The sequence below is a fragment of the Microbacterium sp. P2_F9 genome (genome assembly GCF_056403635.1).
Map to the genome: position 1 here is coordinate 1 of NZ_JBFUFC010000005.1, position 46,407 is coordinate 46,407.

The 46,407-nt window shown below is 68.2% G+C and carries 43 protein-coding genes and 1 pseudogene; 17 read left to right on the top strand and 27 right to left on the bottom strand.

The annotated features are described in order from the left end of the window. Together AC1DVT_RS01045 and uxaC are read right to left on the bottom strand one after the other, a co-directional pair. Nucleotides 1–850 (bottom strand): mannitol dehydrogenase family protein (locus tag AC1DVT_RS01045; RefSeq protein WP_477385771.1); only part of this gene is annotated, 850 nt, incomplete at its 3' end. Further along, on the bottom strand, nt 847–2,244 hold the full coding sequence (gene uxaC, locus AC1DVT_RS01050; RefSeq protein ID WP_477385773.1) for a glucuronate isomerase: 1,398 nt from the start codon (nt 2,242–2,244) through the stop codon (nt 847–849). The genes AC1DVT_RS01045 and uxaC, both read right to left, overlap by 4 nt. 129 nt (nt 2,245–2,373) lie before the next feature. Between uxaC and AC1DVT_RS01055 the strand changes: the two genes are divergently transcribed. The 5 genes from AC1DVT_RS01055 to AC1DVT_RS01075 all read left to right on the top strand — a co-directional run bounded on the left by AC1DVT_RS01055 (nt 2,374) and on the right by AC1DVT_RS01075 (nt 7,279). After that, nucleotides 2,374–3,396 carry a LacI family DNA-binding transcriptional regulator gene (locus tag AC1DVT_RS01055; RefSeq protein ID WP_477385775.1) on the top strand — a complete coding sequence of 341 codons (1,023 nt, stop codon included), beginning with the start codon at nt 2,374–2,376 and terminating at the stop codon, nt 3,394–3,396. 308 nt (nt 3,397–3,704) lie between these two features. Next, on the top strand, nt 3,705–4,811 hold the full coding sequence (locus AC1DVT_RS01060; RefSeq protein WP_457101930.1) for an ABC transporter substrate-binding protein: 1,107 nt from the start codon (nt 3,705–3,707) through the stop codon (nt 4,809–4,811). Between the two features lie 92 nt (nt 4,812–4,903). Next, nucleotides 4,904–5,776 carry a carbohydrate ABC transporter permease gene (locus tag AC1DVT_RS01065; protein ID WP_477385777.1) on the top strand — a complete coding sequence of 291 codons (873 nt, stop codon included), beginning with the start codon at nt 4,904–4,906 and terminating at the stop codon, nt 5,774–5,776. Further along, the gene (locus AC1DVT_RS01070; protein ID WP_457101922.1) at nt 5,773–6,672 is read left to right on the top strand and encodes a carbohydrate ABC transporter permease; all 900 of its coding nucleotides are present in this window, start codon (nt 5,773–5,775) and stop codon (nt 6,670–6,672) included. Before AC1DVT_RS01065 ends, AC1DVT_RS01070 begins: the two co-directional genes overlap by 4 nt. A gap of 64 nt (nt 6,673–6,736) precedes the next feature. After that, nucleotides 6,737–7,279 carry an alpha/beta fold hydrolase gene (locus tag AC1DVT_RS01075; protein WP_477385779.1) on the top strand — a complete coding sequence of 181 codons (543 nt, stop codon included), beginning with the start codon at nt 6,737–6,739 and terminating at the stop codon, nt 7,277–7,279. 51 nt (nt 7,280–7,330) lie between these two features. On the opposite strand, the gene AC1DVT_RS01080 is transcribed toward AC1DVT_RS01075, so the two are convergent. Genes AC1DVT_RS01080 through hisD (AC1DVT_RS01090) form a run of 3 tightly spaced genes read right to left on the bottom strand, consistent with a single transcriptional unit; the run spans nt 7,331 to nt 10,157 of the window. Continuing rightward, on the bottom strand, nt 7,331–8,077 hold the full coding sequence (locus AC1DVT_RS01080; RefSeq protein ID WP_477385781.1) for an HpcH/HpaI aldolase family protein: 747 nt from the start codon (nt 8,075–8,077) through the stop codon (nt 7,331–7,333). Further along, complete coding sequence (locus tag AC1DVT_RS01085) at nt 8,074–8,832, bottom strand: SDR family NAD(P)-dependent oxidoreductase (RefSeq protein WP_477385783.1); 759 nt, start codon at nt 8,830–8,832, stop codon at nt 8,074–8,076. Before AC1DVT_RS01085 ends, AC1DVT_RS01080 begins: the two co-directional genes overlap by 4 nt. Then, nucleotides 8,829–10,157, bottom strand: coding sequence for a histidinol dehydrogenase (hisD, locus tag AC1DVT_RS01090; RefSeq protein ID WP_477385785.1), 1,329 nt, complete (start codon nt 10,155–10,157; stop codon nt 8,829–8,831). Before hisD (AC1DVT_RS01090) ends, AC1DVT_RS01085 begins: the two co-directional genes overlap by 4 nt. Before the next feature lie 122 nt (nt 10,158–10,279). Here hisD (AC1DVT_RS01090) and AC1DVT_RS01095 point away from each other — a divergent pair, with 122 nt between their 5' ends. The 4 genes from AC1DVT_RS01095 to AC1DVT_RS01110 all read left to right on the top strand — a co-directional run bounded on the left by AC1DVT_RS01095 (nt 10,280) and on the right by AC1DVT_RS01110 (nt 14,417). Beyond that, nucleotides 10,280–11,281, top strand: coding sequence for a LacI family DNA-binding transcriptional regulator (locus AC1DVT_RS01095; RefSeq protein ID WP_457101917.1), 1,002 nt, complete (start codon nt 10,280–10,282; stop codon nt 11,279–11,281). A gap of 119 nt (nt 11,282–11,400) precedes the next feature. Then, nucleotides 11,401–12,381 (top strand): nuclear transport factor 2 family protein, encoded by a 981-nt coding sequence (locus tag AC1DVT_RS01100; RefSeq protein WP_457101916.1) that lies wholly within the window; start codon nt 11,401–11,403, stop codon nt 12,379–12,381. A gap of 28 nt (nt 12,382–12,409) precedes the next feature. After that, on the top strand, nt 12,410–13,561 hold the full coding sequence (locus tag AC1DVT_RS01105; protein ID WP_477385788.1) for a hypothetical protein: 1,152 nt from the start codon (nt 12,410–12,412) through the stop codon (nt 13,559–13,561). Between the two features lie 22 nt (nt 13,562–13,583). After that, nucleotides 13,584–14,417 carry a nitrilase-related carbon-nitrogen hydrolase gene (locus AC1DVT_RS01110; RefSeq protein WP_477385790.1) on the top strand — a complete coding sequence of 278 codons (834 nt, stop codon included), beginning with the start codon at nt 13,584–13,586 and terminating at the stop codon, nt 14,415–14,417. 31 nt (nt 14,418–14,448) lie between these two features. Here AC1DVT_RS01110 and AC1DVT_RS01115 read toward each other — a convergent pair whose 3' ends face one another. Further along, nucleotides 14,449–15,375 carry a LysR family transcriptional regulator gene (locus AC1DVT_RS01115; RefSeq protein ID WP_477385792.1) on the bottom strand — a complete coding sequence of 309 codons (927 nt, stop codon included), beginning with the start codon at nt 15,373–15,375 and terminating at the stop codon, nt 14,449–14,451. Nucleotides 15,376–15,454: 79 nt separating this feature from the next. Here AC1DVT_RS01115 and hisD (AC1DVT_RS01120) point away from each other — a divergent pair. Then, nucleotides 15,455–16,744, top strand: a pseudogene (gene hisD, locus AC1DVT_RS01120) (histidinol dehydrogenase); the annotation flags it as partial. Nucleotides 16,745–16,847: 103 nt separating this feature from the next. Here the strand turns inward: hisD (AC1DVT_RS01120) and AC1DVT_RS01125 are convergent. Continuing rightward, the gene (locus AC1DVT_RS01125) at nt 16,848–17,996 is read right to left on the bottom strand and encodes an NAD(P)/FAD-dependent oxidoreductase (protein ID WP_457101911.1); all 1,149 of its coding nucleotides are present in this window, start codon (nt 17,994–17,996) and stop codon (nt 16,848–16,850) included. Nucleotides 17,997–18,022: 26 nt separating this feature from the next. After that, on the bottom strand, nt 18,023–19,438 hold the full coding sequence (locus AC1DVT_RS01130) for an FGGY family carbohydrate kinase (RefSeq protein WP_477385794.1): 1,416 nt from the start codon (nt 19,436–19,438) through the stop codon (nt 18,023–18,025). A gap of 141 nt (nt 19,439–19,579) precedes the next feature. Between AC1DVT_RS01130 and AC1DVT_RS01135 the strand changes: the two genes are divergently transcribed. After that, entirely contained in the window at nt 19,580–20,560 is a 981-nt protein-coding gene (locus AC1DVT_RS01135; RefSeq protein ID WP_477385796.1) for an ester cyclase, read from the top strand. Nucleotides 20,561–20,682: 122 nt separating this feature from the next. Further along, nucleotides 20,683–21,591 (top strand): ornithine cyclodeaminase family protein, encoded by a 909-nt coding sequence (locus tag AC1DVT_RS01140; RefSeq protein ID WP_477385798.1) that lies wholly within the window; start codon nt 20,683–20,685, stop codon nt 21,589–21,591. A 10-nt stretch (nt 21,592–21,601) separates the two neighbouring features. Here AC1DVT_RS01140 and AC1DVT_RS01145 read toward each other — a convergent pair whose 3' ends face one another. The 5 genes from AC1DVT_RS01145 to AC1DVT_RS01165 are packed head-to-tail and all read right to left on the bottom strand — an operon-like array spanning nt 21,602 to nt 26,908. Next, complete coding sequence (locus AC1DVT_RS01145) at nt 21,602–22,495, bottom strand: 1-phosphofructokinase family hexose kinase (RefSeq protein WP_477385800.1); 894 nt, start codon at nt 22,493–22,495, stop codon at nt 21,602–21,604. After that, on the bottom strand, nt 22,477–22,938 hold the full coding sequence (locus tag AC1DVT_RS01150) for a hypothetical protein (RefSeq protein WP_477385802.1): 462 nt from the start codon (nt 22,936–22,938) through the stop codon (nt 22,477–22,479). The genes AC1DVT_RS01145 and AC1DVT_RS01150 overlap by 19 nt, the downstream gene beginning before the upstream one ends. Then, the gene (locus tag AC1DVT_RS01155; protein WP_477385804.1) at nt 22,939–24,705 is read right to left on the bottom strand and encodes an IlvD/Edd family dehydratase; all 1,767 of its coding nucleotides are present in this window, start codon (nt 24,703–24,705) and stop codon (nt 22,939–22,941) included. It abuts the gene before it with no gap. Next, on the bottom strand, nt 24,702–26,069 hold the full coding sequence (locus AC1DVT_RS01160) for a family 4 glycosyl hydrolase (RefSeq protein ID WP_477385806.1): 1,368 nt from the start codon (nt 26,067–26,069) through the stop codon (nt 24,702–24,704). Before AC1DVT_RS01160 ends, AC1DVT_RS01155 begins: the two co-directional genes overlap by 4 nt. A 14-nt stretch (nt 26,070–26,083) precedes the next feature. Beyond that, on the bottom strand, nt 26,084–26,908 hold the full coding sequence (locus AC1DVT_RS01165; protein WP_477385808.1) for a fumarylacetoacetate hydrolase family protein: 825 nt from the start codon (nt 26,906–26,908) through the stop codon (nt 26,084–26,086). Nucleotides 26,909–26,980: 72 nt separating this feature from the next. Between AC1DVT_RS01165 and AC1DVT_RS01170 the strand changes: the two genes are divergently transcribed. Then, nucleotides 26,981–27,667 (top strand): hypothetical protein, encoded by a 687-nt coding sequence (locus tag AC1DVT_RS01170; protein ID WP_477385810.1) that lies wholly within the window; start codon nt 26,981–26,983, stop codon nt 27,665–27,667. A gap of 127 nt (nt 27,668–27,794) precedes the next feature. On the opposite strand, the gene AC1DVT_RS01175 is transcribed toward AC1DVT_RS01170, so the two are convergent. Genes AC1DVT_RS01175 through AC1DVT_RS01210 form a run of 8 tightly spaced genes read right to left on the bottom strand, consistent with a single transcriptional unit; the run spans nt 27,795 to nt 34,654 of the window. Then, nucleotides 27,795–28,475: a polysaccharide deacetylase family protein gene (locus AC1DVT_RS01175; protein ID WP_477385812.1), complete on the bottom strand. Its 681-nt coding sequence runs from the start codon at nt 28,473–28,475 to the stop codon at nt 27,795–27,797. A 1-nt stretch (nt 28,476) separates the two neighbouring features. Continuing rightward, nucleotides 28,477–28,860, bottom strand: coding sequence for a hypothetical protein (locus AC1DVT_RS01180; RefSeq protein WP_477385814.1), 384 nt, complete (start codon nt 28,858–28,860; stop codon nt 28,477–28,479). Between the two features lie 18 nt (nt 28,861–28,878). Further along, entirely contained in the window at nt 28,879–29,721 is an 843-nt protein-coding gene (locus AC1DVT_RS01185) for a class II fructose-bisphosphate aldolase (protein WP_477385816.1), read from the bottom strand. Beyond that, a complete protein-coding gene (locus tag AC1DVT_RS01190) occupies nt 29,715–30,494 on the bottom strand; it encodes a DeoR/GlpR family DNA-binding transcription regulator (RefSeq protein ID WP_457101898.1) in 780 nt (259 codons plus the stop codon). Before AC1DVT_RS01190 ends, AC1DVT_RS01185 begins: the two co-directional genes overlap by 7 nt. Further along, entirely contained in the window at nt 30,478–31,485 is a 1,008-nt protein-coding gene (locus tag AC1DVT_RS01195; protein ID WP_477385818.1) for a D-2-hydroxyacid dehydrogenase, read from the bottom strand. The genes AC1DVT_RS01190 and AC1DVT_RS01195 overlap by 17 nt, the downstream gene beginning before the upstream one ends. After that, nucleotides 31,482–32,393, bottom strand: a complete 912-nt coding sequence (locus AC1DVT_RS01200; RefSeq protein ID WP_477385820.1) for a carbohydrate ABC transporter permease — start codon at nt 32,391–32,393, stop codon at nt 31,482–31,484. The genes AC1DVT_RS01195 and AC1DVT_RS01200 overlap by 4 nt, the downstream gene beginning before the upstream one ends. A 9-nt stretch (nt 32,394–32,402) precedes the next feature. Then, a complete protein-coding gene (locus AC1DVT_RS01205) occupies nt 32,403–33,347 on the bottom strand; it encodes a carbohydrate ABC transporter permease (RefSeq protein WP_457101895.1) in 945 nt (314 codons plus the stop codon). After that, nucleotides 33,347–34,654 carry an ABC transporter substrate-binding protein gene (locus tag AC1DVT_RS01210; RefSeq protein WP_477385822.1) on the bottom strand — a complete coding sequence of 436 codons (1,308 nt, stop codon included), beginning with the start codon at nt 34,652–34,654 and terminating at the stop codon, nt 33,347–33,349. The genes AC1DVT_RS01205 and AC1DVT_RS01210 overlap by 1 nt, the downstream gene beginning before the upstream one ends. A gap of 182 nt (nt 34,655–34,836) precedes the next feature. On the opposite strand from AC1DVT_RS01210, the gene AC1DVT_RS01215 reads away from it, so the two are divergent. From AC1DVT_RS01215 to AC1DVT_RS01225, 3 genes are read left to right on the top strand one after another with little or no spacing between them, the layout of a single operon-like run. Continuing rightward, on the top strand, nt 34,837–35,742 hold the full coding sequence (locus AC1DVT_RS01215; RefSeq protein WP_477385824.1) for an SIS domain-containing protein: 906 nt from the start codon (nt 34,837–34,839) through the stop codon (nt 35,740–35,742). Next, nucleotides 35,742–36,074 (top strand): hypothetical protein, encoded by a 333-nt coding sequence (locus tag AC1DVT_RS01220; protein ID WP_477385826.1) that lies wholly within the window; start codon nt 35,742–35,744, stop codon nt 36,072–36,074. The genes AC1DVT_RS01215 and AC1DVT_RS01220 overlap by 1 nt, the downstream gene beginning before the upstream one ends. Beyond that, nucleotides 36,050–37,039: a carbohydrate kinase family protein gene (locus tag AC1DVT_RS01225; RefSeq protein WP_477385828.1), complete on the top strand. Its 990-nt coding sequence runs from the start codon at nt 36,050–36,052 to the stop codon at nt 37,037–37,039. Before AC1DVT_RS01220 ends, AC1DVT_RS01225 begins: the two co-directional genes overlap by 25 nt. A gap of 37 nt (nt 37,040–37,076) precedes the next feature. Here the strand turns inward: AC1DVT_RS01225 and AC1DVT_RS01230 are convergent, their stop codons facing one another. The 6 genes from AC1DVT_RS01230 to AC1DVT_RS01255 all read right to left on the bottom strand — a co-directional run bounded on the left by AC1DVT_RS01230 (nt 37,077) and on the right by AC1DVT_RS01255 (nt 45,792). Beyond that, nucleotides 37,077–38,891 (bottom strand): adenylyl cyclase, encoded by a 1,815-nt coding sequence (locus tag AC1DVT_RS01230; RefSeq protein ID WP_477385830.1) that lies wholly within the window; start codon nt 38,889–38,891, stop codon nt 37,077–37,079. Between the two features lie 35 nt (nt 38,892–38,926). Next, nucleotides 38,927–39,970 (bottom strand): family 43 glycosylhydrolase, encoded by a 1,044-nt coding sequence (locus AC1DVT_RS01235; RefSeq protein WP_477385832.1) that lies wholly within the window; start codon nt 39,968–39,970, stop codon nt 38,927–38,929. Between the two features lie 23 nt (nt 39,971–39,993). Continuing rightward, entirely contained in the window at nt 39,994–42,600 is a 2,607-nt protein-coding gene (locus AC1DVT_RS01240; RefSeq protein ID WP_477385834.1) for a family 78 glycoside hydrolase catalytic domain, read from the bottom strand. A gap of 1 nt (nt 42,601) precedes the next feature. Beyond that, complete coding sequence (locus AC1DVT_RS01245; RefSeq protein ID WP_477385836.1) at nt 42,602–43,510, bottom strand: carbohydrate ABC transporter permease; 909 nt, start codon at nt 43,508–43,510, stop codon at nt 42,602–42,604. Nucleotides 43,511–43,512: 2 nt separating this feature from the next. Then, complete coding sequence (locus tag AC1DVT_RS01250; protein ID WP_457101886.1) at nt 43,513–44,397, bottom strand: carbohydrate ABC transporter permease; 885 nt, start codon at nt 44,395–44,397, stop codon at nt 43,513–43,515. Nucleotides 44,398–44,475: 78 nt separating this feature from the next. Further along, nucleotides 44,476–45,792 (bottom strand): ABC transporter substrate-binding protein, encoded by a 1,317-nt coding sequence (locus tag AC1DVT_RS01255; protein WP_457101885.1) that lies wholly within the window; start codon nt 45,790–45,792, stop codon nt 44,476–44,478. A gap of 226 nt (nt 45,793–46,018) precedes the next feature. Between AC1DVT_RS01255 and AC1DVT_RS01260 the strand changes: the two genes are divergently transcribed. Beyond that, nucleotides 46,019–46,407 (top strand): LacI family DNA-binding transcriptional regulator (locus AC1DVT_RS01260; protein WP_477385838.1); only part of this gene is annotated, 389 nt, incomplete at its 3' end.

The following is a 46,407-nucleotide window of genomic DNA, read 5'->3' on the forward strand; positions in this document are numbered from 1 at the left end:
CCCACGGTTCGATGTCGTCCACGAACCGCGCGCCCGACGCCTCCCAGTCCGGTCGGCCGGAGGGGAACTCGCCACTCAGCACCCAGTCCGAGAAGGGTTCGGTGACGACGGGGGCTTCGTCGATCCATCCGGTCGCCGCACGCAGGGCCACCCGGTCGGCATCGGTCATCCGCGGGGTGATGCGATCGACGGATGTCGAGACCAGGCGCACCCCGTGGGCCAGCCAGGCGGCGACCGCGGGTGCCGCGCGCTCGGCGAACTCCCGGAGCGCGGCCCCGAACACACGGCCGTTGTCGGGGATGTTGTCGCACGGGACGATCGCGAGCGGGGGCGCGCCGGCACGGCGACGACTGTCGAGCGCCAGCGTGATGCGGCCGAGCGCGGTCGCCGGGGCTGCGTCCGCGCCGCGGCGCAGCAGTTCGATGTCGTCGCGCACGTCCGGGTCGTCGATGTCGAGCCGCCCGTCGCGATCGAGCCGATAGCCCGCCTCGGTGATGGTGAGCGTGAGGATGACCACGTCCGGATCCGCGAGGGCCGCGACGAACGCGGCGACGTCGTCGCCCGTCGCCACCCGCACGATGCTCGGCACGACCTCTGCATGGTCGCCGTCCGCGCTGCGTTGGATGAGCGCGTAGAGGCCGTCCTGTGGTGTGAGCCGCTCGACGAGTTCGGCGGAGCGGCCGGTGAACGCGGCGATGCCCCAGTCCGCGGCATCCGTCGCCCGCGCGGTGTACCAGGCCTGATGGGCGCGGTGGAAGGCGCCGAGGCCGAGGTGCACGATCCGCACGGGTGGCACCGGGGCGCCGGGGGTGGCGGCTTCGCGGGTGAGGCGGATGGGCGTCTCGATCACAGCTTGAACGCCTTCCGCGGGATCGCGTCGACGAGATCGTCGGCGATGCGCTCGGCGACCGGCATCGCGATGCGGCCCTCGGCGACGTAGCGGGCGAGGAACGCGGCATCCACTCGTCTCGCGGTGTCGTGGCGCGCGGGGATCGACGCGAAGGCGCGCGTGTCGTCGATGAACCCGGCGCCGCGGTAGAAGCCGGCCGTCTCCGTGACGGCCGACCGGAATCGGGTGATCGCGTCCGGGGCGTCGAGGAACCACCACGGTGCGCCGATGAACAGGCTCGGGTAGAACCCGGCGAGCGGGGCGATCTCGCGCGAGTAGTTGGTCTCGTCGACCGTGAACAGGACGACGTGCAGGCCCGGTTCGAGTCCGTACTTCTCCAGGAGGGGACGGATGCCGTGGGTGAATCCCGTCGGGACCGGGATGTCGTGCCCGGTGTCGGGGCCGAGCCTCTCCAACGTCGTGGTGCTGTGATTGCGCAGCACTCCGGGGTGGATCGTCATGACGAGTCCGTCGTCGACGCTCATCCGCGCCATCTGGAGGAGCATGTGCCCGCGGAACAGACGCCGCTGCGCGGTGTCCGCCGTCCCGGCCAGTACCTGCTGGAACAGCCGAGCGGCATCCGCGGCCTCGAGGTCGGCGGTGAACAGCTCCTGCACACCGTGGTCCGTGGACAYGGCGCCGTGCGCGACGAAGTGCGCGCGGCGCGCCTCGAGCGCGGCGAGGTACCCGGCGAACGTGGTGGGCTGGCCGGTCGCGGCGAGGAGCGCGGGGACGCGGTCGGCGAACTGCGCCGCATCGGGGTCGAGGTACTGGTCCGGGCGGAATGTCGGAAGGATGCGCGTCTTCACCCCGGAACCACGCAGAGCGGCATGGTGCGCGAGATCGTCCAGCGGATCGTCGGTGGTCGCGAGCACGTCGATCCGGAATCGCTCGAGAAGCGCTCGCGGCCGGAAGCCCGGGAGCGCGAGCTGGCGCCCGATCTCGTCGTAGATCGCGTCCGCGGTGTCCGGGCGGAACGGATCGTCGATGCGGAACACCGACGAGAGCGCTTCTTCGATCCAATAGCCCGACGCTGTGCCGGCGAACAGGTGCCAATGGTCGGCGACTGTGCGCCAGATCTCACGTGGTCCGGCCGCGGCATGGCCGAGCCCGACCGCAGCGGCGGGGACGCCTGCGGCGTGCAGCAGGCGGGTGACGTAGTGGTCCTTCGTCACCAGCAGCTCGGCCGCGTCGGAGAACGGGAGATTCGCGTCGAGCATCGCGGCAGCCACGTGTCCATGGGGCGAGATGATCGGCGCCGCCGCGACGCGGTCATAGAGGTCGCGTGCGATCGACCTCGTCCCCGCGTCGACGGGGAAGAGTCGATCGGGATCGCGCCGGTGCGAAAGAGGCATACTCACCCATCGTCGAATTCCGTGAAACCTGCCTGAGTACATTCCCACGGGAATCGTCCTTTGTCAACCGATTGCCAAATACGGCAAGATGAAGTGTGTCAGCATGGAGCCTGACCAGGAGGAGGTTCTGTGGAGCCGGAATCGCACGTCGAACACGAATATGGCAACCGGAAGCCGGTTGTCACCATCTACGACGTCGCACGTCACGCCGGGGTGAGCCCGTCGACCGTTTCGCGGGCGTTGAACAAGCCTGGCCGGATCAACAGGAACACCGAGAAGCGCATCCAGGAGGCGGCATCCGAGCTCGGCTACCGCCTCAACCCGATGGCGCGCGCGCTGCACACGGGGCGCACCGGAACGCTCGCACTGATGGTTTCGGATATCACGAACCCGGTGTACTTCGAGTTGATCCGTGGCGCGGAGCGGGTCGCGGCGGGCGAGGGCTCCACCCTGGTCCTTGCCGAGTCCCAGGAATCGCCGGAACTCGAGCGCGCATCGGTCGAGCGGCTCCAGCCGGCGGTGGATGGCGTGGTCCTCGTTGGCTCCAGACTCTCCGATGAGGACATCCGGGACCTCTCTCGCGTCAAGCCCCTCATTCTCGTCAATCGCACCGTGGACGGCATTCCGGCCGTCGTCCCCGACATCGAGCCAGGGGTGACGGAACTCCTCGACCACCTCCAGGCCCTGGGTCATCGCTCGATCGGCTATCTGTCGGGGCCGACCGCCTCATGGATCAACGAGCTTCGCTGGACCACCCTCTTCGACCGCGCCGTCGAGCGTGGCCTGTCGATCGTCGAGCTCGGCCCTTCGGTGCCCACCCGCGAGGGCGGCGCAGCGATCCTCCCCCGGGTGCGAGCTGCCGCCGTGACGGCGGTGGTCGCTTACAACGACCTGATCGCGATGGGCCTGCTGCGGGCATGTCGGGATGCCGGCATCCGCGTCCCGGAAGACCTCAGCATCGTCGGATTCGACGACATCTTCGGCGCCGACCTGACCTCCCCCGCGCTCACGACGGTCCGCAGCCCCATGCGCGAGCTCGGCGAGGGAGCGGTCCGGAGACTCCTCGCGGAGATCGCCGGTCAGCCCGCAGACAACGGTCTGAAGCTGACCACCGAGCTGATCGTGCGGGAGTCCACCGCCCCGATGAGCTGAATCCGCTGCATTCCAACATACGTATACATGTTTGGGTCACAGCTTCACAATCATTCCGCAATTTAGGCTTCCCTTACCGCCATGCATACGTATACGGTGTGGCCATGTCAACTACCCAGAAGCGCGTCATCGCTCTCATTGCCGTCGGGGCCGTCGCCGTCCTCGCCCTCACTGGCTGCGGCGCCGGTTCCCGCACCGGCAACGCCAACGCCACCAAGGTCGAATGCGACTATGAGGCTCCCGACACCGCAACCACCGTCAACGTCCTCGCCTACAACTCCTCCGCGATCGACCCCTTCACCGACACCATGGTGAAGAGCTGCACGAAGGATCCCGTCACCGTCAAGCACGACCCGATCGACTTCGGCGGCCAGGTCACCAAGACCACCGCCACGCTCGCGGGCGATACCGGCACCTACGACATCCTCGAGACCTACGGCTTCGTGATCCCGGGCTTCGCGACCGACGAGAAGCTCGTTCCGCTGGACGACCTCTACGCCAAGTACTCCGACGAGTACGGCCTCGACGCGATCAGCGAGTCGATGCGCAAGGGCATGTCCTACGACGGACACCTCTACGCGATCCCCATGCAGGCCCAGATGTTCGTCATGGCCTACCGAGCAGACATCTTCAAGGACCTCGGCCTCGACGTGCCGACGACCTTCCCCGAGATGATCAAGGCGGCGGAAGCGATCAAGGCAGCGGGGCTCATGGACTACCCGATCGCCCTGCCGTGGCTCGCGACGGCAGACGTGTCGACCAGTTTCGAAGGGACGATGAACTCGCTCGGTGCCGATTTCGCCACCGCAGACGGCGAGGTCACGCTCGACACCCCCGAGGCGAAGGAGGCGCTCGAGGCGATGCAGTCCCTGCAGCCCTACATGGACCCGCAGGTCACCACCTTCGACCAGCCGAAGGTGCAGCARCAGATGTACAACGGCACGGCCGCGATGTCGATCATGTTCTCGGGCCGGATGAACGACCTCACGCTCGACACCAACAGCAAGCTGGCCAAGGACTTCGCCTTCGCCGCCCCGCCGAAGGCCAGCGACGACGCGAAGTACGTCTACGACCGCCTCTCGATCGACGGCTGGTCGATCCCGTTCAACACGAAGCTCGACCACGACATGCTCTTCGAGATGATGGCATCGGCCGTCAGTGAAGACGCCTCGAAGGCCTCTGTCCCGGCCGCCTACCCGGCACGCGAAGGCATGGTCACCGACAAGAACTCGCCGTACGGCGAGGCGGCGAACGCATCCATCGCCGGCGCCATGCCTCCGGTCATCTCGCCGATCATCGCCGACATCACCAACGCGATCCGGCCCATCCTGGTGGAGGTCCTGTCCGGGAACATCTCGGTTGAGGACGGCCTGGCTCAGATGCAGGCCGCCGGCGAGGCCGTCGCCGCGGGCTGACGCCGGCTGACGACAGTCCAACTGATCCGACGATCCATCACGGTGGCCTGGACCCCGGTCCAGGCCACCGTGCGGCGAAGGGAATTGAACCTATGAAGGCACGCGAATTCTGGCTGCTGTTCGCACCCAGTTTCCTGGTGATGAGCGGACTGCTGGTCATCCCACTCATCCGCACCATCCAGTGGAGCTTCGAAACCGTCCACTACGGCACCCCCGGCACGTTCGTCGGACTCGACAACTTCGTCCATGCGCTCACCGACGTGCGCTTCGGCAAGGCGGCCCTGTTCACCATCACAGTGACGGTCATCACCACCGCGATCCTGCTCGTGCTGGGCTACATCGTCGCCACGGGCATGAACCGCCTCACCCTGACGCGCCCGGTGGTGCTCGGCATCCTGCTCACCTCGTACGTGCTGCCGAACCTGGTGGGCGCGGTGGCGTTCTCCTGGCTCGTCGACGACAACTTCGGCGGCATCCTCAATCGCTTCATCGGACTGCTGGGCGGCTCGCAGGTGCTCTGGTTCACCGAGCAGGTGCCGAACGCGATCCTCATCATCGCCAACACCACCTGGCACATGCTGCCCTTCGCGATGCTCATCATCCTCGCCGGGCTGCAGGGCGTGCCGGCGGAGYTGCGCGAAGCCGCGATCATCGACGGCGCGAGCCCGCTGCAGACGCACCTGCACGTGATCATCCCGACGATCCGCGGCGTGCTCGGCTTCGTCACCCTGATCTCGATCATGGATGTGCTGCGAATGTTCGACAATCTGATCCCGCTGTCGCCCCAGGCGGCGAACATCGGGAACGAGTCGATCATGCTCTACGTCTACTCCGTCGCATTCGCCGATGGTGCCCAGCAGCTGGGGCTCGGCAGCGCGATCAACGYGCTGACGATCATCCTCATCCTCGTCATGCTCATCCCCTTCATGCGAGGGATCTTCAAGGAAGCGAAGGCCGCACGATGACCCTCAGCGTCGAGGCACTGTCCACGCGTGCCATCACCACCGGAGACATCGAAGGAAAGCACCGCCAGCGGAAGGATCGCAAGCGCAAGCCGGTCATCACCGGCATCCTGCTCGGCATCCTCTGCGTGCTCTGGCTGACCCCGTTCATCTGGATGACCCTGTCGGTCACCAAGCCGACCGACATCGCGTTCGCGAACCCGCCGGTGTACTGGGACTACCAGCCCACCCTGAAGGCGTTCGTGGACCTGTGGGAGACGACGTACTTCTCCGAATACCTCGTCAACACGCTGACCGTCGCGACGATCTCGACAGTCCTCGCCCTCATCATCGGCATCCCTGCGGCGTATGCGCTCTCACGGTTCCCGAGCTACGTGTCGGCGATCCTGCTGGTGCTCGCGCTCATCTTCCGCGCGCTTCCGCGCTTCGCCGTCGTGCTGCCGATGTACGACATCAGCCGGGCGCTCGGCATCTACGACACGACGTTCGCGCTCGCGCTCGCACTGGTCGCGATCAACCAGCCCTTCACGATCTGGCTGCTGCGGAACTTCTTCGCCGAGATCCCGCGCGAGCTCGACGAGGCGGCGATGATCGACGGCTGCACCAGGATCGGGATGCTGCGCCGGGTGATGATCCCCCTCATGGGACCAGGCATCCTGACCGCCGGCATCTTCGTCTTCCTGTTCGCCTTCCAGGAGTACCTGACGGCCCTGGTGCTGACCGACACCTCATCGAAGACTGTTCCGGTGTTCATCGCGACGCAGCTCGGGCAGACCCTGCCGATGCTGCAGCAGGCCGGGGCGGCCTCGATCCTGCTGACGATCCCGGTGATCCTGATCGCGTTCATCGCGCAGAAGTATCTGGTGGCGGGGCTGAGCGACGGTGCGGTCAAGGGCTGACGCGCTGCCGCTCGTCCTCCTCCCAGGGATGAACTGCACGGCCGATCTCTGGACAGGCTGCGGGGTGGACGACGCGCTCACGCCGGTGCTCGGCGGACTCTCGCTCGGGGCGATCGTCGCGATGGCGCTGGTGGCCCGCGCTCCCGAGCGGGTGGCGCGGCTCTGCCTCGCGTCGACGAACGCCAAGGCGCCCACATCAGTGCAGCAGGAATCCTGGCGGACTTGGATCCGCCGAATAGACGCCGGCGAGAGCGCGCGAAGTCTGCAGACCGAGATCCTCGGTGCGCTGCTCTCGCCGGTCGCCGTACGCGACCGGCCCGACCTCGTCGAGCGGACGCTCGCGATGGCGGACGAGACCGGCCCGGCGACGCTGCGCGCGCAGCTGCAGATGCAATGCACCCGCGTGGATCTCCGGCCCGCGCTGGGCTCCGTGGCCACACCCACGCTTCTCGTGTCCGGCGCCCAGGACGCGCTGTGCCCACCCGAGTTCCACGTGGAGATCGCCGCCGAGCTGCCCCACGCGCGCGTGGTGACGATCGACGGCGGCCACCTGCTGCCCCTCGAGCAGCCCGAGACCTTCGGGGAACTCCTGCGGGGATGCCGCTGACCAGAAGAGGCGGGGACTCGCCCTCCCGGCAGTCCCCGCCTCTGGATCGGGTCAGTCGCGCGGAGCCACCAGCACCTTGAGGTGCTCCATGAGCGAAGATGCCAGGTTGTAGACGACAAGCTGAGCACCGTCATCGAATGCCGCTGCGGCGGCGGCGGCAGTGCCCACGATGTCCATGCGGAGCTTTTCCCCCGCGGCGATCGCCGCGTTGACCCGCCGGCTCGCCTCCGGCACTGACAGATCACACCTGCCGGATGCGGCGGCCAGGTCGGCCGGGCCGATCATGATGCCGTCGAGACCGGGCGTGGCGACGATCTCGCGGGCGCGGGCGACCCCCGTGGGCGACTCGATCATGCCCAGCACCAGGGTGTTCGCGAGGAACCAGTCGCGGTGGGCCGCGGGATCCGTCTGTCCGAATCGCCCTGCCCGGCTGTAGGTGGCGAATCCGCGGGTGCCGATCGGCGGGTAGTGCGCGGCCGCGACCAGCGCACGGGCGTCGGCGGCGGAGTCGAGATGGGGAGCCAGGATGCCCTGCGCGCCCTGGTCGAGCGCCCGCAGGATCATCCCCGAGTCGTTCTCGCCGACCCGGACCACGACAGGGACGCCGTGGACCGCGGCGACGGCGAGGTGCTGACGGAGCGCGACGATGTCGGCCGGGCCGTGCTCGCAGTCCACCAGTACGAAGTCGAATCCGGCGATCGCCGCCATCTCGACGAGCTCCTCCCCCGGCATCCGCAGCAGCACGCCGATGAGGCGTTCCCCCGCTTCGGCGCGTGCGCGCAGCGATACGGCGGTCATGCGATCATCCCCGCGGAGAGGTCGATGTCGGCGCCGCAGAGCCCGGGCATGTCGAGCATGGCGACGACGGCCCGGCCGACCTCGTCCTCGGTGACCATGCGCCCGAGCGCCGCGCGCGAGACGAAGACGGCCTCGGCGTCGGCGATGGAGCTGCCGGAGCGCTCTGCCTCGAGGCGGAAGTTGCGCGCCATGCGCGGCCCTTCCACTGGACCAGGAGACAGGGTGTTCACACTGACCCCAGCCGGCCCGACCTCGAACGCGAGCGTCGACGTCAGGCCGATGACGGCCATCTTGGACGCGCAGTACGGGGTGCGGTGAGCGAGGGGTCGCTTGCCCGACACCGAGGCGATGTTGATCACGTCACCGGCGCCCCGCTCGGTCATCCCTGGCAGGAACGCCTTGCAGAGCAGGAACGTGCCGCGCACGTTGACGTCGAACACGGCATCCCAATCCTCGACCGAGATGTCGGTGAGCGCGGCCACCGGCCCCGGGACGCCGGCGTTGTTGACCAGGATCGACACCTCGGTGTCGGCCAACCTGGATCGGAGACCGTCCACCGACGCCGGGTCGCTCACGTCGCACGCGAGCGACCGCGCGCGGGCGCCGAGGCGCTCCACGACGGCGTCGAGCTTCGCCTGATCCCGTCCGACGACCACGACGTCGGCCCCGGCGGCATGCAGCGCCGAGGCGATCGCCGCCCCGAGTCCGCTGCCGCCTCCCGTGACGACAGCGGTCCGGCCGGCCAGGTCGGTCATCGGGCGCCGGCTCCCGCGGCGAGGCTCTCCTCGATCCAGGGGAAGGTGCGGCCGCCGTGACGCCACGCGCGGGCGTCTCCCGAGCGGGCGTGGCCCTCGAACAGCTCGACGCGCGCGGCGCGGCCGCAGACGTCGCCGAGCAGGGCCGACGATGAGGTGTCGACGATCTGCTGGTAGGTCACCGTCCGCAGGTACTTGCCGACCCACAGGCCGCCGGTGTAGCGCGCCGCGCCCAGGGTCGGAAGGACGTGGTTGGTGCCGATCACCTTGTCGCCGTAGGAGACGCAGGTGTTCTCGCCGAGGAAGAGGGCACCGTAGTCGTGCATCTTCTCGAGAGCGGCGCGCGGCTCCTTCGTGAAGATCTGCACGTGCTCGAACGCGAACGAGTCGGCGAGCGCGTACGCCTCGTCGATGTCGTCGACGACGATCACCTGGCCCCAGTCGCGCCACGCCGGCTCGGCGTAGTCCTTGGTGGGCAGGCCGGGCAGCAGCTGCTCGATGTGCGCGATCACCTGCTCGCCCAGCTCACGCGAGGTGGTGATGAGGACCGCCGGCGACTCCGGACCGTGCTCGGCCTGGGACAGCAGGTCGACCGCGGTCAGGAACGGGTCGGCCTCGTCGTCGGCGACGATGAGGATCTCGGTGGGGCCGGCGAAGAGGTCGATCCCGACCTCGCCGAAGAGCTGACGCTTGGCCTCGGCCACGTAAGCGTTGCCCGGGCCGGCGATGAGGTTGACCGGATCGATGGTCTCGGTGCCGACCGCCATGGCGGTGACCGCCTGAACACCGCCGAGGACATAGATCTCGTCCGCACCCGCGAGCTTCATGGCGGCGACGGTCGCCGCGGGGATCTCGCCGCGGATCGGGGGCGTGCACGCCACGACGCGCGGCACGCCGGCGACCTTGGCAGTGATGATCGTCATGTGCGCCGAGGCGGTCAGCGGGTACTTGCCGCCGGGGATGTAGGCGCCGGCCGCCTGAACGGGCACGTGCTTCTGGCCGAGGAACACGCCGGGCAGCGTCTCGATCTCGATGTCGACGAGCGAGTCCCGCTGCGCCTGGGCGAACCGGCGCACCTGCTCCTGCACGAACACGATGTCGTCGATGACCTGCTGGTCGAGGGTCGCCATGATCTCCGCGATGCGGGCGTCATCGAGCCGGAACGCCTCGGGGCTCCACTTGTCGAACTGCTCCGAGTACTTCCGTACTGCCGCGTCGCCGTTCCCGCGGATGTCGTCGATGATCGCGTTCACGCGCTGAGCCACATCGCTCTGGGCACTGTCGGTGAACGATTTCGACGGCGCGCTCTTCAAGTACAGGGGCATTCGGTGCTTCCTCTCGGCACATCAGTTGTGCATACGTATGTTGCCATTATGCTTCCGTATGCACGGAAGGTCAAGGGTCCGCTAGACTCGGGCGACTTGGCCGCATGCGCAAGGGGGTGGGCATGGCCGTCACGAGCAAGGACGTCGCACGCCTGGCAGGGGTGTCGCAGCCGACCGTCTCGCGCGCGCTGCGGGATGATCCCCGCGTCTCGGACGCGACCAAGCGGAGCGTGCGCGACGCCGCCGATCTGCTCGGCTACGTTCCGAGCGATGCCGGGCGCGCGCTGTCCTCGGGCCGCACCCACCGGGTCGGGCTGCTGGTGACCGATCTGGAGAACCAGTTCTACGCGCAGATCATCGCGCCCGTCCACCTCGAACTGGAGCGCCTGGGCTACCAGCTCATGCTGCACACCGAGACCGCCGACAATGAGACGGTCGCCGAACGACTGATCGCGAACGGTCTCGACGGAGTCATCCTGGCCACGACGACCGTCGACTCGGTCGCGCCACTGCGGCTGCGCGACCGCGGCCTGCCGTTCGTCTACTTCAATCGCACCGCCTCGTTCGTCGACGCGGACGCCACCATCGTCGCACCGGCKGCGGGGTTCGGCGCGGCCGCGGCGCGCGCCGTCGACCTGGGACATCGGCGGATCGGCGCCATTCTCGGGCCGAGCAACACGAGCACCGCCCAGTCCCGCGAGATCGCCCTCCGAGCGGCGCTCGCAGAGCACGGCCTCACCCTGGACCCGCAGTACGTGCGCCGGGGTCCGTTCGACACGCTCTCGGGCGACGAAGCGACGACATCGCTCCTCGCCCTGCCCGCCCCGCCGACCCTGATCTTCTGCGGAAACGACGTGGTGGCCTACGGCGCGCTGAACGCGGCACGCCGGGCCGATGTCTCCGTCCCCGGCGATGTCTCGATCATCGGCTTCGACGACCTGCCGGCCGCGTCGTGGCCCATCATCGAGCTGACGACGATCGCCTACGACTTCGCCGAGATGGCGCGCAAGGCCGCCCGTCTCATCACGCGCCGCATCAAGCACGCGGACGCCCCGATCTCGCACGTCGAGTTCGAAACCACCTTCATCGAGCGCAAGACGCTCGCCGCCGCACCGCAGGTCTGATCCCGCCGCCGGCGCGTTCGGCATCCTTGCGTTTTGCTTGTGCATACGCATACACTGCGAAGACGACCTCAATTCAGGGGCATCGCACAGCACGTGCGGCAAACAGAAGGAGCACAAGGGTGTCTCTCGATCCGGTGGCTTTCCAGCCATACGCCGACCCCGACGATTTCATCCGCGAGGTCACCGACCTCATCTGGGTGGATCGCTCGATCAGCTACATCCGCGAGAACTACGAGCCGGACTCGATCGTCCACGGCGCGTACGGGACTTCCACGAGCCGCGATGAGGTCATCGAGGGAACGCTCATGCGCATCTCGGCGACGCCGGACCGCACCGGGCAGGCCGAAGACGTCATCTGGGAGGCCCGTGGCGACGACGCCTTCCTCAGCTCGCACCTCGTCCTGTCCGGCCACCTCCAGACCTCGGAGTACAGCCGTACCATCGCGAACTGCCTCTACCGTCGCGGCCGCATGGTCGAGGAATGGGTGGTCCGCGACTCGCTCGCCGGCGCGCTGACGCGCGGCGACGACCTCGACGAGCTGGCGCGCGCGCAGGCTTTCCGGGGGTACACCGGGTCGTGGACCGAGGCGGCGCCGACCGATCCGATCGCGCTCGGCGACTCCGGCGCTCGCCCCGACCTGCACCGCTCCGAGGTCGAGACGGTGCTCGACATGATCCAGATGGTCTGGAATGAGCGTGACCTCCAGAAGGTCGAGACCTTCTTCCAGCGCGACCTGGTGCTGCTCACCGTCGGCAACCGGCTCGTCATCCGCCCCGAGGGCTACCGTCGCGCGCTGCTGCGCTTCCTCGAGTCGTTCCCGGCCGGGCAGTTCGAGATCCGCGACATCCAGACCAATTACGACATCCGCTACGCCGGCCTGCGCGTGGCAGTCACCTGGAAGTTCGTCGGCGCGTACAACGGCAAGCCCAACTACGGGCCCCTCACCGGCAAGCCGGTGGACGTGCTCGGCATCTCCCAGTTCACGTTCCACAAGGGCGCGCTCGTCAAAGAAGTGCGCCTCTGGGACGACATCGCCCTGCGGGCGCAGATCGCCGGCGTGCGCGGCGATGAGCCCGTGGGCCCCACAAACATCTACTGACCATCGACAAAGACAAGGAATCAGAGCAATGAGCACCGACGTGATCGTCGATCAGACCGAAGTCCAGCGCCGCACGATCCGCAAGACCGATTGGGCGCCCCACAAGGCCGCCTTCATCGACTGCCGCACGCCCGGCTCCGACCAGAAGGAGAACTACGCCTTCATCGGCGGCGGCGTCTCGCAGAACGCCGGCCAGGTGATCAACCTCACCGAGCCGCACGGGTTCAACACGGGGGCCGCCGGAATGCCCAAGGGCATCTCGAACAACCTCCACCTGCACTTCACCGCGGAGGTCTTCGTCAACCTCGGCGGCGTGTTCCGCCTCCGCTGGGGCATCGACGGCAAGCAGGGCGAGTACGTCAGCACCGACGGCGACATCATCTCGATCCCCACGTGGATCTTCCGCGGCTTCACCAACGAAGGCCCGGACGACGGCATCCTGTGGACGACGCTCGGCCGTGACGTCACCGGCGGCATCATCTGGGGCCCCTCGGTGCTGAAGGAGGCCGAGTCTTACGGCCTGCACCTCACCGCCGACAACCAGCTCATCGACACGGTCGCCGGAGACGTGCTCCCCGAGGGCGTCGCACTGATCAAGCCGATCCAGCAGAAGTACGTCGACGAGCTCACCGTCTATTCCGTCGAGGAGCTGCGCGGGCGCGTCATCCAGCCGGGCGACCGCGTGTACAGCCGCAACGCGCTGCTGTGCGCGACCCTGCCCGGTGGGGCCGCGGAGCTCAGCCTTGCGATCGGGTACGGCATGAGCGAGGACCGCCGCCAGGTGCCCCGCATCCACGAGCCGCACTCGTTCAACATGGCCTGGGTGCGGGCCGCAGCGGACGAGGGACTGCTGCGCCACCGCCACGACAAGGCGCAGGTGCTGCTGGTCAAGTCAGGGCGCTGGGCGATCACGCTGAACGGCGACCCGGCCACCACCGTCGAGATCGGCCCCTCCGACTCGTTCTCGGTTCCCGAGGGCGCCTGGCGGGAATTCCGCTGCGTCGAGGCCGACGATTCCGGTGCCGGTGAGCTGCTCGTCGTGAACGCCGGCGACGACCGGGTCTACCTGGAATGGGCCCCTGAGGTCGTCGACGCCGCCCGCGCCGCCGACTGGATGATCGACCCCAACGGCTACCTCGCGCCCGTCGGCGTGATGATCACGGCCACTGAAGACGACTGATCCGCAACCCACACGCCCACGCATGACCAGGTCACAGCGCGCTCCCCATCGCGGGACCCGGTCACTGCGTCTCGCCGCGACCTCTCCAGAGGTCATCCTCGGCGACGTCGACGGCAACCTGCAGCGCATTCGGGTTGCGCTGCAGGCTGCCGTCGCGCGTGGCGCACAGCTCATCGTGCTGCCGGAGCTCGCCACGAGCGGCTACGTGTTCGCCGACCGGGAGGAAGCGGCCGAGGCATCCATCACCCGCGGGCATCCCGGCTGGGCGGACCTCTCGTCGACCCTGCCGGCCGGGGTCGTCGCCGTCATCGGCTACGCCGAACGCGACGGCAGCCAGGTCTTCAATTCCGCTGCCATCCTCACCGGGGAGCGGCGGATCGGCGACTATCGCAAGGCGCACCTCTGGGGCGCGGAAGCGGCGCTTTTCGAACGGGGACCGAGCGCGGGCGCCCTGTTCGACACCCCGATCGGCCGACTCGCCGTGGCCATCTGCTACGACAACGAGTTCCCGGAGGTCCCCCGTCGCCTCGCGCTCGCCGGCGCGGAGGTCCTCGCCCTGCCGGTCAACTGGCCCCTCATCGCCAGACCGGACGGCGAGCATCCGCCCGAGACGATCCAGGCCATGGCCGCGGCACGGTCTTCACGGCTCGCGACGGTCATCGCCGATCGGTCGGGCGCCGAGCGAGGCGTGGCCTGGACAGGAGGCACCGCCGTCATCGACGAAGACGGCTGGGTCGCCGCGCGGCCCGATGAGAGCGGCTCGGCCATCGCCACGCTCACGCTGCGCTCCCCCGGCGACAAGTCGCTGCCGCCGCACAACGACCTGTTCGGCGATCGGCGACCGGAGCTGTATTGAAGGGACGGATGCCGCGGCATCCGTCACCTCCTCACTCCGCGCGCGACCGCCCGGCGTGCTCGGCGACCTTCGCCAGCAGGGTGCGTTCGGCCAGGTCCGCCAGGCGCCGCGTCGCCGGCGACAGGTAGGCGCCCTCGCGCTGGACGAGCGCGATCGTGTCGTAGAGCGGCTCCGCGAAGGGCGTGACGTCGATCCCGGGTGGGAACGACGGCGACTCCGCAATCGTGCGCGACACGATCGTGTCGGCCGCCCCCGTGGCGACCAGGCTCAGCGCCGTCTCGACGTGCTCGACCTCGATGGCCGGGTCGATGGTCAGGCCCTCGAGACGAGCTCGCTCGAGCAGCTGCCGGCGGGTCGGGTCGCTCCATCCCGCGTACGCGTCGTAGAGCACGAGCTTGGCCCGGGCGACTTCGTGGATGCTCAGGGGCCCCTCACTCGGCGAGCGGTGGGTCGATGCGTACAGCACCTCGTCGCGGAACAGCGGCTTGATCTGCAGACCCGACTCCTCGACGGGTAGGACGAGCAGCCCTGCCTCGATCTCACCGGAGGCGATCGACTCCGCGACGAGCGCGGAGTTCAGGCCGACGAGCCGCACCTTCACCTTCGGATGGCGGCGGTGGAACCGCTGCACGAGGTCGGACAGGTCGTAGTACGCCGCATTGCGGAGCACTCCGAACGTGCAGGTGCCCCCTTCGAGCGAGTGGATCGCAGCGACGGTCTCGATGCCATTGGCGATCGCACTCACCGCCAGTTCGGCGTGCTCACGCAGGGCGAGAGCAGAGTCGGTCGGCGTGAGCCGCCGGGGTCCGCGGGTGAACAGCCGCACCCCCAGTTCGTTCTCCAGGCGCGCGACCAGTTCGGAGACCGAGGCCTGGGTCGCGTCGAGTTCGACAGCGGCCGCGGTGAACGATCCGAACTGCATCGCGGCGAGGAATGCCTTGAGTTGCGTGATGGTCACGAGCCAATGGTAAACCCTTTGCTTCGTATCGTATCTACTGGGCTTGTGCGATATCAGAGCGCCTGCCTAGCCTGTGGGTATGCGCTACAGCCCCGCCCTCCTGCAGAGCCTCGAAGGCTCCTTCCGTCACCTCAAGACCCCGCTGATCGACGCCCCTGCGGCGCAGCGCGACCCCGCCGTCATCCAGACGGTGTCGGCCATGCTCTCCGATATCCAGCACCGCGGCCTCGATGCCGTGCTCGACTACGCTCGCAAGCTCGACAACTACCAGGGCGGCGACATCGAGCTCAGCGCGGAGCAGATCGCGACGAGCGGCGACCGCCTGCCCGCCGACCTCCGTGCGGCGATCGAGCTCGGCTCGGCGCGCACGAAGGCCTTCGCCGCCGAGCAGCGCGCGCACCTCACCGACTTCGAGACCGAACTCGTCCCCGGCCTCATCACCGGAGCCCGCTACATCCCGGTGTCGCGGGTCGGGGCCTACCTCCCGGCGGGCCGCTTCCCGCTGACCGCCAGCGCCTTCATGACCGTCGGCGTCGCCAAGGCCGCCGGCGTTCCCACCGTCATCGCGTGCACGCCGCCGCAGCCGCACGGGGGCGCGAACGACGCCGTCGTCTACGCCGCCCACCTGTCCGGCGTCGACCGCGTCTTCGTCCTCGGCGGCGTGCAGGCGCTCGCTGCGATGGCGTACGGCCTGCTCGGCGAACTCCCCATCGACATGCTCGTCGGCGCCGGCAACGCGTTCGTCGCCGAGGCGAAGCGGCAGCTCTTCGGCGCCGTCGCGATCGATCTGCTCGCCGGCCCCTCCGAGGTCGCGGTGATCTCTGACGAGACCGCAGACCCCGAGATCGTCGCCGCCGACCTGCTGGGTCAGGCCGAGCACGGTCCCAACTCCCCCGCCGCCCTCGTCACGACCTCGGCCGAGCACGGCCGCGCCGTCATCGAAGCGGTCGAGCGTCAGCTCGGCGAGCTGTCCACCGAGCCGATCGCCGGGCCTGCGTGGCGCGACTACGGCTCTGTCACCGTCGCGAAGGACCGCGAGACCGCGGTCGCGCTGATGGATGACCTCGCACCCGAGCACCTCGAAGTGCTGACCTCGGATGACGCGTGGTACCACGACAACCTGCGCAACTACGGATCGATCTTCATCGGACCGTGGAGCACGGTGGCCTACTCCGACAAAGGCATGGCGGGAACGAACCACGTGCTGCCGACCGCCGGCGGAGCCAAGCACAGCGCGGGGCTCTCGGTCTCTCGGTTCCTGAAGCCGCTCACCTATCAGCGCATCGCACGAGAGGCCACGCCCGCGCTCGCGAACGCCGTGCAGGTCATCTCCGACTCCGAGGGCATGGCCGCGCACAGCGCGACCGCCACGATGCGCCTCGCGACCTACCAAGGCGACCAGCCCGCGGCGTAWGGAGTCGGGCGGACGGCGTCAGCCGTCCGCCCGATCGCCGTCTCGAGCGGCGCGACGTTCACACCGCCGCGACGCGCCGCCGGTGCGCGGTGCGCTGCCACCAAGGGCGATCCGACGCCACGACCTCCACCGGCGTGGCCGGCCGAAGGTCTCCTACCTCGACGCCTGCTTCCCGGAGCAGCCCGGTCACATGATCGGCGATTCCGAGGCACGCAGACAGACCCGTGGACCGGATCGCCGCGACGTTGATGAAGCGCTCGTCCACGGGTGACGGTCCGATGATGTAGTTCGCGTCGCGACCCGCCGGCCGCAGGCCGGCATAGGTGCCGATCGGCTCGAGCCCCGCGAGCGCCGGAAGCTGCGCGAGCGCCTTGTCGAGCACCTCGCGGTGCGCGTCCGGCCGCACGCTCCAGTCCTCCTTGTCGAACTGGTCGTGTGCGGTGGGACCGCAGACGACGCGACCATCGAGGGTCGGAAAGACCAGGACGCCCTTGGTGCGCTTGGTGGGGACCGGAAGGATGATCTCCTCGAGCGTCCGGCCTTTCGGCAGGGCGAACACGAAGAACTCCCCTTTGCGCGGGTAGATCTCGAAGCTGTCGTCGCCGATGAGGCGTGCGACCTCGTCCGCGTGGAGACCGGCCGCGTTGACGACGAACGGCGCGGTCACGGTGCGGCCGTCGTCGGTGCGCACGATGAGGTTCTCTCCCGCAGCATCGATCGCGGTGACGCGCGCCTTGCGGAGGATGCCGGCGCCCGCCGCAAGGGCGGATCGACCGAGTGCCAGGGTGAAGGCCACCGGGTCGGTGACCGACTCTCCGGGGACCAGCAGCGCACCGTCGCTGGATCGGATCGCCGCCGTCACGCCGTTGCGGGCGGCGTTCTCGGCCAGTCCGCGGATGACGTCGTGGTCCTCGTCGCGATGCGGGACGAGGACGGCGCCGACGTGCAGCACCGGTACGCGGAGAGCTGCCATCACCGCCGGGCGGAGCTGAGCCGAGCGAAGGATCAGTGCGGTCTCCAGGTCACCCGGCGTCGAGTCGAAGCCGGTGTGCAGCACCCCCGAATTCGTGCCGCTGGCCTGATAGGCGAGGTCGGCCTCGGCCTCGACGAGCACAGAATCGACACCGCGATGCGTGAGGGCGTGCAGGATGGCGGTGCCGACGATCCCACCGCCGACGATCGCGACAGTAGCCGTGTGGTGATTCATGGTGTTCTCCAGGACGAGGCGTGGGATCAGAGGCTGGATTCGGCGAGGGCACGCCACGTCCCGCGGAAGTCCGCGGCTCGTTCCGCAGCCCAGCGGGGCGTGTAGACCTTCGCGGGCGTCCACGCGATCACGGAATCCTCAAGGGCGCGGCCGGGCTCGTAGGCGATCCGCGCGAGCGCGACGGCACCGAGGGGGGTCGCGTGCGCGGACGGATAGACGTCGACTTCGATCTGCATGAGGTCTGCGACCGCCTGCATGAGCACGCGGCTGCGGGTGAGGCCGCCATCCACGCGCAGGCGCGTGAGCGGCTGCCCGATGTCGCCCGCGACCAGCTCACCGAGCTCCGCCACCTGGGCGGCGATCCCCTCGAGCACGGCACGGACGATGTGGCCGACACCGGTCGAGAGGCTCATGCCGGACAGGGCCGCCCGGGCATCCGGACGCCACCAGGGGGCGCCGAGGCCGGCGAGCGCGGKAACACTGAACACGCCGGCGGAGTCCGGCTCCGAGACCCGGTCGAGGTCGGCGGCGTGGGCGATGAAGCCCAGGTTCTCCATCCACCGGATCGCCGACGCCGCGGTGTAGACCTGGCCGTCGAGACAGTAGGTGGGGCGACCGCCGACGCTCCAGGCGACCGATGCCGCGAGGCCCGAGCTCGATCGCTGGGCGCCCGTGCCGCTGTTCGCGACCAGGAACGCCCCCGTGCCGAACGTGCATTTCCCCTCACCGGGAACAAGACCCGACTGGGCGAGAAGCGCCGCCTGCTGATCGACGATGAGGCCGCCGACCGGGATGTCACGACCGAACATGCGCGTCGACCCGGCTACCGCATCGGAGGGCAGGATGGCGGGCAGTCGTTCATCGCCCAGGCCGAACAGTGCGAGCAGCTCGGCATCCCACTCCGTCGAGTCGAGCCCGGTCACGAGGGACCTGCTCGCCGTCGACACATCCGTGACGAACTCGCCGGTCAACTGGTGCAGCAGCCACGCGTCCGAGGTGGTGACGACCCCTTCGGCGGTGAGGTTCCTTCGGATCCAGGCCTGCTTCGGCGCCGAGAAGTAGGGGTCGAGCACCAGGCCGGTGCGGTCCGCGATCTCGTCGCGGTGCTCGGCGAGCTCGCGGCACACGCTCTCCGCGCGACGGTCCTGCCAGACGATCATCTGGGTCAGCGGTGCACCCGTCGCGGGGTCCCAAGCGAGCACCGTCTCGCCCTGATTCGCCAGGGTGACGATGTCGACGTCCACGCCTGCCTGGGCGATGGCGGCGCGTCCCGACGCAAGGACGCTCTCGAGGATGAGCCGGGGATCGTGCTCGACGGCGCCACCTGCGGAATAGGCCGGCCGCACCGGCAGCTCAGCGAGCCCGAGCACCGTCCCGTCGGGCGCGACGACGACCGCCTTCGTCCCCGACGTGCCCTGGTCGATCGCGAGGACGGTGGTCACGCTGCTCATCCTACATACGTATGCGCAGTGGTGCTCCTGTGTGTCTTCTTAGGTTGTCGCCTGAACTGCATACGCATACCATCGGACGAAACGACGATCCGGCGTACGGCGAATGCGACGCCGACATGAAGGAGCAAGAGAGTGACCCTCGACCCCGTTGCCTATCGCCCGTTCGCGGATCCCGACGACTTCATCCGCGAAGTCACCGATCTCATCTGGGTCGATCGCGCCATCTCGTTCATCCGCGAGAACTACGAGCCGGATTCGATCGTGCACGGCGGGTACGGCACGCTCACATCCCGAGACGAAGTCCTCGAGGGCACGCTGATGCGGATCTCTACGGGACCCGACTTCACCGCCCAGGCCGAGGACGTCATCTGGGAGGCGCGCGGCGACGACGCCTTCCTGAGCTCGCACCTGGTGCTCGTCAGCGACCTGCACAGCGCCGAGCACAGCCGTACGATCGCCAACTGCCTGTACCGGCGGGGGCGCATGGTCGAGGAATGGGTGGTCCGCGACACCCTCGCCGACGCACTGCACCACGGAAGGGATCAGGACGAGCTCGCGCGGGTGCAGGCCTTCCGCGGGTACGGCGCGACGTGGACGGACACCGCCCCGGTCGATCCGATCGCGGCGGGCGATTCCGGACCGCGCCCCGACGAGCACCGCACCGAGGTCGAGACGGTTATCGACATGATCCAGACGGTCTGGAACGGCCGGGACCTGCAGAAGGTGGAGAAGTACTTCCACCGCGATCTCGTCCTCCAGACGGTCGGCAACCGCACCGTCATCCGCCCCGAAGGCTACCGGCGTGCGCTGCTGCGCCTCCTGGAGTCCTTCCCCGGCGGGCAGTTCGAGATCCGCGATATTCAGGCGAACCACGACGTCCGCTATGCGGGCACCCGCGTCGCCGTGCTGTGGAAGTTCACCGGCGACTACACCGGCGTGCCGAACTACGGCCCGAGGACCGGGAAGCCGATCGATCTGCTCGGTGTCTCCCAGTTCACCCTGCACCAGGGCGCACTGGTGAAGGAGGTGCGCCTGTGGGACGACATCGCCCTGCGCGCGCAGATCGCCGGAATGCGCGGCGACGAGCCGGTCGGGCCGCACAACATCTATTGAGTGTCGAACGGGAGGTGGTCGCGGTGGGCGACACCTATCTCCAACCGCAGTTCGCGCCTGTGAAAGCGCACGTCGCGCCGCGCTGGATTTCTGCGGATCAGATTCGGGACGCGCTTCCCGCAGTGGAAGCTGTCGACGCGCTGCATGGCGCACTTCGCGGTGGCCTGCGACCGGAGGCTGATCCACTCCGCATTGCCCTGAAGGCCGCGAGTGCCGAACTTCTGGTCATGCCCTCGCATGATGACGGGTGGTTCGGGACGAAGCTGGTGACCGTCGCGCCGGAGACCGCCGGCGCAGCCGTCCCGCGCATTCAGGGAGTGTACGTGCTCTTCGACGGTGCGACCGCGGCGCCTGCGGCCATCCTCGAAGCGACAGGGCTGACCGGCATCCGCACCGCAGCGGTGTCGATGCTGGCGACGCGGGGGCGCGTCGCGCAGTTCGAGGCCCCGGTGCGGGTGGTCGTGTTCGGGGCGGGCGTTCAGGGGATGTCGCATCTCGAGGCGCTTCGAGCAGAGCTTGCAACGAGGAGCATCCGCCTGGATGCCACAATCGTTGCGCGTTCGCCTAGAAGACTCCCACCGGGGTGGCAGGGCGCCCGCCAGGTGCCCGTCGCCGATACGGCAGCAGTGAATGACGCCTTGGCTCACGCGAACATGGTGATCTGCGCCACGCCTGTGTCGATCCCCCTGTTCTCTGGCGACTTGGTGAGAGACGACGCGATTGTCGTCGCAGTCGGTTCGCATCATGCAGAGAAGCGCGAGCTCGACGCAGCCCTTCTCGGAAGATCCACGGTCGTCGTGGAGGATGTGGGCGTGGCGCTCCAGGAGGCCGGAGACGTCGTGATGGCCATCGCGGAGGGCGCCATCGCAGCCGAATCACTCGTCTCGCTCACTGACCTCGTGAATGGGAATGCTCCGATTCCCGCCTCCCGACCGATGGTCTTCAAGTCGGTCGGCATGGCATGGGAGGACCTGGTGCTCGCGCGCGAAGCATTCCGGCGCATCACGCAGCAGGCGCCGCAGGGTCAGTAGCCGACCTGGTTCATGACGACAGGATGCCCTGACCGGCCACGCGGGCGTTGCGTTCAGCCGCGTCGCGGGCCAGGTCGAGAGCATCGGATGCCGCGACCCCGCGATCGAAGCCGGTCAGCAGTCCGCCGAGGAAGGCGTCGCCGCTCCCCGCCGAGAACCGGCCGAGTGCGCCTGGAGGGGCGATGGCGTGCGCCACCCCGGACAGGAGCGCGGCCCCGCCCCGGACGCCGTCGGTCACGACCGCGTCCGAGCCGTATCGTGCACACAGCGCGGCGGCCGCGCTCGCGGCATCCGGATGTTGGGCACCGAGAAGCTCCTCGGCCTCCGAACGATTCACCTTCACCAGATCGGCTGCCGCGATCATCGCACGCAGCCCGGCCCCGGAGCTGTCCACCGCGATTCGGGCGCCGGCCTGCCGCAGCGTCGAGAGAAGCGCCGCCACCTGGCCGGCCTCGATACCGGCCGGCAAGGACCCGGAGATCGCGACCCAGGACGCCCGCCCGGCGACCGCGGCGACCGCGGCATCCTGGAACCTCTCCCACTCCTCAGGCCGCACAGGCGTCGCCGGCTCGTACAGGTCGGTGCTCGAGGTCGCGGCACCCGACTCGACGATCGCCGAGCTGACCCGAGTGATCCCGGCGAGGGGCACCACGTCAGCGGGCACGTCGTCGGCCGCGAGCAGCTCGGCGATCCATGACCCGGTGTGGCCGCCCAGCGCAACCACCACCCGCACGTCCGCGCCGAGCGCATGGGCCACGCGGGCCACATTCAGCGCCTTCCCTCCGGCGACGCGCGTCACCGCGGTCGGACGCGTGATCTCGCCGCGGCGCAGGCCATCCACCTCGTAGGTGACGTCGAGACTCGGCGAGAGCGCGAGGGCGACGATCACGGGCGGTCGCTCCACGGCCGCACCGCGCCGAGCGTGCGCGGTGCGCCGTCGGCCAGAGTGGCCAGGGCCGTGTCCGACACCTCTTCCGGCGTGTGCCAGCGATGCTCGGTAGGCGAGGTCCAGCCCAGCTGCACAGTGTCGCGCGGAACGATCAGGATGCCGAGTGCGGGGTCTGCCGCTGCGGAGGTCCGCACCAGCACGCAGCGACCGGGGGTGGCCGCCCTGACACATGCCAGTGACGAGTCCGTCACCGCCGGCCCGTAGACGAGTGCGTCGTCCCACCGCTCTGCAGAGAGAGATGCGGCGAGCTCGTCCGCCCGCTGTGCATCCACGGCGATCGTGTCGTGCGCGCCGTGAAGCGATACTGCCACGACGCGTTCGCCTCGATCCCTGAGCACGGCTGCGGCGGGCGCGAGGATGCCCGTCGCCCCGATGACCAGAACGGTCCGCCCCGTCATTCAGAACGCCTGGGGTCCGACGGCGGCACCGCTTCTGCCCTGCAGGAAGTCGAGGTCGCACCCTTCGTCGGCCTGCACCACGTGCTCGACGTACAGGCGGGTCCACCCGCGGTCGCTGCCGGCGACGACCGGCGGGCTCCACGACTCGCGGCGACGATCGAGCTCGGCGTCGTCGACATCCATCGAGATCGATCGGTTCGGCACGTCCAGGGAGACGATGTCGCCCGTGCGCACGAAGGCGAGCGGGCCGCCCGCGGCGGCTTCGGGCACGACGTGCAGCACTACGGTGCCGTAGGAGGTGCCGCTCATGCGGGCATCCGAGATGCGGACCATGTCCATGACCCCCGCCTCGAGGATCTTGCGCGGGAGCGGCATGTTTCCGACCTCCGGCATGCCCGGGTAGCCCTTCGGGCCGACGTTGCGCACGATGAGGATRTCGTCGGGCGTGACGTCGAGATCGGGGTCGTCGGCGTCGGCGAGGTACTGCTGCAGCGAATCCCACACCAGCGCCCGGCCGGTATGGACCATGAGCTGGGGTGTCGCCGCAGACTGCTTGATGACAGCGCCCCGCGGAGCGAGATTGCCGCGGAGCACGGCGATGCCCGATCCCACGGGTTTGACCGGGTTGTCGAGCGGACGGATGACCTCGCGGTTCCAGACCTGGGCGCCGGCGTAGTTCTCGCCGAGCGTGGCGCCGGTGACGGTGAGCGTGTCACGGTGCAGGAGGTCGCCGAGGGTCTCGGCGAGTCCCGCGGTGCCACCGGCATCCTGGAACTCCTCCATCAGGAACCGGCCCGACGGCATCATGTCGGCGAGCACCGGGATGTCGCGCACGAGCGTGTCGAAGTCGTCGAGGGTGAGCTCGACCCCGACGCGGCGCGCGAGCGCGAGCAGATGGATGACGGCGTTCGTCGAGCCGCCGAGCGCGGCGTTGGCGCGTACGCCGTTTTCGAAGGCCTCGCGCGTGAGGATCTTCGAGGGGCGCAGGTCTTCGGCGACCATCTCGACGATGCGCCGGCCGGCGAGGTGCGCGGCGGTCGCCCGTCGCGAGTCGTTCGCGCCGAGCGCGGCCGTGCCCKGGAGCTGCATGCCCATGTACTCCGACACGCAGGCCATCGTCGACGCCGTGCCCATCGTCATGCAGTGGCCCTGACTGCGGGCCATGCACCCCTCGGCCTCGCGCACTTCCTCGGCCGAGATCTGCCCGGCTCGGTAGGCCTCGGTGAACCGCCAGACCGACGTGCCCGACCCGATGTCGGTTCCGCGGTACTTGCCGTTGAGCATCGGACCGCCCGTGATCAGCAGTGTGGGCAGATCGACGGATGCCGCGCCCATCAGGTACGCCGGAGTCGTCTTGTCGCACCCGGCGAGCAGCACGACGCCGTCGAGCGGGTTCATCCGGAGCGTCTCTTCGAGGTCCATCGCCATGAGGTTGCGCAGCAGCATGGCCGTGGGCCGGACCAGTGGCTCGCCGGCGGAAGTGGTGGGGAACTCGAACGGCACGCCGCCGGCCTGCCAGATTCCCCGCTTGACGTGCTCGGCGAGCGCCCGCAGATGAATGTTGCAGCTCGTCAGCTCCGACCAGGAGTTGGCGATGCCGATGACCGGACGACCCTCGAAGGTGTCGTCGGGAAGGCCCTCGCTGCGCAGCCACGAGCGGTGCATGAATCCTGTCTTGCCGGGGTCGCCGAACCAGACCTGGCTGCGCAGGCCATCGCCCCACGGCCGGTCCGTCAGACCGGTCGACCCCATGTTCTCGGCGCTCATGAGAACCTCGGCAGGTGCTGTGCCTGGGCGGCGATCAGATCGTCGGTCAGGGCTGCCGCCTTGTCGGCATCGAACAACGCGCCATCGGCGATCATGGCTTCGATGACGAGGTCCCGATCGCCGTTCAAGGCCCCCTCGACCGCGAGGTCGACGGAGGTGAGCCGGCGCGCGAGGATCGCGGTGAGGGGCTTGCCCAGGTCGGGCACCGCGATGGGGCGGATGCCGCGCGCCGTCGCGACGCCGGGGATCTCCACCGCCGACCAGTCCGGCAGGCCCGGCACGAGGCCGTTGTTGACGACGTTGCAGCTGAACATCTCGCGTGAGTCGAACGTGATGGAGCGGATGATCGCGATGAGCTGCTCCTGCTCACCGCCCGAGCGCTCGAAGATGGACTGGTCGAGCGGTTCCTCGCCGGTCGCCTGACGGCGCATCCCCTGATAGCGGTTCTCGCCCCACTCCAGGATCTCGGGGAGCGAGAAGGCGTCGATGCCGAGCTTCTTGCCGTAGTAGTCCCCCTGCCAGAACCGCTCCGGGAAGAACTCGACGACGTGCCGGTCGCCGGCCGCCGCGAACGCCCCGTAGCGCTCGAACAGCTCCCACGCGAAGGGGTTGTGCCACGCGGTCGGCGTCTCGTAGAAGATGTTGCCGATGTCGGCGGGGTCTGGCGCCTCGGCGAGTTCACGCTGCACGCGCTCGCGGATCAAGGGCCAGGCATCCTTGCCGTCGAGGCGGAAGTCGTAGATGAACGTCAGGTGGTTGATGCCCGCGTACAGCGTCGAGGTGCGCTCGAACGGCGCACCGATGAGCTGCGCGAGCTCGCGCTGGATGTGGTGCATGCCGTGGCAGAGGCCCACCACGTCGAGGCCCGTCTGCTGGTGGATCGCCTGCACATTCGCGGTCATCGGATTGGAGTAGTTGAAGAAGAACGCGTCGGGCGCGAGCTCGGCGATGTCCTGGGCGATCTCGACGAGCACCGGAGTCGTGCGCAGGAGCCGTGAGATGCCGCCCGGCATGATCGAGTCGCCGACCGGCTGATAGATGCCGTGCTTCTGCACGATCTCGTGGTCGAGCTGCCATGCGGGTCGCCCGCCCACGCCGACGCACGTCACGATGAAGTCGGCGCCCGGAAGCACAGCGCGGCGGTCGGTCGAGCGCGTGACGCGGATCGTGCCCCCGGCCCCGCGCGCGGCCACCATCTGCTCGGCAAGATCGGCGGCGATGTTCAGGTTCTCGGTGTCGACGTCGACGAGTCGGATCTCCCAGGCGCCGAGGTCCTCCGCACCGATGAGGTCGGCGAGGAGGCCGCGGGTGAAGACGGCGGAGCCGGCGCCGATGAGGACGAGGACGCGGGTATCAGTGGTCATGTTCCTGCTCCCGATCAGCGGACGGTCACTCGGTTGCGCAGCTCGCCGATGCCCTCGACGCCGCAGACGACTTCGTCGCCATCCTCCAGGTAGCGAGGCGGGGTGCGGAAGGCGCCCGCCCCGGCGGGCGTGCCCGTGAGGATCAGATCGCCGGGCTCGAGCGTCACACCATCGGAGATGAAGGCGAGCAGAGCGGGGATGTCGAAGATGAGCTCGGACGTCGAGTCGTCCTGCAGGGTCTCGCCGTTGACTTCGGTGTAGATCCGGTGACCGGAGGGGTCGCCGAACTCGTCGGCGGTGACCAGCCACGGTCCGAGCGGGGTGAAGGTGTCGAACGACTTGCCGCGCGTCCACTGCACGTCGCCGAACTGGACGTCTCGAGCCGACACGTCGTTCGCGACGGTATACGCGGCGACGTCGTCCAGAGTGGCGGGGGTGGCTCCGCCGCACCGGCGGCCGATGAGCAGCGTGAGCTCCGCCTCGTAGTCGACCTGCTGGGTGAGGTGACCGGGTACGACGATGTCATCGTTCGGGCCGGTGAGCGATGTGGTGTACTTCGCGAAGGTGAGGGGACGCTCCGGCTGCGTGAAGCCGGTCTCGCTGGTGTGATCGGCGTAGTTGAGGCCGACGGCGATGATCTTGCCGGCTCCTGCGACCGGCGTGGCGAGAACCAGGGATGCCTCGTCGAGCGGCTCCCAGGAAGCCGAAGCGCCGGATCCGACGGAGGCGACCGCGGCCAGGGCGTCGTCCGCGTGATCGACGGGGGCGACCCGGACCGAGCCCGCATCCTTCACCACGATGCGAGGGCTGCCGTCGATGACGGCGCGAGCGATTCTCATGATTCTCCTTCGGACCCGGATGCGTTGCGGACAGTCTGTCACAAACGCGCAGAAATGAGCAAGAATAATCAGATGCTTTCACGTGAACCTTTTCTCGTCGGTCCGGACCGCCCCACTGCGGGGGCCGTCAGCCTCACGCAAGGGGTTTACGGCGCCCGCGGAAACCTTGAACTCGTCGCGTGCGACCGCTCCGACGGGCTGTGGGTGTTCTGGTTCAACGCCGACCTCGACACGGATCCGCTCGAGACGCCTGACGTTCCKCCGGGATCATGGAGCGCCGGACTCCCCTTCGCTCGGGGCCATCGCTACCTCGATTCGCTGATCCTGCAATCCACGCTCGGCCCCGACCACCTCGAAGTGCTCGCGCTCGCCGAGGACGGTGTGCTCGAGAGCTGGTACTGGTCCCCGGGTCCCGGTTTTCAAAGACGGAGCACGGATGCCACGGCCGACGTCACGCGCTTCGGCGCGTCGCATCGGGAGGGCACGCTCGGAGTGACCGTCGTGGACGCCGCCGGCGCGATCAGCCACCGCGTCTCGCCGCCGGACGGCTATCCGTCKCGCGCGTGGCTGCCCGCCCAGGACGGTCCCGGTCTGCCCGACGACGCGACCACGGCGGTCGTCGCCGCCGGCGTCGCCCCGGGTGCCCTCGAACCGGGCACGGCCCGCGCCGCGGCATCCCTCCGCAACGGCGGCACGACCGAGCTGACCTGGCGCGACCGCTCCGGCGGCATCATGCACCTCGGCATCCGGCGAATCTGAACCCGCCGGCACGCTTCTCTCTCACGGCGTGCGAAGAAGCGCGCAGCGCCGCCCGCTGGGGGACGGGACGGCGCTGCGCTGGGGTCACAGCGCTCCCCTTGGGGGTGGGGCGGCGCTGCGCTGGGAGTCAGTTCACGCGGTGGATCATCGTGTTGGCGAATTGGTAGCGGTAGCCGGCATCCTTCACCGCGGCGTCGTGGCGGGGGCTCTGGCCGTAAGACGAGCCGTGCAGCCACACGAAGGCGGGCGCGGGCTGACCGGTGACAGCCTCGAGCTGCCGCTTCGACTCGACGACCTCGCGCTCGATGTCGGCGTCCGACAGCACGGTGTCGAATCCCTCGTGGTGCGCCGTGTGCGGATAGATCACGTGTCGCTTCGAGAGGTCGTGGACCTCGTCCCAGTTCATCGCGATGCGCCCGCCCTGAGCGTCCTCCTCGACGAGTGAGATCCAGTGCGCGCGGGCGAAGGCCTCCTGGTGCTCGGGGTCGCAGTCCACGAACGATGTCGCGATGGGGAACCAGCCGGTGAGGCCGAACTCGTCGCAGAGGGGCGCGGCGACCGTCGCGGAGTTGCGGTATCCCTCGTAGAACACCGGGATGAGCCCCGGCTTGTCCTTGTGCCACGAGCCGGTGTCGAAGAGCCGATCGAGATCGTCGAGGGTGACGGGCGCGTAGTCGCGGGCGAATCCGGCGAGCTCCTTGGCGAGTTCGTCCCGCGCGCCGCGAGGGGTCGAGTGGTAGTTGACCACGCGGATGAAGTGCCCGCGGCGCAGCTGCTCGCGCTGGGCGGTGAACGACGGCTGGGTCACGTCAGGCTCCTTCGGCGGCGGATGCCTCGGCACCCGCGGGGTCGGTGATCGGCGCCGCGCCGGGCGCGAAGTGCGTGTACGCCACCACTTGCATCGCGGCGATGACGGCGCCTTCGTCCTCGTCGCGTGCGAACGGCACCAGCGCGGCGGAATAGCGGTCGAACACGTCGGCGTACGCGCCGCCTTCGGCGATCTGCGCCGGATCGGACGCGGCGGGAATCGTCCCCCGCTCGTCGACGAAGCCGAGCACCATCGGGATGCCCTCGCGTTCGAGGCGGCGGTCGTGGCAGGCGCGCATCAGACCGACGATGTCGCCGGCGGCGAGAAGCTGGGCGGCGGTGGCCTCGCCGTCGTGCGACGAGGGCCCGCTGACTGTCGCGGACATGAGTTTCCTTTCGGGAGTTCAGGAGAGGAGGGGTGCAGGCATCGAGATGATGCGCAGCAGGCGCTCGACATCGCCGGCGATCGCCTCGCGAGCAGCCGCGAGGGCTCTGCGCGGATCGGGACCGGGGCCGAGCCCCGAGATGAGCGCCCCGGTGTAGGCGGCGGAGAGCTGAGTGCCGACGTTGACCTTGCGGATTCCGGCGGCGACCGCCGCGGCAAGACCATCGTCCGAGACGCCGGACGAGCCGTGCAGCACGAGTGGTACGGCAACGGCCGAAGCGATCCGCGAGATGAGGTCGTCATCGGGATGCGCGGTGCGCTCGGTCATGGCGTGTGACGTCCCGACCGCGATGGCGAGCGCGTCGACGCCGGTCGCGGCGACGAACCCGGCCGCCTCCTCCGGATCGGTGCGCACTCCCGGCGCATGCGCGCCGTCCTTGCCGCCGATCTCGCCGAGCTCCGCCTCGACCCAGATGCCGAGCTCATGGCCACGGGCCGTCACCGCGGCGGTCTGCGCGACGTTCTCGTCGTAAGGGAGGAGCGAGGCGTCGAACATCGCCGACCCGAAGCCCAGGCGGGCGGCCTCCTCGATCAGCGAGGCGTCTTCGCAGTGATCCAGGTGCAGGCCGACCGGTACGCCTGCGGACTCGGCCAGGGCGAGGCATCCCGCCGCGAGCGGCGCGAGCGCGCCGTGGAACCGCACCGCATTGTGGCTGACGGACAAGAGCACGGGAAGACCGGCGCGCTCGGCGCCGGCGACGATCCCTTCGGCGTATTCCAGCGTGATGACGTTGAAGGCGGCGAGCGCGGGCAGGCGCGCGCCGTCCCCCGCCTGCAGCAGGCGGGCAGCGGTGGTCAGCATGTCTCGACGCTCACCCCCGCGGCACGGAAGCGCTCGATGATGCCGGCGTCTGCGGCATCGTCGGTGAGGAGCGTCGTGATCGCGCTGGTCGGCACGAGCCGGGCAGGCCCGCGCTGCGACAGCTTGCTGTGGTCGGCGAGCAGGATGAGCTCCCGAGCGGAGGAGATGAGCGACCTATCGGTCTGGGTCTCGCTGAGGTTGGTCCCCGTCACGCCGATCTCGGGGTCGATGCCGAAGGCGCCGGTGAAGACCTGGTCGATGCCGAACTCGTCGAGTCCTGCGATCGTGAGGTGACCGAGCAGGCTCATCTCCTGCCGGCGCAGCACGCCCCCCAGCACGATGATCGCGATGTCGCTGTACTGCGAGACCCGGTTCACGACGCTGAGGCTGTTCGTGAGCACCGTCAGTCCGCTCACCGTGCCGAGGAACGGCAGCATCGCCTCGGTCGTGGTCCCGCCGGTGATCAGCACCGTCGAGTTGTCCGATACGTGCCGTGCGGCGGCCTGGCCGATGCGGCGCTTCTCCTCGGCGAAGGCGACTTCGCGCAGCGGCCGCAGCGGCTCGACATCGTCGCTTACGTGCGCCGCTCCGCCGTGCACGCGCTCGATGAGCCCGCGCTCCTGCAGCTCGTTGAGGTCACGTCGCACGGTGGACGTGCTCACGCCGAGCAGGCGCGACATCTCGGCGACCGAGCCGGCACCGTAGGCGCGGATGAAGTTGAGCAGCTCACGCTGGCGCTTCGCGCCGAGCAGGGGTTCAGTAGCCGGAGACACGATCGACCTCATTCAGTACCGGACGCCCTTCGGCGAGCCTGGTCAGGTTCTCGACCACGAGGTCGAGCGTCTGTGCATGATATTGCGGCGCGAGCCCCGCGACGTGGGGCGTGACGAGCGTGTTCGGCTCGGACCACCACGGAGAAGTCGCCGGCAGGGGCTCGTCGTCGAAGACGTCGAGCGCCGCCGCGGCGATGCGGCCGTCGCGCAGCCGCTCGAGCAGGGCCGCCTCATCGAGGATGCCGCCGCGTGCGATGTTCACCACGAGCGCGCCGTGCGGGAGCCGATCCAGCTGCGCTGCGCCCAGCATCCCGCGCGTGAGCTCGGTGAGCGGGACCACCACGACGAGGATGTCGCTCTGCGCGAGCACGTCGTCGAGGCGATCCATCCCGAACAGCTCGGTGGGGTCCTCGTCAGCGCTGCGGCGGCCGGTGTCGAACTTGCCGGATGCCGCGGCATCAGGCACCGTCCGCTTGAGGCCGAGCACCCGCATCCCGAATGCCGACGCGAGCCGCGAGATCTCCCGCCCGATCCGCCCGTAGCCGACGATCCCGACCGTCGCGCCGGCGAGCTGACGGGGGGTGAGGTGCGCGAGCCGGTCGGCGTTCGTCGGCCACTCGCGACCGTCGCGCAGCTGCTGGATCAGCGGCATCCGGTGCGCGAGCTCGAGGATCGTCATCATCGCGTACTCGGCCATCGGCACGGGGGCGATGCCACCGAGGGTCGCGATGGGGATGTCGGTATCCCACAGCGAAGTGCGGCGCACGTGATCGACGCCGGACGTGTCCAGCTGAACGCACCGCAGCGCCGGCACCTGTGCGGCCTCCGGGAACCACTCGCTGGTGTGCAGCAGGTCAACCTCGGCGAGCAGTGCTGGGGAAGGGTGCCCGCCGAGGTCGAGTCGATGGATCCGCAGGTCGGGCACGCGCGCGGCGAGCTGGTCGAACCACTCGTCGGGCAGGTCCAGGGTGCACAGGTACGTCAGGGTCACTTGATCCCGCTCCGGGCGAAGCCCTGCACGAAGTAGCGCTGGAACATGAGGAAAAGGATCACCATGGGCAGGACCGAGATCAGAGCGAGGGCCATGATCGACTCGTATTCCGGGGCCGTCTGGTTCTTGAGGTAGAGCAGACCGATCGGCAGCGTGAACAGCTCGTTGTCCTTCAGGGCGATGAGCGGCCACGCGAAGTCGTTCCAGCTCGACATCAGCGTCAGCAGCGTGAGCACCGCGATCAGCGGCTTGCACAGCGGCAGCACCACCTGCATGAAGGTGCGTATCTGGCCGGCGCCGTCGATGCGTGCGGCCTCCAGGATCTCTTCGGGGATGCCGATGAAGAACTGCCGCGCCAGGAAGATGCCGAAGGCTGCGGCCGCGCCCGGCAGGATCACGCCCCAGTACGTTCCATAGATGCCCAGGCCCGAGACGAGCTTGAACTGGGCCACCATGATCGCCTGGACGGGGATCATCATCGTGGCGAGGGTCAGGAGGAAGATCGTGTTCCGCCCCCGGAACTGCAGCCGCGCGAACGCGTAGCCGGCGAGCAGATTCACGAACACGGTGAGCGCCGTCACGAACAGCCCKATGACCACCGAGTTCTGGAACCACAGGGTCACGTCGAAGCGCCGGAAGATCCTCTCGAAGTTGTCGAACGTGATCTCGCTCGGCCAGAAGCGCAGCTCGGAGGAGAAGACCTCGCCACGCGGCGAGAAGGCCATGACGAGCATCCAGTAGAGCGGGAAGATGACGATGGCGCACACGACGACGGCGATGATCGTCCGGGCGACGATGCCCTTGCGATCGGCCTGCCCGCGGCGCCGGCGTCGCAGCAGGCGCTTGGCCCGTCGCTCGCCGAATTGGTCCACTTCCGCGAGCTGGAGGAGGGTGGTTGTCTGAGTCATGGGGAGCCCCTATTCGACCATGTCGCGGGTTCGGCTGGTCTTCCACTGGATGAAGGTGAAGGCGAGCGTGATGAGGAGGATGACGATGCCGATCGCCGCGCCATAGCCGGGCTCGCGGATCTGGAACCCGTTTCGGTAGGCGTAGGTGACGAGCACGGATGTCGCGTTGCCAGGTCCGCCCCCGGTCATGACGTAGATCAGGTCGAAGACCTGGAACGATGCGATGACGTTCATGATCAGCAGGAAGAAGGAGCTCGGCCCCACCAGCGGCATGGTGACGGAGCGGAATTGCTGCCAGCGGCTGGCGCCGTCGATGCGTGCGGCCTCATACAGCTCGGGCGAGATGCCCTGGAGCCCTGCCAGGTAGATCACCATGTTGAAGCCGATCCTGAGCCAGATAGCGGCGATCATGACCGAGATCATCGCCGCCGTGCCGTTGGACTGCCACGGGATCGGCTCGAGACCGATGGCGACCAGGACCTTGTTGATCAGCCCGTTGCTCTCGTAGAACAAGGCGACGGCGATCATGCCGGATGCCACACCCGAAATGACCATGGGCAGCACGATGATCGTGCGCCAGATCCCCCGCGCCGGCAGCACGGAGTTCACCAGCACCGCGAGGCCGAGGCCGCCGATCATGACGATGGGGACCGTGACGATGGTGAAGAGCACGGTGTTGCCGAGGCTCAGCCAGAAGACCGGGTCGGTCGCCATCCGGATGTAGTTGTCCAGTCCGACCCACCTCGGGTCTCCGAAGCCCCTCGTCTCCTGGAAGGAGAGCGGGACGGCCCACAGGATCGGCAGGAACATGAACAGCGCGAGCAGGATCAGGTTCGGGCCGATGAATGCCCATCCCGTCAGCGAATCCCTACGGCGCGCCGTGCGGCGCGCCGCCCCCGTCCGGGAGGGCGCCGGAGCGCCCTTCCGGACGGAGGCGGTCACGGCAGCGGTCATTACTGAGCCGCTTCCTGAATCGCCTTGGTGAGGTTCGCCAGGGTGTCGGCGGTCGACTGACCGCCGATGAACGCCGCCTCGAGCTGGTCCTGGAGGGCGGTGTTGATCGCCGCCATGGCGGGCGAGGTCAGCTGCTTGACATCGGCGGCCTCGATCGTGACGGCCTGGTCGACGAACACCGGCATAACGTCGGGACGGACATCGAAGCTGATCGCGTCGCCGGCGAGGTCGAGCCGCGTGGGCAGCTCGTTCGTGGCGGCGCAGAACGCCGACATCGCATCGGCCGACACCATGAACTTCAGGAACTCGGCCGCGAGCTCGGGGTTGCTCGTGTCCTTCGTGGCCACCAGCGCGTTGCCGCCGAGATCGGTCGCGCCGCGTTCGTCCCTCGGCATCGGAATGGCCGTCCACTCGAACTCGTTCAGTGCGTCCTGGTCAGGCACGAGGAACGAGCCGGCGAAGGCCATCGCCGCGGTCTGCTCGGTGAAGAGGTTGTCCGCATAGACGGTTCCCTTGGTGGAGCTGGTCGGGGGCACCCACTCGTTCTCGAAGAAGCTCTTCGTGAAGTCCAGAGCCTTCTCGCCCTCGGCGGAATCAATGGTGGGGGTGGTGCCGTCCTCGCCGATGAAGGTGCCGCCGGCCTGGAACAGCCAGCTGAACCAGCGCGGCGCGCCACCCAGCTGCCAGTTGTAGACGAATGGGTACTTGTCCGCCGGAAGGCCCGCGCGCAGCTGCGCAGCGACATCCGCGAACTCATCCCACGTCCAGGCTTCGTCCTGCGTCGTCGGGAACGTGGACGGGTCGACGCCGGCCGCCTCGACCATCGCGGTGTTGACGAGAAGCGCCGACACGTCGGTCTGGTGCGGCACGCCGTAGGGTGCGCCGTCGTACGAGACGCCTTCCCACATCGCGGGGACGAAATCGGCGATCTCGTCGTCGGTGAAGTAGGGGCTGAGGTCGAGCAGCTGGCCCTGGCTGGAGTAGACGCCCAGGTTGCCGTAGTCCACCCGGAAGAGGTCGGGCGCATCGCCGGATGAAAGCTGCGCGTCGATGTTGGAGAACATCTGGTCGTAGGGCACGACGTTCAGCTTGATCTTGGCGCCCTCGTGCTCGCTCTCGAACTGCTTGATCAGCGCCTTGAACTGGATCTCTTCGGCCTCGCTGCCCCACGTGGTGAAAGTGAGGTTCTGCGAACCGGCTTCGTCATCGCCGCCGCCCCCGCCGAAACCGGCACAGCCGGAAAGTGCCAGTGCTCCGGCGGCGAGCACGGCCGCCCCGCTGACAACACGCTTGTTGGTGAATTTCACGCTGCGATCCCTTCGGGTTCGTCTGCGGCGCGACCGCGGTGCTGCGTTGCGCCTCTTGGTTGGGACGAGTATTCACCCAACGACCTCAAATAGTCAAGAACTTCCATAACATGCTCATTTCTGATTGAATGTTGCTCACTCAATCGAGTCCTCGACGCTGAGGACAGCCCAGGAGGAACCGCATGAATGACAGCAACGCCGCCTTGGGCGTCGTCACCGAGCAGGAGCTCACGAGCCAGCCGGAGATCTGGACGCAGGCGCTGGCGCTGCCCGCGGAGCAGCTCGCGCTGCTCCCGCAGCAGGGCGAGAAGGTCATCGTCATCGGCTGCGGCACGTCGTATTACATCGGCGACTCGTACGCGTACCTGCGCAACGACGCCGGCCTCGGCCGCACGCGCGCGGCGATCCCCACAGAGCTGACCTGGATCGACGACGACGAGCACATCGTCGTCATCTCCCGCTCGGGCACGACCGCCGACGTCGTCGAGGTCGTCGAGCGGTACAAGGACACGCACCGGATCACGGCGATCCTCGGCGACCTCGAAACCCCGCTCGGCGAGCTGTGCGACCGCATCGTGCACCTCGGCTTCGCCGATGAGACCTCGGTCGTGCAGACGCGGTTCGCCACCACGGGTCTCACGACTCTTCGTTCCTCGATCGGCCTGGTTCCCGACACGCTGGTCGCCGACGCGCGCACCGCGCTCGAACTCCCACTGCCGGCCGACCCCGCGAAGGTCAAGCAGGTCGTCTTCCTCGGGCATCGCTGGACTGTCGGGCTCTCGCACGAGGCCGCCCTCAAGCTCCGCGAGTCCGCGGGAACGTGGACCGAGGCCTACCCCGTGTGGGAGTACCAGCACGGTCCCATCTCGTGTGCCGGCCCAGATTCGCTCGTCTGGGTGCTCGGCGATGTGCCCGAAGTCGTCGCCGCCGACGTGCGCTCCACCGGTGCGACGGTCTACTCGAACGATCTCGACCCGCAGGCGAACCTCGTGCTCGCGCACCGCCTCGCGCTCGCCCTCGCGCGGGAGGCCGGGCGCAATCCCGATACCCCGCCGTTCCTGAACCGCTCGGTCCTCGTCACCAGCTGATGCCGGTCGTCACCGTCGCCGTCCCCGCGCATCCGGAGGTGGGGCGCCTCCTCATCGATCTCGCCGACACTGTGGCAGCCATACTGGAACTCGGCGACGGCGACGTCATCGCCGTGCACACGCCCAGTGGGGCGAGCGCGAAGAGCGGGACGGATGCCGCGACCGCGGTCTCCGCCTGGCACATCGTGACCGTGCAGGGATCCGACCGCGGGCGCGAGAACATGGCGGCGGCGCTGCGGGCCGCCGAGGCATCCGTCCGGTCGTGGTGCGAGCGCCACGATCTCGATTGCGAAGGGGTATGGACGCAATGGCTGAAGCCGCTCCCGGAGTGACTGGTCGCCTGCTCGTCGTCGGCGAGCTCTGCGTGGACCTCATCGTCGGCCTCACGGACGACGACATCCGCTTCGGTCAGCACGAGCAGCTCGTGCCGTTCACCGCGCTCACGATGGGCAGCTCGTCGGCGATCACGGCGTGCGGTGCGGCCGCGGCGGGAGTGCCCACCACCATGATCGGGGTGGTCGGGCGCGACGAATTCGGCGACTTCATCCTCCGCGAGCTTGCGGCCCGTGGGATCGACGTGTCACGCGTACGGGTCGACCCGTCGCTGCCGACCGGGTCGTCCACACATCTCACACGCCCCGGCGGCGACCGCGCCATCCTCACCGCGATGGGCTCGATCGGCCATACCGCCGCCGCCGACGTTCCGGATTCGTTCGACGACGCCGCGCACCTGCACATCGGCAGCTGGTTCCTGCAGCACGCCCTGTGGGACGACGCCGCCGCCCTGTTCGCCCGCGCCCGCGCGGCCGGGCTCACCACCTCGGTCGACGGCAACTTCGACCCGGAGGAGCAGTGGGATCGGGGAATCCTGAGTCTCATCGCCCACGCCGACGTGTTCTTCGGCAACGAACAGGAGCTGGCGGGGATCACGGGCATCTCAGAGCCGGATGCCGCGGTGGCATCGCTGCTTGACCGCATGCCCGATGGCGCGGTCGTCGTGCACAAGCTCGGAGCCGAGGGCGCGGTCGCCGCCTGGCGGGACGCCGGCACCACCGTGCGTGTCCGGGCCGATGTGCCCGAGATCGAGGGCGATCTCGTCGACACCGTCGGGGCAGGCGACAGCCTCGCCGCGGGGTTCCTCGCCGGTCGGCTGTCGGGGCTGCCGATCGATCGCAGCCTCGCCCTCGGCGTCGCATGCGGCACCGCCTCGACTCGCGGAGCCGGAGGCGTGGGCGCGCAGCCATCTCGCGCGATCGCCGAGGAGATCGCGGGACGCGTCGTTCTGCGCTCGATCTGAGCTCACCGGTCTTGAACGTCGGACTGCGTGCGCAGAGCTAGCCGGAGGCCAGTCGGGTGACCGCGGTCATGCCCGGCACCAGGGAATTCGGTGACGTGGCGTCGACGGACTGCCCGGTCGTGTTGATCACGTGGTCGATGGCGCCGGCGACGATGATCGCCGACGATAGCGCCGTGAACCTCACATGTTCCGCGACGGGTGCTGTGACCGCCGCGGACACGCGAATGTGCGAAGGAGTGGGCTGCGACAGCCCGGCGAAGAAGAGGCCATAGATCGCAAGCCCGGTCCCCTGGTGACTTTTCACTCCCGGGGCCACCACATACGAGGGGTGGCCGCTGCTTTCGCCGTCCATCCACTCCACCTGGGCGGGTACGTCGTAGGGGAACTCGCTCTGGTAGTAGACAGTGGTGCCGAGTTCGCCGTTCCAGACGACCTGGTTCTTCTGGAAATGCTCGACCATGAGTCCGGTCGAGGTGACGTTGCAGCCGTTGACCACCAGTCCGTACTCGGCCAGGTTGCTCGTCCACCCCGCTCCCGCGCCATGGTCAGCGCGCCAGATCCAGCAGTCGTCGAGGATGACGTTGTCGCTGTTGATCTCCAGCGCGACGCGGACCTGTCCATTGGTCCGGCCGCCGACCCGGACGAAGACATCGCTGAGCGAAGTCGGTGCATCGAATTCGAGAAGGCGGGTGTTGCCGCTTTCGCCGATGCGGATCAGGATGTCGGTGTTCGGGCCGGCATCGACGGTGACCGCCGAGATGATGACGCCGTTCACGTCTCCTACGGTGAGGGCGCTGATTCCCGGAGCGGGTACGAGGGTTGCGAATCCCAACCCCAGGATGATCGTGTCGTCGCGATCGACCAGGATCGGCGCCTCGAGGGAATAGAGGCCAGGCGTGAGGATCAGGTTCTTACCCGTCGCGAGCGCCCTGTTGATGTCGGCGGCGGTGTGCTCGGGGTGCGCAATGAAGAAGGCGTCGAGCGGGAGCGCGGTGCCGTCCTGCGGCCCGGTTGACCAGTGCGTACCGGAGGACATGTGCTTCACGTGCGGCACGAACACCTTGTAGGCGTCGTCCTCGTCGATGAACAGGAACGGCGCTTCGCGCGAGGTGGGGGTGTGCGCGAGGGTTGTCGTGCCGTCGCCGACGAAGTTCGACGGCGGAGCGCCCTCCACGCCCGAGAAGACGGTGTTCACACCGACCCCATTCCAGGCGCCGATCCAGCTGTCGCGCGTGTACCACTGCGCTTGAGCGGGACCGAGCGTTGCGTCGCCACTGATCACGGCGCCGTCGATCCGGCTGTTGATCAGCGTCGATCCGAAGGCGTTGCTGGGGACCTTCCCGGTGAGATCGAGGCTTCCCTTGATATGGACGCGCCTGAGCGGCGTAGCCTGCGAGACCGCCCAAGTCACTGTGTGAGGATCCGCGACACCGTGCGGCGACTCGCTGGCCGCGTCCACCCCGACCGGACGCTGGATGGGATTGATCGAGATGTTGCTCAGTGATCGGAAGAAGTTGGTGAGGGTGTCGCCGGGATCCACGTGCAGCGCACCGTTGATCAGAACGTCGTCGGGTGACTGGCCGAGGCCGGCTATCGCCGTGTAGTACCCGACTGTGGCGTTGACGATCCCCTCAGCGTTCGCGGGGTCGTCTTGGCCGCATGCCTCGCCATAGATGCCGGGTCTGAAGAACACCGCGTGCCGACCGTCACCGAACTCGCTCTCATCGGAGATGCTCAGCAGATAGGCATTGATCTCGTCGACGGGGATGTCCGGGGCGAAGATCTTGACGTTGGGTCCGAAGTCCGGGTCCGCGTACGGCGCCGACGTCGCGTGCTGCTGTGGTTCGCGCATCTCATCTGCCTCCGGCCGAAAGAGTGATTCTTGCATCAGTACTCGTCCGGGCTCCATTCGTCCCGCCACTCGATGATCGGCCGATCGCCTTCGAACCGGATCGGCAGCCAGACGTAGTCGGCGGTGGAAGTGTCGACGTGAGCGAACTCTTCCATGGGCTCGTCGCTGTCTTTGCCCGGCGCGAAGTGATCGACGAAGGCCTGGTGCGCGCGGTCCCCGTGCTCGAGATATGTCGGAAGCCATCGATCCGCGATCGCGATGTAGAGATCCTTCTTGCCGGGATGCCGGAACACCGACGAGATCTGCGAGTGGAACGACGTCCGCGACTGATCGGACGGATGCAGGTCTCCGAGCACCTCGAAGGGCCCGTGGTAGGACTTCGCCACGGCGGCTTCGGACGGGTTCGGGTAGTACCCGGTGGTTCCCGAGGTCAGCAGATAGTGCTGCCCCTTGCGCGAGAAATAGGCCGGCGCTTCACGTACGAAGGGTGGCTGCGGCTGCGGGAAGTGGGTCGAGTAGTACCCCGTCACGTCCGTGTAGTCCGAGGTCAGGTCGGCGCAGATCATCTCGGAGTGCACGCGCTCGAAGTAGTAGTAGCCCTTGCCATCGTGCGGGTCGACGACGAGGTCGAAGTCGCCCGCGCTCATGTCGAGCGGCCGCAGCCACGTGCGGACGGTCTCGTAGGGTCCGAGGATGCTGTCGGCAGTGAGCACAGTAGAGCGCTGGATCGAGCCCTTCGTCATGACTTTGATCCAGCACACGTACTTGCGTGTCGACGCATTGTAGACGATGTGCGGTCGATCCATCCCCGCTGACGGATGCAGCGGGGACGAGGCATCCGCTTCGTCCGGCGGGATGATGAGCCCCCGGTCCTCCCAATTGCAGAGGTCCGTCGACGAGTAGCAGCGCACACCCCAGTGCCAGATGCCGCTGCCCGGAGTCGAGAACTCCTTGTTCTCGCCGTACCAGTAGTGCACGCCGTCGACGGTGATCACCGAGCCGCCGTGGGCGTGGATGCGCTCGCCCTTCGTGTCGAGCCATGGGCGGCCGGGAGTGATCGACGTCCTGAGCTGGTTCATGAGTCCTCTGCGGTGAGTGGTGGTCAGGCTTCGACGGGCTCGCGCCGCCAGCCGAAGAACGGTGCGTCAGGGTCGTCGGCGACAGCCCGGAACGAGGTGCGGAACGAATGGCGGCCCGGTCCGACCGCGACCTCCTCGCGGGTCTCGGGGAGAACGACGATCCCGCGGGATGCCGCCGGCACCGTCACCTCGATCGTCAGGGTCTCGCCCTCCCGGCGCCACGAGATGGCAGCCGCTCCCCGCACGCTGTCGAACTGAGCGGACGCATGCTCGAGGCCCCCGCCGGGACGGGGCGCGAAGCGCACGACCTCCCAGCCGGGCGCATCCGACGACAGCCCCGCGACGGAGCGATGCAGGAAGTCGGCGACGGCACCGAGGGCGTAGTGATTGAACGAGGTCATGTCGCCGGGGTTGATCGACCCGTCGGGCAGCATGCTGTCCCACCGCTCCCAGATCGTCGTCGCGCCCATCGTCACCGGGTAGAGCCAGGACGGAAGGCCCTCCTGCAGCAGCAGGTGGTACGCGTAATCCATGCTTCCCGCCAGGACGAGGGCGTCGCAGATGATCGGCGTGCCGACGAAGCCGGTCGAGATGTGGAACCCGCCGTGGCCGACGAGGTCGCGCAGCCGCTCCCCCGCGCGTGTGGCCTGCTCCGGAGAGGCGAACAGGTCGAAGACCAGGGCGACCGCGATCGAGGTCGCCGTGTCGCTCACGACTCGGCCCGACGCGCTGATGAACTCGTCCTGGAAGGCGACAGTTGCTCGCTCGGCGATCCGCTGATAGCGCTCGGCGCCCTCGCTGTCGCCGAGCAGGGTCGCGGTCTCGGCCACGATGCGCGCGGTCTTGACGTGGTACGCCGTAGCGACGAGGGCCTTGTCGGTGTGCGAGTCGCCGGGGCTCTCCGGGGGTGCCGTGGGATCGAGCCAGTCACCGAGCTGGAATCCGGCGTTCCACAGTCCCGTGTGTCCGGTGAGGTCGGCCACGAGGTCGACCCACGCGCGCATGCTCTCGTACTGGTCGACCAGGATCTGCGTGTCGCCGTCGTCGAGGTACATCGTCCACGGCACGATCACCGCGGCATCCCCCCAGGCGGCCGTCGGGAAATTCGGGAATCCGCACTCGACCCACGGCACGAAATTGGGGACGTGCCCCTGATCGCGCTGCTCGTGCGCGAGGTCGCGCAGCCAGCCGGTGAGCGTGCCGTGCGCCGCGAAGAGCCGCAGCGCCGTCGGCGCGAACACCTGGATGTCGCCGGTCCACCCGACCCGCTCGTCGCGCTGCGGGCAGTCGGTCGGCAGGTCCACGAAGTTGTCGCGCATGCTCCACACGACGTTCGAGTGCAGCTGGTTCAGGCCGGCGTGCGAGCTTTCGAACACGCCGGTGCGCCGCATCCGCGTGTGGATCACGACGGCCTCGACGTCGCCGTCGCGCAGCTCCCCCGGCCAGTTCTCGAGCTCGGCGTACTGGAACCCGTGGATCGTGAACCGCGGCGAGTACTCCTCGCCCTCCACCCCGACCGTGACGTACGTATCGACGGACGTCGCGGAACGGAGGGGACGGATGCCGAGCTCGCCGTTCTCGATCACCTCGGCGTGGTGCAGCACGATGGTGTGCCCGGCCGCGGCGCGCGGCCGGATGCGCAGGACCCCCGAGATGTTCTGGCCGAAGTCGAGCCGGATGCGACCGTTCGGACGACGGTCGATCGAGACCGGATGCAGCACCTCGGTCTCTTGCACCGGCAGCGCCGTGGGGGCCTCGATAGCGGCACTGAAGGACTCCCGCGGAAGAGTAGTCGCGGCCGCCCAGCCGGACGCATCGAAGCCCGGAGCCGACCAGCGCTGCGGCAGGAGGCGGGCGTCGTAGGTCTCACCCTCATAGAGACCGACCGCCGTGATCGGCGACTCGCGGAACGTCCAGTCGAGGGGGAYGACGACATGCTCGCCGTCGACTGTCGTGAGCTCGAGCTGCGCGAGCAGCGCGACATCCGTCCCGTAGAGATCCCACAGTCCGCCGTCGAAGCCGATGCGGCCCCGGTACCAGCCGTCGGCGAGCCAGGCGCCGAGCACGTTCTCGCCATCCACGAGAACCGCGGTGAGGTCGTACGTCTGGTGCCTCAGCCGGTGGCTGTAGCTCGTCCAGCCGGGCGCCAGCCGGTCGTCGCCGACGCGACCGCCGTTGACTTCCAGCTCGTAGACGCCGTGCGCCGTCGAGTACAGCCGTGCCTTCGCGATGCGCTCCACGGGAACTCCCGCGTCGAAGCTCGCTCGCAGGAGGAAACCGGGGCGCAGCGTCCCCTGCGGCGCGGAGGTGGATGGCGACGCGAAGTCCACCCGCCAGTCGCCGGCGAGACCTCGTTCGATCGTCGTACCGGTGCTCCAGGCATCCGTCCCCTCGCCGCGCACACGCAGCACCCCGCCTTCGCGCGGGGCGAGAGGAGCGAACGGCCAGGCGACGCGCGACGTGTCGGCCGCGCTGGCGCGCTCCACCCCACCAGCCTCGCGGGTGAACTCGAGCTCATAAGCGTGGGCAGACTCGGTCACGGTGAACGAGATGCGAGGCGCATCCTCGTCGATCCCAACGGTCGTCCCTGCGCGCCTGTTCTCGAGCCAGATCTCTGTGATCTCCGTCACGTCAGCCCTTGACCGATCCGGCCGTGAGGCCCTTCATGACCTGCTGGTTGAGGAACAGGTAGATCAGCAGCGTCCCGAACACACTCACCGCGATCGCCGCAAAGGTCGGACCGTACTGCACCGCGCCATATTCCCCGGTGAAGTTGAGCAGCCCCACCTGGATGGTGCGCAGTTCGCTGCTCGTCGTGAACGTCAACGCGACCAGCAGGTCATTCCAGAGGAAGAAGAACTGCACGAGTCCGACGGTGAACAGAGCGTTGCGCACCAGGGGAACGCCGACCGACCAGAACATGCGGAAGATGTTCGCGCCATCCAGCGTCGCCGCCTCGAAGATCTCGCGCGGCACCGCCCGGAAGAACGTCGCCATCATGAACACCGTCAGTGGCAGACCTGTGGCCACATAGGTGATGATGAGCGGCCAGAACGTGCCGGTGAGGTGCAGCCGGAAGTAGATGGTGAACAGCGGAAGCAGGATCATCTGCGTCGGCACCATGATGCCGATGAGGAAGAGCAGCAGGACCGTCGCCTTGCCCTTCCACATCATCACCTCGAGCGCGAAGCCGGCGGCCACTCCCAGAAGCAGGATGAGCGCAAGGGAGGGGAAGACGACCAGGATGCTGTTGCGCACGTAGGTGCCGAAGTTGCCCGTCGTGAAGACCTCGATGTAGTTGTCGAGCGACCACTTGTCGGGGAGCGCCCAGAACGGGGCGTTGAGGAACTCGTCCTGCGTCTTGAACGAGCCCAGGAACATCCACACCATCGGGTAGATCACGATGATGAGGAGGAGGCTGATGAGGAGCCATCCGGGGATGCGACTGAGCGTCTTGCGCAGCGAGCGGCGTCGTCGCGGTGGGGCTTCGTGGATGTCGGGCAGATCCTTGCCCGTAATGAATGCGGTCGTGGCGGACATGGTCACTCCTTGCTGAGATCGCGACGCGTCGATCGGAAGATGACGATGGTGAACAGCAGGCAGAGGATCGTCAGCATGAGCGCGATCGTGCTGCCATAGCCGTAGTCGCCGTACGCGAATGACGTGCGGAACATGTAGAGCGTGAGCGGTGTGGTGGCGTTGCCGGGCCCTCCCGCAGTGAGGGCGATGACGGTGTCGAACACCTTGAGGGTTCCGTTGATGCTGAAGATGATGCTCGAAAGCAGCACCGGAAGGCTCAGCGGGATGATGATCGTCCGGATGAGCTTCCAGCCAGACGCGCCGTCGATGCGGGCGGACTCGATGAGCTCCTCCGGGATGTCGACGAGTCCCGCGTAGAGCAGGACGGCGTAGAAGCCCATCGAGCGCCAGAGGTCCATCAGGATGACGATCCAGAAGGACGCCGCCGGCATCCCGAACCAGTCGATCGAGTCTCCGCCCAGCAGCATGATGAGTGAGTTGACCGGCCCTGTCGTGGGAGCGGCCTCGAAGAGTCGCTGGAAGAGCAGCGCGATCGCGACGGTGGGCAGGACGACAGGGAAGAACACGATGGTGCGCACGAGCCCCGAGCCCTTCCGAAGCCAGAACACGTAGAGCAGCGAGAGCCCGTAGCCGAGAGCGACCTGGAGGGCGGTGAGGATGACGGCGTACTTGAGGGTGAAGAAGACCGCGTCCCACGCCGCCGGATCCTGGAAGAACTTGACGAAGTTTCCGAATCCGTTGAAGGTGAACCCGACGATCGGGTTGCCGTCCTGCACCGTGTAGTAGAGCGACCACACGATCGGGACGAGCATGACCAGCGAGTAGATGAGCAGCGCAGGGCCGAGCAGGATCAGGATGGCGCGTTTGTCGCCGAGCACCTTTTGCATAACCGGGTGACTCCTATGTCGTGGGTGGCCCCGAGGGGGACGCGGCGAGCAGCTGCGCCCCCCTCGGGCCTGGTTCGATCAGCCTTCGTCGTTGGCCGACTGGACCAGCTGCATGAAGTCGGCGCCGCTGACGGAGCCGTTGGCAAGTGCACCGCCGTTGGTCTGGCTGATGCTCGTTCCCTTCGAGGTGAACAGCGCTTCGAACCACAGCACGCTCGAGGGCGCGTTCTGGATCGTGTCCTGGACGATCTGCGTGGTCGGGGCGAGGTCGGTCGGCGCATCGCTCAGCGTGAAGCCCGAGACGACGCCGGAGTCCGCGAGGACGGTGTCGCCGTAGTTGTTCACGATGCAGTCGATCCACGCCTTGGTGTCGGCGTCGGCGCCCTTCTCCGAGAACATCACCGGGATGCCGACGTTGGCGGGCACCTCGTCGATGCTGCCCGCGCCGCCCTCGACCGCCGGGAATGGTGCGAAGCCGACGTTGTCGGCACCGATCTTGTTCTGCTCCGGGTCGTTGAAGTTCGCGAGAGCCCAGCTGCCCATGTAGAAGAACGCGGCGTTGCCGGTCAGGAACTGGTTCATCGCGGCGTTGTAGTCGACCGATCCGACGGCGTCCCCGAAGTATCCGGCCTTGCCCAGTTCTGCGACGGCGTCGGCCGCCGCGACATACTCGGGATCGGTCAGCGAGGCATCCCCGTCGGCGACCTTCTGCAGCGCGTCAGCGCCGAGGTCGCGGAAGATGTAGTCGCCCACGAGGCGCGTGACGGGCCAGCCGTCCTTGCCCGCCGCCGAGAACGGCTGGATGCCGGCGCTCTTGAGCGTCGCCGCCGCGTCAACCAGGGCGTCCCACGTCTCGGGCACCTCGATGCCGTTGTCCGCGAGGAGCTCCTTGTTGTACCAGAAGCCCTCGATGTTGAACTCGGTGGGCAGGGCGTAGAGATCGCCGCCGCCATAGAGAGCCTTGATCGTCGACTCCGCCGCGGGGAGGATCGCGTCCGACGCGCCCAGCTCGTCCAGGGTCTCGGTGAGGTTGAGCACCTGCCCGGCGTCGATGAAGTCCTGCATGAGGGAGGGCGTGCCTGCCGCCATCTGCATGTCGGACAGTCCGTCCTGGCTCGCGAGCAGCTGGAGCTGCTGGTCCCACTGGGTTCCGGCGATGCTGTCGGCCTTCAGGGGTGCCGCGGCGTTTGCATCGACACAGGCGTCACCGGCGAGAGTCTCGAGCGTTGCGATGATCGTGGTGTTCTCGGTCTGGCCGAGATACGTGAACTCGCCGGTGCCGGCGGCCGACCCCGAGTCGGCGGCACCCGAGCACGCCGTGAGGGCGAGAGCGCCGACACCGACAAGTGCTGCGACCGGGATGAGGCGCCGAACGCGCCCTGCTGCAGTGGTCACTATTCCTCCTTGAATGCGACGCCTCGTTTTGAAGCGCTTCATTTGACATGGTGCCACAGCGATCGGATAGCGTCAAACGCGTGACCAATCCGTTATGAAGCGCTTCAATGTCATCCCTCAGTCGATCGTCCGCCATAATGCTCAGAGAGCGGATTCATCGCTCGGCCCCCGCCCGGAGGACTTCATCGCCGTCGATCCACAAGGAAGCTCACGCTCACAGCCGAGCATGAGCGATGTGGCGCGGCATGCGGGAGTCGCGCTCGGCACCGTGTCGAACACGCTCAACAATCCGGAGAAGGTCTCGGAGCACACCCGCCGCAAGGTGCTCGGCGCGATCGCCGAGCTCGGCTTCGTCCGCAACGACGCCGCGCGATCCCTCGCTGCAGGCAGCAGCACGACCATCGGGCTGGTCCTCGCAGACCTCGGCAACTCCTTCTTCGTCGACATCGCCCGCGGCGTCGAGCAGGCCATGCGCCGCCGCGGTTTCGACGTGCTCATCGCGAACTCCGAGATCGACCGCGACCGTGAAGTGCGCAACCTGGAGCTCTTCGAACGGTCACGGGTCGCCGGCATCCTGCTCGCCCCCCTCGACACTCCTCTCGCGCATTCCGGGGT

What these genes read in the sequence shown, in the direction of transcription:
- AC1DVT_RS01205 (WP_457101895.1), bottom strand. Translation starts at nt 33,347, where the DNA reads ATGACCGCTGCCGTGACCGCCTCCGTCCGGAAGGGCGCTCCGGCGCCC.
- AC1DVT_RS01230 (WP_477385830.1), bottom strand. Translation starts at nt 38,891, where the DNA reads ATGCGCGAACCACAGCAGCACGCGACGTCGGCGCCGTACGCGGACCCG.
- AC1DVT_RS01070 (WP_457101922.1), top strand. Translation starts at nt 5,773, where the DNA reads ATGACCCTCAGCGTCGAGGCACTGTCCACGCGTGCCATCACCACCGGA.
- AC1DVT_RS01235 (WP_477385832.1), bottom strand. Translation starts at nt 39,970, where the DNA reads ATGAACCAGCTCAGGACGTCGATCACTCCCGGCCGCCCATGGCTCGAC.
- AC1DVT_RS01185 (WP_477385816.1), bottom strand. Translation starts at nt 29,721, where the DNA reads ATGCTGACCACCGCTGCCCGCCTGCTGCAGGCGGGGGACGGCGCGCGC.
- AC1DVT_RS01245 (WP_477385836.1), bottom strand. Translation starts at nt 43,510, where the DNA reads ATGTCCGCCACGACCGCATTCATTACGGGCAAGGATCTGCCCGACATC.
- hisD (WP_477385785.1), bottom strand. Translation starts at nt 10,157, where the DNA reads ATGCCCCTGTACTTGAAGAGCGCGCCGTCGAAATCGTTCACCGACAGT.
- AC1DVT_RS01080 (WP_477385781.1), bottom strand. Translation starts at nt 8,077, where the DNA reads ATGACCGCCGTATCGCTGCGCGCACGCGCCGAAGCGGGGGAACGCCTC.
- AC1DVT_RS01125 (WP_457101911.1), bottom strand. Translation starts at nt 17,996, where the DNA reads ATGAATCACCACACGGCTACTGTCGCGATCGTCGGCGGTGGGATCGTC.
- AC1DVT_RS01220 (WP_477385826.1), top strand. Translation starts at nt 35,742, where the DNA reads ATGCCGGTCGTCACCGTCGCCGTCCCCGCGCATCCGGAGGTGGGGCGC.
- AC1DVT_RS01105 (WP_477385788.1), top strand. Translation starts at nt 12,410, where the DNA reads ATGAGCACCGACGTGATCGTCGATCAGACCGAAGTCCAGCGCCGCACG.
- AC1DVT_RS01215 (WP_477385824.1), top strand. Translation starts at nt 34,837, where the DNA reads ATGAATGACAGCAACGCCGCCTTGGGCGTCGTCACCGAGCAGGAGCTC.
- AC1DVT_RS01110 (WP_477385790.1), top strand. Translation starts at nt 13,584, where the DNA reads ATGACCAGGTCACAGCGCGCTCCCCATCGCGGGACCCGGTCACTGCGT.
- AC1DVT_RS01165 (WP_477385808.1), bottom strand. Translation starts at nt 26,908, where the DNA reads ATGAGAATCGCTCGCGCCGTCATCGACGGCAGCCCTCGCATCGTGGTG.
- AC1DVT_RS01180 (WP_477385814.1), bottom strand. Translation starts at nt 28,860, where the DNA reads ATGTCCGCGACAGTCAGCGGGCCCTCGTCGCACGACGGCGAGGCCACC.
- AC1DVT_RS01085 (WP_477385783.1), bottom strand. Translation starts at nt 8,832, where the DNA reads ATGACCGACCTGGCCGGCCGGACCGCTGTCGTCACGGGAGGCGGCAGC.
- AC1DVT_RS01225 (WP_477385828.1), top strand. Translation starts at nt 36,050, where the DNA reads ATGGCTGAAGCCGCTCCCGGAGTGACTGGTCGCCTGCTCGTCGTCGGC.
- AC1DVT_RS01150 (WP_477385802.1), bottom strand. Translation starts at nt 22,938, where the DNA reads ATGACGGGGCGGACCGTTCTGGTCATCGGGGCGACGGGCATCCTCGCG.
- AC1DVT_RS01160 (WP_477385806.1), bottom strand. Translation starts at nt 26,069, where the DNA reads ATGACCACTGATACCCGCGTCCTCGTCCTCATCGGCGCCGGCTCCGCC.
- AC1DVT_RS01250 (WP_457101886.1), bottom strand. Translation starts at nt 44,397, where the DNA reads ATGCAAAAGGTGCTCGGCGACAAACGCGCCATCCTGATCCTGCTCGGC.